Consider the following 57,671-nt stretch of genomic DNA (forward strand, 5'->3'; position numbering starts at 1 on the left):
AATTTAGAAGGATATGCAGGTCATCTTGAAATGGGACAAGGAGAAGAATTAGTAGGTATTCTTTGTCACGTTGATGTTGTACCAGAAGGAGATGGCTGGACGACTCCCGCATATAGTGCGGATATTCGCGATGGAAAGATTTTTGCACGTGGTGCAATTGACGATAAAGGCCCAACGATGGCAGCATATTATGCGATGAAAATTGTGAAAGAATTAGGCTTACCTCTTTCAAAACGTGTTCGTATGATTATAGGAACAGATGAAGAAAGCAATTGGAAATGTGTAGATCACTACTTTAAAAACGAAGAAATGCCAACAATCGGTTTTGCACCAGATGCAGATTTTCCAATTATTAATGCAGAAAAAGGAATTTCTGATATACAAGTTGTGCAAAATGGTAGTGAAGAGAAAAAAGGTACATATGAACTTGTTTCATTTGATTCAGGGCGACGTTTAAATATGGTTCCTGATTTTGCAGAAGCGGTTATTACAGGAGAAGATGTAAATGCACTTACAGTAGCATATGAAGAGTATTTACAAACTGCTAAAAAAATAGGGGAATCGACTATAGAAGGTAATACAGTGACGTTGCAAATAAAAGGAATTTCAGCGCACGGATCTACTCCTGAAAAAGGAGAAAATGCAGGTTTATTATTAGCAAACTTCTTGACTACAGTTTCACTTGATGGAAAAGCAACTGCATTTGCGACATTTGCAACAGAAACATTTACTGGTGATATTTTGGGTGAAAAAGCTACTATTGCTTATAAAGATGAAATTAGCGGTCCGTTAACAGTGAATGTTGGTCGCCTTTCTTATACGAAAGAAAACGGTGGTAACTTAGGGCTAAACGTACGTTACCCAGTTACAACTAACTTTGAAGAAACAATTGCGAAGTTGAAAGAGTATGTTGGTACGCATGGATTTGAAGTAGCTGACTATTCTAATTCACGCCCGCATCACGTTGATAAAGACCACGTATTAATTCGTACGTTACAACGTGTATATGAAGAACAAACAGGTGAAAAAGCAGAACTATTAGCAATTGGCGGAGGTACTTATGCTCGTTCATTAAAAGCTGGTGTGGCATTTGGACCGCTATTCCCTGGAAAGGAAGAACTTGCGCATCAAAAAGATGAGTACATTGAAATTGAAGACTTATTAAAAGCAACAGCAATTTATGCGCAAGCAATTCATGAATTAGCGAAGTAAAGTGAAACTTTAATCGCCGATATATGAATAATGACCGCTCTCTACTTTAGAGGGCGGCTTCTTTTTAATTGAATGAGATAAGAAAGAAAAGCAACAATAGAAAGAAGGAGACGGTGTACATGGATAGGCATTATTTTGTCGCAATTACGTTACCAAATCATATAAAAGAAGTGCTGTCTAACTATAAAGAGGATACGAATGAGAAATTACCATTTCGCTCGTGGGTACATAAGGAAGATTATCATATTACCCTTTCCTTTTTAGGAGGTGCGACAGAAGAACAGTTAAAAGGGATAAAGAATGGATTACAAACACTTATAAAAACAAAAGAACTATCGTTCACGTTACAAGGTTTTTCAACGTTTGGTAGGGAAGATCAGCCCCGTATTCTTTGGGCGAAGGTAAGTGAGAATCATGATTTGTTTCAGTTACAAAAGCAAGTACATGCCATTTGTGAAGAAAATGGTTTTTCTCTAGAAACACGCCCGTATCATCCACATATTACTGTTGCTCGTAAATGGATAGGAGAAGAAAAGTTTCATTTAGAAAGTATAAAAGAAGTGCCTGAAATATCATTTCAAGCAGATACAATTACTTTATACGAATCCCACGTGAAAGAAACCCCGAAGTATAAATCGATTGCTGAAATAAAATTACAAAAATAGAATGTTGAAAACGTTTTTTATGCAGGTGAATATACTATAGAGAAGAATGGAGTTACTGTATAGAGTCTTGTTGATAAGAAAAGCCTTATCATTTGCAGCTCATTTTATCTCGCCTGATTGGTGAAGGCTAATAATAAGTGAGGATGGGAAAATTTTCTCGCTCATTAAAGTTTCACTTTATTTTAACTTTGAGAATGATGGTGATTTTTTTATGTTGAAAGTAAAACGTCCATTTGATGCCTATTTAGATGAAATGAATAAAATTACAATTTTGCTCCCACATGCGTATGGAACAAGTCGGACATTTCGTTTGCAAGAAGGAAGTAATGTGAAAGATTTACCGATTGCTCATACTATTGCACTTCCAGATGCAACGAAGTATGAGTGCTTTATAGAAGAGCCGCTAGATGTGGGGAAGTATTATACAGTACGAGATGAACGGAATGAAGAAACGGATTTACAAATAGGTGCTGTTATTCGAACAACAATTTTCGATGAAAAGTATTATTACGAAGGTACAGATTTAGGTGCTGTGTATCAAAAAGAAGAAACGACATTTAAAGTATGGGCTCCAACCGCAAGGCTTGCGAAAGTAAGAATTTATAAGAGTGATAAAGAATATACCGATCATGAAATGTACAGAGAAGAAAACGGAGTTTGGATTCAAACATTACAAGGGGATTTAGACGGAGCATGCTATACATTTCTTGTTTGTATTAATTTAATATGGAACGAAGCTGTGGATCCTTATGCAAAGTCGGTGACGGTAAACGGCAAACACGGTGTTGTTATCGATTTAGAAAAAACGAGTGTAACAAGACGAGAGGGATTACCACCATTACAATCAATGACAGATGCCATATTGTATGAACTGCATATTCGTGATGCGACTATACATCAAAATAGTGGAGTGAGTCAAAAGGGAACATATAAAGGATTGATGGAAGAGGGAACAACGGGACGGAACGGGACGTTAACAGGGTTGTCTCATATAAAAGATTTAGGTGTTACACATGTTGAACTATTACCTTTATATTGTTTCGGTGGTGTAGATGAGGCGAATCCTTCGTCCGCCTATAATTGGGGGTATAATCCATTATATTACAATGCACCAACAGGATTTTATGCTACAAATCCCTCTGATCCGTATAACAGGATAGTTGAGTGCAAACAACTAATTGAAACATTTCATGAACAAGGTATTAGGGTGATCATAGATGTTGTATATAATCATGTTTATGAAAGAGAGCTATCATCATTTGAAAAGCTTGTTCCAGGCTATTATTTTCGTCATGGTGAAGATGGTATGCCTTCTAATGGGACGGGAGTCGGAAATGATATAGCGTCTGAACGGAAAATGATGAGGAAATTCATTGTAGAGTCTATTTTATATTGGCTTACTGAATACAATGTCGATGGATTCCGATTCGACTTAATGGGAATTTTAGATGTTGATACAATGAATGTGATAGAAAAAGAAGTACGAAACATAAAACGAGATGCTTTATTATTAGGAGAAGGATGGGATTTACAAACACCACTTCCTGCCAAAGAAAAAGCAACGTTAAATAATGCGAAGAACATGCCGCATATTGCGCAGTTTAATGATCAATTTCGTGATGGGATAAAAGGGAGTACATTTCATATAAACAAGCGTGGTTTTGCATTTGGTGGGTCTGTAGACTGTAATCATTTGCAGTATATTGCAGCAGGAAGTCTTTTAAGTATGAAAGAAACAGGGCTGTTTCTAGAGCCGGCGCAAAGCATTAATTATGTAGAATGTCATGATAATATGACGATGTGGGATAAACTAGTGCGCAGTAATGAAGAATCAGAAGCGATTTTGAAAAAACGTCACCTGCTAGCGAGCGCAATGGTTATTCTTTCACAAGGCATTCCTTTCTTACATGCAGGACAAGAGTTTTATCGTACGAAGAAAGGAAATGAAAATAGTTATAATGCAAATGATGAGATCAATCAATTAGATTGGGATCAAAAAGAGAAAGAGATAGAGACTGTTAACTATATAAAAGGTTTAATTGCGATTCGTAAAGAGCATGGGGCATTCCGATTACAAAACGCAGACCTTATAAAAAAACATATGACTTTTTTACAAACATCTACAGAAGTACTTGCATACCACCTGCAAAATGTAAAATCGTTTGGACCGTGGAAAGAGATTGTCGTTTTATTTAATAGCGGTTTAGAAGCTAAAACGGTGCAACTTCCGAAAGAAGAAACGTGGCATGTGTTAGTAAACGAAAACGAAGCGAAAATAGATCCAATTTCTTTATTTAGAGGAAAGGAACTTAGGCTCGCTCCAATTAGCACGTATATATTGACGATAATGTGACAAATCGCTACTTGACGATGAGAATGTAATAAATGTAGAATTGACAAAGGTGACGATTTTGATAAGTTGTCATTCTATGACAGGTTTTGTAAAATAAAATAGAGGATTTTTGGCCTAGGCTAATTTTTCTTTTCATTTACAGTAAAATATATGAATCCACAACATGTGTAGAAATGTTGCGGTTTTTCTTTTCATAACTATAAAAGATAAGGATTTGTTAACGGGTAATGAATATGGAATGGTTGGAACAATTATTAGGAAAAGAGTGGAGTCTTGTACCGGCTGGTGGAGTAACGGGCGATGCATATATTGCGCAAAACGGACAACAGAAGTTATTTTTAAAGCGGAATACATCGCCCTTTTTAGCGGTATTGTCAGCAGAAGGAATTGTTCCAAAATTACTTTGGACAAGAAGGGTAACGAATGGTGATGTAATTTCTGCTCAAAAATGGCTTCCGGGACAGAAGCTAGAGCCAGAGGATATGAAACTAGAACGTGTTGCGAAACTTTTGAAGAAAATACACTCCTCTAAAGCGCTTGTACAGATGATTCAAAGACTTGGGAAGCAGCCGCTTCACGCACAAGAGTTATTACAACAACTGCAACTCGTTTTAAGAGGAGATATAAGGGATGATGAAACAATTCAGCAAGGCCTTCAATATTTAATGGGTTCATTAAAAGCTATTGAATACAATGAATTTGTTGTATGCCATTGTGATGTAAACCATAACAATTGGATATTGTCGGATGAAGATGAGTTGTTTTTAATTGATTGGGATGGAGCTGTAATTGCTGACCCGGCTCTAGACCTTGGTATGTTATTATATTGGTACATTCCGCGCCAGGAGTGGAGTGAGTGGCTCGGTTTTTATGATATTGAAATGGATGAATCGCTGCTTAGGCGTATGAGATGGTATGTGATAGCACAAACGATTTTGTCTATTCAATGGCATACAACAAAAAAACAGCAAGCAGAAGCTGAATATTGGCATCAATATTTACAGCAACTACTTGCTTCAGAATAATACTTAAGAAAAATTGTCCATTCCAGCAATCCACTGAGTAAGTTGTTCTTGATTATTGGAAATATGGTTGTCCAAATTAGAGGAAGATTTACCCGATTGACTATAAGAATATACATCGTTTAGCATTGTTTTAGCGTCACTACTTATATTATCGTTTGCGAGTAACGATTGAATGAGGCGCTCTAATTGCTCGCATTCTGAAACTGTCCCGCAGCAATCACTTTGGTGGTTGACTAAAATATCTTTCAGCACTTCTAATTGATGTTGTTGATTAATTGGCATGAACGGATCATCCTTTCGATTGTTTTTCTCTTCAAATGTAAGAGAAAAAGCTGTTTCGTCATGGAATGTTTAATGCTGTATGTAGTTTTTATCAAAATGGTACATCTTATACTTGAAAGAAACGGACCGAGTGCTCGTACGTACTTGGTTTTTTGTTTGGTAGATTAATTAAAAAAAGAAAGAAGGAATTATTCCTTTAAAATAGTTTTGTAAAGAGAGGGAGACATCTATGCGTTTAAGACATAAACCATATGCAATGGATCGAATTAACGAGTATTCACATATCGTAATCGGAAACCCAGAGGAGCGCGCTGGTAACTGGAAAGAAGTATTTGGAAATGAACAACCAATTCATATTGAAGTAGGTACAGGTCGTGGCCGCTTTATGTATGATATGGCAAAAGCGAATCCACATATTAATTATATTGGAATTGAAAAATTCACAAGTGTTGTTGTAGATGCACTTGATAAATTAATTGAAGAAGAAGTGCCGAACTTAAAGTTAATTAATAAAGATGCTGAAGATTTAACAGTTTTCTTTGCAAAAGGTGAGATTGATCGCGTTTATTTAAACTTCTCAGATCCATGGCCAAAGAAGCGTCATACGAAGCGTCGTTTAACGTATAAAACGTTTTTACGTAATTATGAAGAAGTGTTAGTAGAAGGCGGAGAAATTCATTTTAAAACAGATAACCAAGGTTTATTTGAATATTCTCTTATGAGTATGGCTGAGTATGGTATGTTACTAACGTACTTAAGCTTAGATCTTCATAACAGCGACTTTGAAGGTAACATCATGACTGAATACGAAGAGAAATTCTCTAGTAAGGGTCATCGTATTTACCGAGTTGAAGCAAAATATCGTACAGAGCCTATGCAGTAATGCATAGGTTTTTTTATGCCTAAAATAATCAGAATTTTATGTTAAGATTAATTGAAAGGGGGATGTGTAATGGAACAGTTACAAATTGGAGATATAAAAGTAACGTGGTTAAAAGGCGGGAATACACATTTAGATGGAGGGGCAATGTTTGGTGTTGTGCCGAAAGTACTTTGGTCACGTAAATATACACATAATGACACAAATCATATTTACTTACGAACAGATCCGTTACTATTACAAACGAAAGATGGAAATATGCTCATTGATTCAGGAATAGGAAACGGTAAGTTGAATGAGAAGATGAAACGAAATCAAGGTGTAACAGAAGAGTCATCGGTGTATGAATCATTAAAAAAATTAGGATTAAAGTCTGAAGATATCAACTACGTCTTAATGACACATCTTCATTTTGATCATGCATCTGGTCTAACAAAATGGGAAGATGATTACCTTGTACCGGCATTTCCAAATGCGAAAGTTTACGTAAGTGAAACAGAATGGAATGAAATGAGGAATCCAAACATTAGATCACGTAATACATATTGGAAGGAAAATTGGGAGCCAATTGTAGATCAAGTTGTTACGTTCCAGCAAGAAATAGAAATTACAGATGAAATCAAGATGACGCATACGGGTGGTCATAGCGATGGACATGCAGTTATCGCTTTGGAGAGTCAAGGAGAAACGATGCTACATTTAGCAGACCTATTGCCGACACACGCGCATCAAAATGTATTATGGGTAATGGCATACGATGATTATCCGATGACTTCGATTGAAAATAAGCAAAAGTGGATGAAGTATGGTGCTGAAAAAGAGGCGTGGTTTACGTTTTATCATGACGCATATTATCGTGCTGTGAAGTGGAATGAGGAAGGACATATTGTAGAAAAAATAGAACGGAAAACGAGTATAGAAGCTTAAAAAGAGGAGATTGTTCCATCATATTTGTTGGAGCAGCTTCTTTTTTATTATCGGATTTTGTCGGTAAGTCGATATATTCGGAAAATCGCTGATATAATTTTAATCAATACCCACAATTTCAAAAAAATAAGAGGTTCACCTAATGGGAACCCTCCTTTTTATGCTGCTATAACTTCTAAAACAGTACCTGTTTTAGCATCAACTAAAAATTCAAATCGTTCTTGTATATCATCTAACATTGTTGTAAGACCGCCGCGATAAACTTCATATGCGACATCATATTTTTCAAATGTCTCTGGAACCATATGTACCCAAGAGCCAGTAATTTCACCTTTATGACTTAATGCTTGTTTCACCATTTTCAATGCTTTTTCTGAAGAAATATGGGATTGTTCTTGTACTTTGTTTGCAACGAGATAACCAGCTGCGAACCCAACGCCAAGACCTGCTACTAAACCTTTCCAACTCATATATTCACCTCAATTCTATAAAATAAAAATAGTGTACCAATAATAATTATAAAGCAAATACAGTTAAAAAAGAAGAAACTAGAAACATTTCGAAAATTTCGTTACAATAAAAGAGGTATTCTACTAAGGTTTGAAAGAAGGGGACTTCGTGAATAAAGAGACATTACAATTATTTCGTACGTTAACAGAATTACAGGGGGCATCAGGTTTTGAACATGATGTACGCCGTTTTATGAAACAAGAATTAAGCAAATATGCGGATGAAATTGTACAAGACGGTTTAGGTAGCGTATTTGGTCTGAAAAAAGGGGACGAAACTGGCCCGCGTGTTCTTGTAGCAGGTCATATGGATGAAGTAGGTTTCATGGTTACACAAATTACGAAAAATGGAATGCTTCGTTTTCAAACGTTAGGCGGCTGGTGGAGCCAAGTTTTATTAGCACAGCGTGTACAAGTTATGACGAAGAATGGTCCTGTTATTGGGGTTGTTGGTTCTATTCCTCCTCATTTATTAAGTGACGCGCAACGTGCAAAACCGATGGATATAAAAAATATGTTAATTGATATAGGTGCAGATAGTTATGAAGATGCGATTGAAATTGGTGTAAAACCAGGACAACAAATCGTGCCGATTTGCCCATTCACACTGATGGCAAATGAGAAGAAAATTATGGCGAAAGCTTGGGACAACCGTTACGGATGTGGTCTTGCAATCGAATTGTTAAAAGAATTAAAAGATGAAACATTACCAAATACATTATATTCTGGTGCTACTGTACAAGAAGAAGTAGGCCTTCGCGGAGCGCAAACAGCTGCAAATATGATTCAACCAGACATTTTTTATGCGCTTGATGCAAGTCCAGCAAACGATGCATCTGGTGACAAAACGCAGTTCGGTCAATTAGGAAAAGGTGCTCTTCTTCGTATTTACGATCGCACGATGGTAACACATAGAGGAATGCGCGAATTCATTTTAGATACAGCAGAAACAAACAACATTCCGTACCAATACTTTATTTCACAAGGTGGTACAGATGCGGGCCGTGTACATACAAGTAACTCTGGTATCCCATCAGCAGTAATTGGTGTTTGTGCACGCTACATTCATACACATGCTTCAATTTTACATGTTGATGATTATGCAGCGGCGAAAGAATTAATTACGAAGCTTGTAAGAGCAACGGATAAAACGACGTTAGAGACAATTAAGAATAACGCGTAGAGAGGAAGAAGGGCTGAAGAGCCTTTCTTTTTTTGGCTTGAATAGATGACCCATCCATGTGTGGGAGCGGTCAGTGCCTAATTGGTGCTCGAATTGTATTAAGACACTGGGTAGGAAAAGAGAGGAAGACTGTTTTTGTGTTCGAAGACGGTAATGGTGAGGAAATCTACCTTCTTTTTGAGGTTGAATAGATGCCCGGGTGATGTATGGTAGTGATTAATGTTTAATTTAAGTAGGGCGAAATGATGAATGTATATAGAGGTGAATGAAATGAAAGTAGTAGTTGGATCGAAGAATAAAACGAAAGTTGGTGCTGTGGAGAAGGTTTGGAAAGATGCTACAATTACATCTCTCTCTGTTCCTTCAGGAGTAGCAAATCAGCCGTTTTCAGATGAAGAGACGATGCAAGGAGCGATTAATAGAGCGAAGCGAGCGCTAGAGGAAGGAGAAGCTCCAATTGGTATTGGGCTAGAAGGCGGTGTGATGAAAACGGAGCACGGTTTATTTATGTGTAACTGGGGCGCGCTAGCAACAAGTGATGGGAAAGTATTCGTGGCTGGAGGAGCGCGTATTACGTTACCAGACGATTTTTTAGCACCTCTTGAAGATGGCAAGGAGTTAAGTGAAGTGATGGAAGAGTTTGTACATAGAAAAGATATTCGTAGTCACGAAGGAGCGATTGGTATTTTTACAGATGATTATGTCGACCGCACGGAATTATTTGTACACGTTGTTAAGTTACTTGTTGGGCAATATAAGTATGACAAAAAGCAAGCATAAACCTTGCACCATGCGCGATGTATGGTAGTATAAAAGAAAGATTATAACATGAAAAATGCACTCGTTAGAGGAGGAAATATAGATGAAGTCATTAGAAAGCATGGAGCAATTCCAACAATTAAAAAATGAAGAGAATGTAGTCTTTATGTTCTCAGCAGAATGGTGCCCAGACTGCCGTTTTGTAGACCCATTTATGCCAGAAGTAGAAGAGAAATATAGTGATTTCTCATTTTACTATGTAGATCGTGATGAGTTTATTGATCTATGTGTAAAATTAGACGTATTTGGCATTCCGAGCTTTGTAGCGTACAATAAAGGTGAAGAAACTGGTCGCTATGTAAACAAAGATCGTAAAACACAAGAACAAATCGAAGAGTTCATTGAAGGTTTAAAATAAGGCAATTTGCCAATTGAATTGTAAAACAACCTCTACCTTCGCGGGGGAGGTTATTTTTTTGGAAGGGAGGAAAAAGAGATGAAGATGACAAGTAAAAAGATGAAAGACGAGTTAATGAAGAAATTATCTCGTCCAGAGTGGGACTTTCAGTATGATAGCGAGAAAGAGGTTCTACGTATAGAACAGAAAGACTCGAAAAAAGGTATTAACGTATCACTTCCAGGAGTTGTAGCAAAATGGGAAGTGAACAAAGAAAAGGCAATTGAAGAAGTTGCTTATTACGTACAAGAAGCGCTAATTGCGATGCATAAAGAAGAAAATAGCGGAGCAAAAATTTTACCTGTTATTCGTTCTACTTCTTTCCCGAAACAAGCAGAAGAAGGAAATCCGTTTATTATGACGGATCATACGGCGGAAACACGTATTTACTATGCGTTAGATTCGAATAAAACGTATCGACTAATTGATGAACGTCTGTTACAAAAATTAGAACTTACAGAACAGCAAGTGCGTGAAATGGCATTATTCAACGCACGCTCATTAGGTTATGAATTTAAACAAGACACAGTAGCGGGTAATACATTCTACTTTTTAAACACAAATGATGGGTATGACGCGACTCGTATTTTAAACGAATCGTTACTACAATCGATGCGTGAAAAGATTTCTGGTGACATGGTTGTTGCTGTTCCTCACCAAGATGTATTAATTATTGCTGATATCGTCAACGAAATCGGTTATGATATTATTGCACAAATGACAATGAAATTTTTTGCCGAAGGGCATGTTCCGATTACATCACTTTCATTCGTATATGAAGATGGAGAATTTGAACCAATCTTTATTTTAGCGAAAAATCGGAAGAAGACAGATGGAAAAGAGAAAGGATGAACGAAGTGAACGTTTTTTACAACCTTGAAGGAATTGGTGACACTTTAATTGTTGCCTTACAAGATATTACTTTAGAGAACCGTACTTTTGATCGCAAAGGAGATGTTGCACGCGTTTATGATCGTGAAAGCAACGTAACGGGAGGATTCAACATCTTTAATGCATCTTCTTATTTAGAAGTAACAGAAACAGGTAACCTTACATTAACGAAAGAGCTTGTTGAGAAAATCAACGAAATTTTAGCGAAGAACGGCTTTGAAGAAACAGTAGAAGCAGATCTTTCTCCGAAATTTGTTGTAGGTTATGTAGCTGAAAAAGAAAAGCATCCAAATGCTGATAAGTTAAACATCTGTAAAGTAGAAATCGGTACAGAAACATTACAAATCGTATGTGGCGCACCAAATGTTGATGCAGGACAAAAAGTTGTCGTTGCAAAAATCGGTGCTGTAATGCCAAGCGGTATGTTAATTAAGCCAGCTGAGCTTCGCGGTGTTCCTTCTTCTGGAATGATCTGCTCTGCACGTGAATTAGAGCTTCCAGACGCTCCACAAGAAAAAGGTATTCTTGTATTAGAAGATAGTTTTGAAGTTGGACAAGAATTTAAATTTTAATTGATATAAGAAAAGAGAGGTTGTCCTTTTGGGCAGCCTCTCTTTTTTGTCATTTTTGTTGGTAAGTCGAAATTTCGTGTTGAATCGTTAATATATTGAGAGTTGTGATAGATATACTCAAAAAATCGTAAATATGATAAAGGTGTCACCTTTTTTCTTAAAATCTATATTGTATTTTATAAACAAACTAGTTAAAATTTAGAAAAATAGAAGGGGATAGACGTATGAAACAACAACCAAAAATCGCAGAACTTCTAAAACGAATTGAAACTTCAAAACAGCAAGATGTTGAGCTAGGTACTTATGAAATATATGTGTTTAGTGAAAGTGAATTAGAAAAAGGACAAATCGGTTACCGATATGATAAACATAAAAATTCATTAATAAGTGAAGAAAACGGAAAGTGGCAAGAAGGATGGATTGCAATTGGATATGAAACGGATATGGGTGATCCAGTTTTCGTAAATATAGATGATAACGCTTATCCGGTTTATACTGCAGAGCGTGGTACAGAAACGTGGCATCCTGTTTATATTGGAAATATGGATGAGATTATAGGGCAATTATAAGAAAAACTTTGAATCCGGTGCAAAGTGATGGGAGAGAAGTATGAAGTATATAAAAATAATGAGCATGATTGCATTCATTGGAATATATATGGCTGGTTGTTCACAAGAGCAGCCGAAAAAAGAAACTACATCTTCTATACAAGAGAAAAGAAAAGATACCAAAGAAGATGCACCGGTAGAAAAGCAGCAAGAACAAGAAAAGAACGAAGAATCGCAAGCAATTAAAACGAATGAGCAAGTGGAGCATAAGCAGGAGGAAATGCCGACTGAAGAAAAGATAGAGGAAACTACACCGGTGCTGCCAACTGAGCAACCAGTGCAAAATAATGAACAAAAAGTAGAGAGTAATGAAAAACAAGAGAAGTTTCTCGTCGTTATTGATCCAGGGCATCAACAAAAAGCGAATTTAAATTTAGAGCCGATTGGGCCAGGGGCAACAACACAAAAATATAAAGTCACAGATGGTACAACTGGTGTTGTGACGAAAAAAAGAGAGGCCGTACTTGTATTAGAAATGGCTTTCGTATTAAAAGAAAAGTTAGAAGCGAAGGGAATGCAAGTATTAATGACGAGAACGTCACAAGACGTTGATATAAGTAATAAAGAACGGGCGACATTCGCAAACAATCATAAGGCAAATTTATTTTTACGTCTTCATGCAGATGGTTCTGAAAATCCAAACCAAAGTGGATTTGCTGTATTGACGCCAGCAGAAGACAGTCCGCATACGAAAGAGATTTATGCGGAAAGCCTTCAAATCTCTCAAATGATTTTAAATAAAATGAGGGAGAACCAGCAAGTGAAAGTAAATGGAATTAAATTCAGGGATGATCTTTCTGGATTTAATTGGTCCAAAGTACCTGGTGTACTATTAGAACTTGGGTTTATGTCAAATCTTGAAGAAGATAAAAAATTATCTGACCCGCAGTATGTAAATTCTTTATTGCAAAGTGTAACGGATAGTATAGATGCATATCGGAAGCGTAAAGCTTAAGCGCAGTCTTACATGAAAGGCTGCGTTTTTCCATATGAAACACTCGTAAATTAGAATATTGTGGATAAATATGACATGCTTAATTTTACCTGCACTTTTTGCCGAATGCTGATACAATAAAGGATGTTACTATTTAGTAGAAAGAGTGGTAAGCATGTTAGATTGGATGAAAAAGTTGTTTAACAAAGAGGAAGAACAAACAGCGTTGAATAAAGAAGTACAAAAGCAAATTGAAAGTCAGCCGAAAATTCCTCGTGTAAACCACTACACTGAAGCAAGAGAAGCACAAATGGCAAGTAGGAATGCAGGTAAATGCCGTTTTCCTTTAGTACCGGATAATGGGTTCGATGAAGAGGATGAAAGAGAAGTAGATCACTTCGAAGAACAACCTGTTCAAGGAGTAACATATGAAGAACCGACTGCTCAAAGAGGAATACAGGTGGAAAGAAGCAGACGACCGTATGTGGAAAAGGTAGTTTCTACATATGAAGAACCGGAAGTACAATATGAACCGGTGCGAGAGGCTGTCGTTAAAAAGGCATCTGCACCTTCGCAAGAGAGTAACCGTAGACCATTTCGTCCAACAGAAATGATTTCGCCAATTTATGGATATAATCGTCCTTCAGTAGAGAAAAAGGTTGAAAAGCAGGAGGAAGTAAAAGAAAGAGAAGATCTTGAAATATCTGTAGAGGGCAAAGCAGTTGTTGATGCATGGTTAGAGAAAAAAGGATATACATTATCAGATTTCTCAGAAGGGCAAGCAACGTCTTCTTCGCCTAGTCATGAATCGGTTGGTCAACAGGATAAAAAGCAAGAAAAATCAGTTGTTGATCAATGGCTAGAGAAAAACGGTTATGAAATCGAACGCCAAGAGCCTTTAGTAGAAGAAAAAGAAGTGATTCAAGGAATGAGTACACCGCAGGAAGTTTCAGCGGATGAATTACTTCATAAAACAGTAGCTGAGCAGATGGAAAGTGCTAAGCTAGAAAAAGATGTAGTGGTGTTAAACGAAAACAATCTACAAGAAGAATTAGTGGCTTCTAAAGTAGAGTACGAGGATACAATATTATCAGAAGAAATTAAACGTAATACAGAAATAAAACAACCTACTATTGAAGTGGAAAAGCAAGCTCCAGAAGAATCAGTGATTGTCAAAGCAGAAGAAAAACTTGCAGAAACAATCATTGTGGAAATACCAGAAGAGCCAGAAGAAGTGGAAGTAATTACAGAAACAGAAGAGCCAGAAGAAGTGGAAGTAATTATAGAAACAGAAGAGCTAGAAGAAGTAGAAGTAATTACAGAAACAGAAGAGCTAGAAGAAGTAGAAGTGATTGCAGAATCAGAAGAAGTGGAAGTAATTGCAGAAGCAGAAGAGTCAGAAGAAGTAGAAGTAATCGCAGAAGCAGAAGAGTCAGAAGAAGTGGAAGTAATTACAGAAACAGAAGAGCCAGAAGAAGTGGAAGTAATTGCAGAAGCGGAAGAGTCAGAAGAAGTAGAAGTAATTGCGGAAACAGAAGAGCTAGAAGAAGTGGAAGTAATTGCAGAAACGGAAGAGTCAGAAGAAGTAGAAGTGATTGCAGAAGCAGAAGAGCTAGAAGAAGTGGAAGTAATTGCGGAAACAGAAGAGCTAGAAGAAGTGGAAGTAATTGCAGAAATAAAAGCGCCTGTAGTAGAGACATTTGTAGCACTTGAGGAAATTCAGCAAGAAGATGAAGCGATTGAACAAAAGAGTGAATTCATACATGTAGCTGAGGCTGATGAACAGACAAAGAACGACGTTCAAAGCTTTGCGAATGTTTTACTTGCAGAAACAGAAGAAAATAAACGAGTTGTAGAAGAAGAGCCAGTCGCAGAAGAACAACGAGTTGTAGAAGAAACACCAGTCGCAGAAGAACAACGAGTTGTAGAAGAAGCGCCGGTCGCAGAAGAACAACCAGTTGTAAAAAAAGAAGAACCAAAACGTGAGAAAAAGCGTCATGTACCATTTAATGTTGTTATGTTGAAACAAGATAGAACACGATTAATGGAAAGACATGCAGCTAGGGCGAATGCAATGCAGCATTCTGTTAATGTACGAGTAGAGAATAGACCAGTGCAACAAGTAGTAGCAGAACCACAAGTGGAAGAACAACCAGTGCAACAAGTAGTAGCAGAACCACAAGTGGAAGAACAACTAGTGCAACAAGTAGTAGCAGAACCACAAGTGGAAGAACAACTAGTGCAACAAGTAGTAGCAGAACCACAAGTGGAAGAACAACCAATGCAGCAGGTGGTAGCAGAACCACAAGTGGAAGAACAACCAATGCAGCAGGTGGTAGTAGAATCACAAGTGGAAGAACAACCAATGCAGCAGGTGGTAGTAGAATCACAAGTGGAAGAACAACCAATGCAGCAGGTGGTAGTAGAATCACAAGTAGAAGAGCAATCAGTGCAGCAAGTAGTAGCAGAGCCACAAATGGAAGAACGCCCAGTGCAGCAAGTAGTGGAAGAGCAAGTACAAAAGCCAATTTCAAGTACGGAAGTACAAGAGAAAGCATATGTTGTAAATCAAAGAGAGAACGATATGCGAAATGTATTGCACACACCACCGACATACACTGTTCCGCCATTAGCGCTGTTGTCGATTCCGCAGCAATCAGCGCTAGATAATACAGAATGGTTAGATGAGCAAAAAGAATTATTAGATACAACGTTTAATAATTTTCATGTTGGAGCACATGTTATTAATGTATCGCAAGGGCCAGCAGTAACTCGTTTTGAAGTGCAACCAGACCCAGGCGTGAAAGTAAATAAAATTACCAATTTAAGTGATGATATTAAGTTAAGTTTAGCTGCGAAAGATATTCGTATTGAAGCGCCGATTCCAGGGAAGAGTGCGATTGGAATTGAGGTTCCAAATAAAGAAAGTAAGCCAGTATTTCTTCGTGAAATTTTAAGAAGTCCTGTATTCACAAAGAGTGAATCACCGCTTACTGTTGCGCTTGGACTTGATATTTCAGGTGATCCAATTGTAACAGATATTCGAAAAATGCCGCACGGACTTATTGCGGGTGCAACGGGTTCAGGTAAAAGTGTGTGTATTAACGCGATTTTAACGAGTATTTTATATAAAGCGAAACCGCATGAAGTGAAGTTAATGTTAATTGATCCGAAGATGGTTGAGCTTGCACCATACAATTCTGTTCCACATCTTGTAGCACCTGTTATTACGGATGTAAAAGCAGCGACAGCGGCTTTAAAGTGGGCAGTCGAAGAGATGGAACGCCGTTATGAATTGTTTGCGCACGCTGGTGCTCGTGATTTAACTCGTTACAATACGATTGTAAGTGAGCGAGAAATTCCAGGAGAAACATTACCTTATATCGTTATTGTCATTGACGAGTTAGCCGACTTAATGATGGTAGCACCTGGTGATGTTGAGGAAGCGATTTGTCGTATTGCGCAAAAAGCACGTGCTTGTGGTATTCATTTATTAGTAGCGACGCAGCGTCCATCTGTAGATGTTATTACAGGTTTAATTAAGTCAAACATTCCAACGCGTATTGCGTTTACTGTATCATCTCAAGTTGATTCGCGTACGATTATTGATATTGGAGGCGCGGAGAAATTACTTGGCCGTGGTGATATGTTATTTTTAGGGAACGGTACATCTAAGCCAGTTCGTGTACAAGGTGTATATGTATCGGATGATGAGATTGAAAAGACAGTTGATCATGTGAGAAAGCAAATGAAGCCGAATTACTTATTTAAGCAAGAGGATTTATTAGCGAAAACAGAACAGGCTGAGTCGGAAGACGAATTGTTCTTTGAAGCATGTCAATTTGTTGTAGAACAAGGGGGAGCGTCCACATCTTCTGTACAGCGAAAATTCCGCATCGGTTATAATCGCGCGGCACGTCTCATTGAGGAGATGCAATCGCAAGGAATTATTTCTGAAGCAAGAGGGACGAAGCCAAGAGATGTCCTTATTTCTGAGGATGAATTCGCTGCTATGCAGGAAACGAATGTATAGTCCACGGTTTTGCTGTATACTAATAGAAAATGTTGGATAGTAAAGTAGGGAGTAAAGCGACATGAAAGAAATTGAATTAAAATTAAAAGGTGAAATAAATCGACTAACAAATAAAACATTTAAATTTGACGAACGAGTTGGAGAAGGTTGGTTCTCCGCGGTTTACTTTTTAAAAACTAGAGAAATTATTGAAGAATTTCGCCCGAAAAGTGTTGTAACGATGCAATTTTTCCAAAAAGAAAATGCAGTTCTTTGCGGAACAGATGAAGTAATTGCATTGCTACAAACATTCGCTAAAAATCCTGAGGAACTTGAAATTAACTCTTTAAAAGATGGCGATAAAATTAGTCCATTTGAAACAGTGTTAACAATTCATGGTCCTTATGAGAATTTCGGATTTTTAGAAGGTGTTATTGATGGGATTTTAGCTCGTCGTACATCGGTTGCAACAAACGTATATAATGTTGTCCAAGCTGCGCGTAGTGTAGATAAAGAAAAACCAGTTATTTTCATGGGAGATCGTGACGATCATTATACACAACAAGCAGGTGACGGTTATGCAGCATACATCGGAGGTATGAGCGCACAAGCGACGCATGCAATGAATGAATGGTGGGGCAGAAGTGGTATGGGAACAATGCCTCACGCATTAATTCAAATGTTTAATGGTGATGTTGTAGAAGCGGCAAAAGCATATCATAAGAAATTTCCAGAAGATGAATTAGTTGTACTAATTGATTACAATAATGATGTTATTACAGATGCACTTCGTGTAGCGCGTGAATTTGGATCAACATTAAAAGGTGTGCGTGTAGATACGTCTCGCACAATGATTGATCAATACTTTATTCGCCACCCAGAAGTACTTGGAACATTTGATCCACGTGGTGTAAATCCATCTCTTGTATTTGCACTTCGCAAGGCGCTTGATGAAGAAGGATTCCAGCATGTAGACATCGTTGTAACTGGTGGATTTGATGAAAAGCGTATTCGTGAATTTGAAGCTCAAAAGGTACCTGTTGACATATATGGGGTAGGGAGTAGCTTGTTAAAAATGAATATTGGCTTTACTGGTGATAATGTAGAATTAAATGGGAAACCAGAAGCAAAAGCTGGTCGTAAATATCGTCCAAACCCACGTTTAGAGCGTGTTCAATTAGAAAAAAGAGAAGATATGTAAAAGAGAGAAAAACTGATAGGTGATTGACCCTATCAGTTTTTCTGTTATCATAGTATAGCGGCTTCTTTTTTGCTATAATGGACTTGTTATGGACATATAAAGAAGTACGTACGAGTTTATCCTGATAAGTGAAGGGAAAGAATAACCTCACTACATCAAAAATGTATGATGATTACCAAAATAAGAAAAGATTCATATACTGTCTTATAGATAGGCCGTTGTATTAGTTCGAAATGTTGGAGGTTCTTTAAGATGACAGTTTACCATTTTGTAGGAATTAAAGGAACAGGAATGAGTTCATTAGCGCAAATTCTTCATGATATGAAGCATACTGTTCAAGGGTCTGATTATGAAAAGCGTTTCTTTACACAAACAGCGTTAGAAAAGCGTAGTATCTCGATCCTTCCTTTTGATAAGAATAATGTAGAAGAAGGACAAGTGATTATTGCAGGAAATGCATTTCCTGATACGCATGAAGAAATCGTAGCAGCAAAAGAATTAAACATCCCAGTACATCGTTACCATCACTTCTTAGGTGACCTTATGAGCCAATACACAAGTGTTGCTGTAACTGGTGCACACGGAAAGACATCAACAACAGGTTTGTTAGCCCATGTAATGCAAGGTGCACATCCTACATCTTACCTTATTGGAGATGGAACAGGGCATGGGGTAGAAAATAGTAAGTATTTTGTATTTGAAGCTTGTGAGTATCGTCGTCATTTCTTGTCTTACAATCCAGACTATGCAATTATGACGAATATTGATTTTGATCATCCAGATTATTTTGCAGACATCAATGATGTATTCAGTGCATTCCAAGAGATGGCATTGCAAGTGAAAAAAGGCATTATTGCATGTGGAGATGATGAAGAACTTCAAAAAATTCAAGCGAAAGTACCTGTTATTTTCTATGGATTTGGAGAAGATAATGATTTCCAAGCACGTAACATCCAAAAGAGAACAGATGGCACGATATTCGATGTATTCGTTCGTAATACGTACTATGACACGTTCAAAATTACAGGATACGGCAATCACAGCGTATTAAATGCGTTAGCAGTAATCGCACTTTGCCATTATGAAAACGTTGATGTAGAAGCAGTAAAACATCAATTAACAACTTTTGAAGGCGTAAAACGTCGCTTTAATGAAAAGCCGATGGGAGAGCAAGTTATTATCGATGACTACGCACACCATCCGACAGAAATTAATGCAACGATTGAAGCAGCTCGTCAAAAACATCCAGAGCGTGAAGTTGTCGCTGTATTCCAGCCGCATACATTCTCACGTACAGAAAAGTTCTTAGATGAGTTCGCTGAAAGCTTAAGCAAAGCTGATCAAGTATACTTATGTGATATTTTCGGATCAGCACGCGAAAACAAAGGTGAATTAACAATTGAAGATCTGCAAAAGCGTATTGATGGTGCAGAACTAATTACAGATACAACAACGGATGTATTAAAGAAACATAAAAACGGCGTTCTAATTTTCATGGGCGCAGGTGACATCCAAAAATTCGAAGCAGCTTACGTAAAAGAAGTTCAAGTTGCAGAGAAATAATAGAAAAGACGCATAGCTGTGGCTGTGCGTCTTTTTTGTTGTGTTCAACTTTTATCCCGCATTAACGTGCAATAAGACCCCCACTGATTAAAGTTTCACTTTATTTATGTATTGACCTAGAGCTAACTCTAGGTTGTAAGATGAAAATGTAAAAACAAGGGGGAGAGAACATGTATAAAATCGGCGAAGTAGCAGAATTAACAGGGATGAGCATTCACACTTTGCGCTACTATGAGAAATTAGGTTTATTACCACCACCAACGCGAAATAGCGGTATTCGTCAATATACAGAAGGCGATGTACGTTTATTAAAATTTTTATATTCATTAAAACAAACTGGGATGTCATTAGAAGAGATAGCTGAGTTTGCAAGTGATGGGTGCATTATAGAGGAAATTAGGCAGAAGAAAGAGGAAGTACCAGCGAAAGTAAAAAAGAGAATTTCCATTTTAACAACTCACTTGGAGCGATTAAAAGAACAGCAGGAACAATTGCAAAAAGTTGTTCAGCTAACGGAGGAGAAGTTAGAAATTTATTACGGTTTTCTAGAAGAAAAAGACTTGGAGGCCGGCAATGAAAAATAAAGTATATACGCAGTTATTAGGTTTTGCGATATTTACTGGTGGGACATTTAATGCTTCGAAATATGCGGTGCAGTATTTCGAAGCAATTCATATAGCAGCATGGCGTTTTGGGATTGCTGCATTTGTGATGTTATGTTTGTTAAAAATACGAAAAGATTTTGATTTGGAAGTATGGATGCAGAATAGGACCTATTATCTTTTGCTAGGTATTGTTGGTGTATTCGGCTTTAACTTCTTTTTCTTTTTAGGAATGAAATATACAGAAGCTGTTAATGGTGCACTTATTATGGCGACAAATCCTCTCGTTACGACGCTGTTAGCAAGTGTCATTTTACGAGAGAAAATTGTGAAGCGTCAAGCAATTGGAATGTTACTTGCACTAATTGGCGTTGTTTTTGTACTTACACAAGGTTCGTTTACAATACTACAACATTTATCATTTTCAAAAGGGGATTTTTATATTTTATTAGGGAATATTTGCTGGGCGTTATACGGCGTGCTAGGCAGAAGGTTTATTAAAACTGGTAATCCAATACAAACGACGACATATACGATGACTATTGGTGCACTTGCCTTTATTATCATATCTTCTACACAAAAAAGTATAGTACCAGTTTTAGAAATTCCTTGGTTGGCATGGGGAGCGATTCTCTTTATGGCAATTGGAATGAGTGTGCTTGGTTACTTATGGTGGAATAATGGAATTGCTCAAATTGGGGCAGCAAGGACATCTTTATTTTTTAATCTAGTGCCTGTTGTTACAATACTTATTTCTTTTATTGAAGGAGTCAATATAACATCTGCACAATCTGTAGGAATGATATTAGTTATTACGGGAATATTGTATTCTTCTGGTTTTATACAAAGAAAATCAAAAGAAAGTGTTAATATTTAACTTTTTACATCTAAAAATGTTAGAATAATAAGAAAATAAAAAGGGGACTAAAAAACATGTTCACACTTCGAGTAGATGACGAAATCGAACTACAATTACTAGAAAAACATCATAAAGAAGAATTATATCAATTAATAGACCAAAACCGTAATCATTTACGAAAATGGCTTCCTTGGGTAGATGGGACAAAATCTGCTGATGCTTATGATGAGATTTTTCCGATGTGGTTAAAGAAATTTGCAGAGGGAGACGGTTTTGAAAGTGGTATACGTTACAAAGGAAAGCTTGTTGGGATGGTAGGTATTCATCCAGTGAGCTGGGGGAAGAGAGCGGCGAGTCTTGGGTATTACCTTGCAGAAGATGCTGGAGGAAAAGGCGTTATGACACGTAGCGTAAAGGCTGTGCTTCACTATGCATTTGAGAATTTAAAATTAAATAAAATGGAAATTAGATGCGGTGTTGAAAATGTGAAAAGCCGCGCTATTCCAGAGCGTTTAGGGTTTAAATTAGATGGTATTTTAAGAGATGAAGAATGGTTATATGATCATTTTCATGATATCGCTGTATATAGTTTATTAGCTTCAGAATGGAAAGATATTCGATGAACGAGAAGATTCGTATTATTCCGTATGAAAGTACGTTTCAAGAGGAAGTAGTAGATCTTATCGTTCATATTCAGCAAAAAGAGTATAATGTTCCCATTACGAAAGAAGAGCAACCTGATTTACTTGAAATAGAAACATTCTATCAAAAGGATCACGGAAACTTTTGGGTAGCACTTTATGATGGGAAAGTAGTTGGAACAGTAGCTTTATTAGATATTGAGAATAATCAAGTAGCACTAAGAAAAATGTTCGTACAAAAAGAGTTTCGTGGAAAAGAATGTGGCGCGTCATATATGTTGCTTCAAACAGCAATTTCATGGGCTGAGGATAAAAAGTTGAAAGATATTTATTTAGGAACAACAGTAAAATTTTTAGCGGCACATCGCTTTTATGAAAAGAATGGTTTTCAAAGTGTGAGTATAGATGAGTTGCCGAAAAACTTTCCAGTGTTACAGGTAGATAAGAAATTTTATAGGTACATTGTGAAAAAGGTCATCTAGAAATGGCCTTTTTCTATGAACCAAAATGGAAATAGTGGTATAATTTGGATTAGGGGGTGTAGGTATGAACTTTCCAATTCAAAGAAGTAAGTCAGTAGTCATTTTCGTTTGTCTTACGTTAGCTTTTATGTGTATATATCCAATTGTCATGCTTTTCACTAATAAAGCGCATTGGATGTCAGCGTTGATTGGGATGGGTTTATGCTTCATTGTAAATGTACCACTCGTTTGGGAAGTATTTATTAAAAAACATAAAGTAGAAAATGGCGTATTAAAGTACGGTATTCTAAATGATGATGTTGTATTAAAAGATATAAGAGTTGTTCGTCAAGTTGGAAAGTATCTTGAAATTACGACGAATGCATATAAAGTACATATGGTTGCGATGCCGCAAGATATGAATGAATTTTTGGCGCTTATCGAGAAAGAAAATCCACATGTGAAAATAGAAATGGTAGGGAAGAAATAAAAAAACGCTCGGAGAAAATTCCGAGCGTTTTTATTATTATTTTAAGTTCTCTGGATTTAGAGCTTCTAGTTCAGGTACAATGAAGCGTCCATCTTTACGGATTAGTACGTCGTCGAAGTAAATTTCGCCGCCGCCGTATTCAGGGCGTTGGATGCATACTAAGTCCCAATGGATGTTCGAGTTGTTACCGTTCCATGCATCGTCGTAAGCTTGTCCAGGAGTGAAGTGGAAGCTGCCATCGATTTTTTCATCGAATAGGATGTCTCCCATTGGATGTAAGATGTATGGGTTTACGCCGATTGCGAACTCACCAACGTAGCGTGCGCCTTCGTCTGTATCGAAGATTTTGTTAATGCGTTCTGAATCGTTTGCAGTTGCTTCAACGATTTGACCGTTCTCGAACTTAAGTTGTACATTTTCAAATGTATAACCGTTGTAAGGAGATGGTGTGTTGTAAGAAACTGTACCGTTAACAGAATCACGAACTGGTGCAGAGTATACTTCACCGTCTGGAATGTTTAAATGACCTGAGCATTTAATAGCTGGAATGTCTTTAATAGAGAATGTTAAGTCAGTTCCAGGACCAGTTAAACGAACTTTATCTGTTTTATTCATTAATGTAACAAGGCTATCCATCGCCTTATCCATTTTACCGTAGTCTAAGTTACAAACTTCGAAGTAGAAGTCTTCGAAAGCTTCTGTGCTCATTTTAGCAAGCTGTGCCATAGAAGCATTTGGGTAGCGAAGAACAACCCAACGTGTTTTTGGAACGCGAATATCTCTATGAACTTTTTTCCCAACTGTTTGGCCATGAACTTTCATGCGCTCACTTGGAACGTCAGCCTGTTCATTAATATTATCGCCAGAGCGAAGACCGATATAAGCGTCCATGTCTTTCATTACGCTTGCTTCATATGCAGCGATTTGTTCGAAATGTTCTTCAGTAGCACCCATTAATAAAGAGCGATCTACTTGATGATCTTTTAAAGAGACGAATGGGAAACCACCAGCTGCATATGCTTCTTTTACAAGTGCAGTTACAAGTTCTTTTTGTAAGCCAAAGTTTTCAATTAATACTTTTTCGCCTTTTTGTAAGCAAATAGAGTAGTTAATTAAATTGTATGCTAACTTTTCAATACGTGGATCTTTCATATGTAAAGCCTCCCTACTAATTATGTATCCTCTCCTATTGTAACCTACTTAGTGGAATTTGTTGAATGATTTATGTTACAGTTAACGAATAAGTATGAAAATTCTAATGATGAGATAGGGATTAGAATGAAACGGAAAATGATTGTATAATAGGGGAAAGTATGAAAAAGATAAAGGAAGTGATGAAATGCAAGTTCTTTTATATGTAAGTGCGGCTATTATCGCGGTTGCTTTCGCAGTATTAGTTGTGTATGTATGCAGAACGTTGTTATCGGTTCAGAAGACGTTAGAAAACGTTGCAAGCACGTTAGAAGGTTTAGAAAAACAAATGCAAGGAATTAGCGTAGAGACAGAGCAATTATTACATAAAACGAATGCGTTAGCTGATGATATTCAACAGAAGTCACAGTCATTAAATAAAGTGGTAGCGGGTGTAGATGGGATTGGAACGACAATCCAATCTTTAAATACGAAGCTTCGTAATGTATCAGACTCTGTAACGGACGAAATTGAAAATAACGCTGATAAAGTAGCGCAAGTTGTACAGTGGAGCAGTGCGGCGATTGAAGTATACAATCATTACCGTGCGTCGAGACAAGAGAAGAAGGTTGAAAAAGAAGAGCGTAAATTAGAAAGAATTGAGAAAAACGCTGAAAAGAAAGAGAAGCGCTCTAGATTTCGTATGAGAGGTGAATCGTGATGAATATGACAAAGCTTGAAACAATTGAAGAGCTTGAAGTCTTAGTAGAAAAGAATGAGCCGTATGTTCTTTTTAAACATAGTACGACATGCCCGATTAGTCACGGTGCATACACAGAATTTCAAGCGTATTGCAGTGAAGAAAGAGAAGTGCCAGCGTATTACTTATACGTACAAGATGCGAGAGATGTGTCAAATCGTGTTGCAGAACAATACAGTATTAGACATGAATCACCGCAAGTGTTATACATAAAAGATGGGATGGTAGTATGGAATACATCTCATTGGAATATTAAAAAAGATGCTTTAGAAGAGAATATAAAGTAAAAAGAAGCAAGCTAAAGGTGCTTGCTTCTTTTTTTTTGTTTTTGTTGAAATATATTTAGTGGTACACTATTAATAGTTCAAACTAAATAACTAGATTGTTGAAAGTAGGTTTTAAGTAATGAAGAAAATGGCATTATCCTTCGCAGTCGTAAGTTTATTACTGGGAGCTTGTAGTAACAATAGTAATACGATTAGTAAGAAGGATGAAGTTATACAAAAAGATACAAAAGAAAAAAGTATGATTCCGAGAACTGCTGTTTCTAAAGATTATTATAGAACTGTTATTCCTTTAAAAGAACAAAAGGTTATTAATACAGCTAATATAAAAACAAATTCTAAATTAGATTTAGCAGAGTATGAAAATGGTTTAATAAATATTGCAACGCAGCAATTTGATACAGAGAGTCACGTACTGCAATTAAATCAGTATATTCCAGAGAAACTAGTTGATGAACTAGTTGCGAAAGTAGAAGCGCCAGTTTTGACGAATATTATAGAACAAGACTATTTCGGAAAACAGAATTCAAATGAATTAAGTTTATCTGGTGTTATGATTGGCTTAGCTATGTCTTCAAGTGTATCGAATGAAGAAGCTATGTCTAAAGGGTCTGAAGTTGCTAAACAACTTATTGAAGCTATTAATAAAAATGATAAATATAACAAATCTCCAATTACGTTTGCTATCTTTAAGCAAGAAAGTACAAGTTCTTTAAAAAATGGTACGTATATTGCTAGTGCTACTGTTCAAAAGAATGATACGAACCTTGGAAATTGGAGTACAATTGATGAAAAGTCGTATTCATATCCTTCTGATGAATTTACACAAGCACATGGAGAAGATAATACAAAAATAACTAACTTTGCTAAGGAAATAAAAGGTTTTTCTACTGGAGATTTTATTCCAGTCAACGCAAAAGTTTCTTATAAGAAAGATCAAATGGATACATTAAATATGAATATTGTTATTAAATATAACGGTAAAACAGAATTAATGGCTCTTACCCAATTGGCTGCGCAAGGTATGTTGGACAAATTGCCTAAAGATGCGAAAGTACAATTACAGATCAAGTCCGAGAGTAAAATTGAGGCCGTTATTATAAAAGAGAAAAACAGTGATAAACCGTTTGTTTCCTTCTTGTAAAAAAGACAGTATGTAAACTGTCTTTTTTTTTATTTTAAATGAAAATATACAATGTTTTTTGATGATAATTCATTGCTGTATATCGTGTGACAATCGTATATGTATCAACTATAATAAATTATCTTAAAAAAGTAATATATAGGAATTTGAAAGATGTGGCTTTTTTATGGCATCACAACAATTAGGTCGTTTACGTTCTGAAATTGATCAACTTAATTTACAAATATTAGAGTTATTAAACGAAAGAGGTCGTCTCGTACAAGAAGTTGGTACTTTAAAAGAAGTATAAGGTGTGAAACGTTTTGATCCTGTACGTGAAAGAAATATGCTGGATTTAATTGTAGAGAATAATAATGGTCCATTTGAAACTTCGACTTTACAACATATTTTCAAACAAATTTTTCAAGTTGGCTTAGAGTTACAAGAAGAGGATCATCGTAAAGCACTACTTGTGTCTTGTAAGAAAAAATAGAAGATACGATTGTTGAAATTAATGGTGAAAAAATTGGTAACGGAAATTAGCATTTTATTATGGGACCGTGTGCAGTGGAAAGTTATGAACAAGTACGTCAAGTTGCTGAAGCAATGAAAGAGCAACGCGTAATACGCTTGATATTTCCGCTGTACCGATTTTAAAGAAAGAGACACATTTACCTGTCGTTTTTGATGTAACGCATTCTACAGAGAGACGTGACCTTCTCTTACTAACTGCAAAAGCAGCGATGGCAATTGGTGCAAACGCAATTATGGCTGAAGTACATCCAAATCCAGCTGTAGCTTTATCAGATGCGGCGCAGCAAATGAATATCCCGCAGTTCAATGATTTTATGAATGAATTAAAATCATTTGGAAGTAAATTATAAAAACTTTTAATGAGCTGTTCCAAAAAGGCATTTTGGGACAGCTGTATAGCGACTGTCATTGTCGATTTTTGTTGGGAAGTTGGTATATTAAAAAAATCGCTGATATAATTAGAGTTGTGGTCGATATATTTGGGAAATCGCCGATATATTTCGAGTTACGGTTCATATATTCGAAAAATCGCCGATATAAATTTCATTTACTATCGTACTGCTTAAAATAAGATTTCTACTTAGGAAATATCTATTTTTTTACAAAAAATGCCCTTTTTTCATAAAAAATACGAAAATACGAGAAAAGAAGCGAATTTTTTCGAAACTTTTGCGGGAAAATATTGTATGAGCCTGCGTTTATATCGTATCATTAGTAAAAGGAAGAACTCGGGACGATTGGTGGCATCTGCAAATAGAGTTGATGTCTTTTTTTCATTCAAGTAACCGATACATAAAAATAGATAACAAAAATAGAAGGAGTGTGCGATGAGATGAACGTAACAATCTATGATGTAGCGCGCGAAGCGAACGTTTCAATGGCTACCGTATCACGCGTTGTGAACGGTAACCCAAATGTAAAGCCTACAACAAGAAAGAAAGTATTAGAAGCAATTGATCGTTTAGGATACCGTCCAAATGCGGTAGCACGTGGACTAGCAAGTAAGAAGACAACTACGGTAGGTGTTATTATTCCTGATATCTCAAATACGTTTTATGCAGAACTTGCACGTGGAATTGAAGATATCGCAACAATGTACAAATATAACATCATTTTAAGTAACTCTGATCAAAACAAAGAGAAAGAGTTCCATCTATTAAATACGATGCTTGGAAAACAAGTGGACGGAATTGTTTTCATGGGTGAAGATATTACAGACATTCACATTGAAGAATTTAAAAAATCTCCAGTACCAATTGTATTAGCAGCGTCATTTGATGAGCAAAATGAAACGCCATCAGTAAATATTGATTATACACAAGCAGCTTACGATGCAATGAAGCACTTTATCGAACAAGGACATAAGCGTATCGGTTTCGTCTCTGGTCCATTCATTGATAAAGCGGGAAGCGCGAAGAAGTTACAAGGTTATAAAAAAGCTTTAGAAGAAGAAGGTATTTCATATGATGAAAATCTTGTAATCGATGGAGATTACACATATGACTCAGGTATCGAAGCATTCGAAAAGCTTTGGAGCAATGATGAAAAGCCAACAGCAATCTTCGTGTCTTCTGATGAAATGGCACTAGGTGTAATCCATGCAGCACAAGATGCTGGATTAAACGTACCAACTGACGTAGAAGTACTTGGTTTCGATAATACACGCCTTGCATTAATGGTTCGTCCGCAGCTTTCAACAGTTGTACAACCGATGTATGATTTCGGTGCAGTAGCAATGCGTCTATTAACAAAGTATATGAACAAAGAAAAAGTGGAAGATCACACTGTTATCTTACCTCACCGTATCCAATTTAGAGATTCAACGAAATAAGTATAAAAAAGCTCACAGCGATTGCTGTGAGCTTTTATTCATATTCAGGATAATATTTTTCAATTACTGTATCTACAGTTTCATTTTTCTTAACGTGTAAAAATTTTGCGTACAATTCTTTTCCAGTTTCAAATGGCGTATCGTCTAATTCAAATACATGTAACACTTTTCGGAACGTCCATGTGATTTGCTCATCATACATATTATCGTATGTGTGCTCCGATTGTATAGCTATCTTTTCACCTAGTTCATGAGCTTCTTCTAAACTGTTTGCTTTAACAAGAATAATACTTTCTTCAAAAAGTGTATCGTGATTCTCTTCATAATGCTCATCCATTTTCATAGGATGAGGCTCACCAGAATGAACAGACTCAAACAATAATTTTACAGCGTACATATTATGCTGCATGTTTCACCTTATAAATAATACTTGCGACAAGCGAAGCAGGTATTGTAAATACGTTACTTTGATAATGGTAATGCACTTGGGATTCTTCATAAGACATGTTGTCATATAGTTCGTTTTGTGAGACACTCATTTTTTTCTGTTTTTCTTTGAGTATTTTAATGTAGTTGTACTGTATTGGGACGAGAATGATGAAATAAGCTAATACGATTAGTGAAATCCAAATCATTATGAACACTCCCTTACAAAGAATATTTGTATATGGTAATTATATCAATTTATATGAGGGATATCCATATTTTTCTAGTGGTCAATTTCTTTTCCAAAATGCAAAAAGTTCTTCAGCGCTTCGTAAATTATGTTCAAGGCATGTTTGTGCAGTGCGTTTAAAATTTTGTATTAAATGCTCTAGCCTAGAAGAATCATAGTGCTTTGCTTTTCCATCTACAATCGTTTTATCTTTTTTTAAGTTAAGTGATATTTTTAGCAAAGTTACATTTGTTTCTATTTGTACAACTTCCATGTAAAAAAAATTTTGTCTAAGTCGATTGTAATATAATCAAATCGCTCTACTTGTTTAAAATATCCTACAATATCATCTTCCAATTGAAATCCTCCCTAGTATATAGCTTACCTGGAAGAGTTTTCTATAGATTGTATGATTCCTTGTTATATGTCACATAAGTGTAAAAATAACTATTATAGGGCAATGTCATGTATAATAGAAAGAAAAGGCTTGTGAGGGGGGAAAAGAGATGATCGTTCTTTGGATAATTACGCTTTGTATGACTGCTATTTTTGCATATATGACGTTAAAACAAAATGGTTTAAAGCGATTTGTTCCAGGAAGTATTCTTGCAGGAATTGCCCTTATCACGTATGTAATTTCTATTTTTATTGAAAGTGTATCAGTAGATATGAGCAAAAGTTTAATGTTTATTGGTATTACACTATTTGCAGGTAGCATTATGGTACTTATGGTTGCTGGTATTATTTTGTTTATTCATATGAATTCGGAAACGTTATAGCATATAGAAAAGGCATGTCCCGAGGGACATGCCTTTTTATCCGTTCAATTATGCTCTATCTTTAGAAGAATTTTGTTGTTTTAATAAGTCGCGAATTTCGCCAAGAAGAACTTCTTCTTTTGTTGGTTCTGGAATTTCTTCCTCTTTTTCGTCTTCTTTTTTAGATGTTAGTTTGTTGAAAACTTTAATAAACATAAAGATAGAAGCTGCGATAATTAAGAAATCAAAAATTGTTTGGATGAAGTTACCATACATAACAGCTGATTTACCGTATCCAAAGTGCAAATCTGTAAAGTTAACGCCACCTAATACCATACCAAGTAATGGTGTAATAATGTCTTTTACTAAAGAACTAACGATTTTACCGAATGCAGCACCGATTACAACCCCGACAGCTAAATCAACGACATTCCCTTTGAAAGCGAACTTTTTAAACTCGTTCCACATGTGTCAATCCCATCCTTTCCACGATTCATTATGAAATTTATAATTCCTATCAACATATTTTATAGAAATTTACGAGAGAAATAAAGGGGAAATGGGAATGAAAGTAAATTCTGAAAAATGTATCCGTTTTAATTTTTGTTTACATCATCTAGTAAAGATTGTAGCATTTGCTGCGTTTTTAATCCTTCTAATCCATCTACAACAGGCTTTGTATCTCCGTGTACACATTCAATAAAATGATGAACAGCATCTTCAAAACCACGTTGTTTTAACGTCGTATCCCATGATGGAGAACCGCTTTGTGAAACTGAGTTTTCCTGTTCAATTTCAAATGTATTCATATTTTTTACGCGAATGATTTTCCCTGGCGTTACAAGTTCAATTTGTTCTAAATTTGTACCGGCATGGCGATGCATTGCAGTAGAAAGTAACAGTCCACTTGGAGTTGTATATGTATGATGTCCGTAAAGAAGTTCATTCTTTTCATTGATTTGCATCATATTGTGAACGACGTTAAGGTCATCATTAGCGAACCAGCGAGCAGTATCTACAATGTGTAAATAATCATCTAACATAGTGAAGTCGTACGTATATGGCCCGACTTTATTTGTGCGATGCTTTTCAATTCGAATCCATGAAATATCATGAGCCTGTTCTTTGGCAGCAACATACATAGGAACGAATCTGCGATTAAATCCGACCATTAACTTTCGGTTATACTTCTCGCTCAACTCGACTAGTTGCTCAGCTTGTTCCACAGTAGCTGCTAACGGCTTATCAACATAAACGTCGATTCCTTTTTTCAAAAGCTCAGAAACGATTTCATAATGCGATGCAGTTGAACTATGAACGAAGATTGCATCACATTCCGAAGCTAACGTTTCAATAGAATGAAAGTCTTGAATTCGGTATTGCTGGCAAACTTGTTTTCTTTTCTCTGCGTTAGGTGTAAACGCCCCGACAAAGTTCCAATCTGTTTCTTTTGTAAGTGTTGGAAGATAGGCCTTTTGCGCAATGCTACCAAGTCCAATCATCCCAATTTTAGGTTTATTCATATGTATTCCCACCCTATTAATATTGATGTAACGGCTTAAATGTAGCATAGGATGGGGGAGGAAGGCAAAGATAAGCTTTTTACTTATTTCCTTCTAACAAAATTTTCTCTATCTCTGCAAAATTATGAGCGCGAGCATGCTCTAACGGGGTAACACCATCATTATCTGGAATATTTACATCTGCACCGTGCTCAATAAGAAGGCGAATGACTTGTTGCTGTGTTTCGTTTCCGTTACTTAGTACGATAGTTTCCATTAAAGCTGTCCATCCTAGGTTATTTACATGATTTACATCAATATTTGTTCGAGTGAGGAGTTCTTTTATAACGTCAATATAGCCATGTTCTGAGGCTGGGATAAGAGCTGTTCCGCCGTAACGATTTGTAATCGTAGGATCTGCACCAGCATTAATTGTTAGCTTTAAAATGTCTAAGTAACCTTCCGCACCGGCGTATAGAAAGGGATTGTTTTTCATGTCATCTTGGATATTTACGTCAGCACCAGCTTTGATAAGTGCTTTTGCGGTTTTTACATCATTTTTGTATGTAGCAATCATAAGAGGGGTACGTCCTTGATTATCCGTCGCATTTATATTTGCACCTTGTTTTAGTAAAGATATAACAGTATTCGTTTCATTTTTTTCAGTAGCTGCTAGTAGTGCAGTCTCCATGTTTGTCATCTCCTTTTTGACTTCTTGTTCTTGCGAGCATCCTTGTAAAAAAATTACGCAACATATCATACTGAATGTTTTTTTGAACATGGAATTTCAACCTCCTAATTTCAACTGTAAAATAGGAACATTAAATTTTTATAAACTGACGCTAAAATTACTATAAAATCGCTTGAGTATTTGAACATATATTTTTATGCTTATGAATATGAAGGATGGGTAAAGTGAGGATGTAACATATGTCTATTAAAACAAGGTTTTTATTTTCTTATATTGCTGTAATTCTCGTTTCTATTACGCTCATATTAGTCGCGGGATTTTTAATTGTTTTTTCAATAACAGGTGATTTGGAAGCAGTGAAAAATTTCTATAAAAGTTCTTACATTCAAAAGCCGCTTACACCAGAAGAAGAAAATGCCTATCTTGAATTAAAATTAGCGGCAAAGCAACATCAATCTCAATTATTAGATAAATCGTTCGTTTCATCAATTGAAAAAGAAGGTGTGAAAATAATTGTAAGAAAGGGAGAAAACATTTCTTATGCTAATAAGGGATTTGAAAGTTCGACTTTAACAGAAGCCCTTCCGAAATTTGAAGCGGCAAATATTAATAGTCGTGGTACAACGGAACTAGGCGAGACATTTTATCGATATGTAAAGTTTGATTTTTATTTTCCAGAGAAAGAAGAAGGGAGTATATTTGTACTAAAAAAGCAAAGTTCATTTGTAGATCTTACACAAAAATTATTTCCAATCTTATTCGTATCGCTTTTACTATTAGCCATTTTACTCATTGGTTTATTAAGTTATCTTGTTTCAAGAAGTGTAATAAAACCAATTTTTGTATTGAAAGGTGCAACGGAGAAAATTAAAGAAGGAAATTTAGATTTTCAAATGCCAGTTACATCGCACGATGAAATAGGTCAATTAAATCAAGGATTTGAGGAAATGAGGAAGAAGTTAAAGGAATCGATTGAAGTACAAACGCAGTATGAAGAAAATCGAAAAGAACTTATTTCAAACATATCGCATGATTTAAAAACACCGATTACATCTATTATCGGATATGTAGAAGGAATAAAGGACGGGGTAGCAAATACGCCAGAAAAAATGGATAAGTATTTAACGACAATTCATACGAAGGCAAAACATATGGACACACTCATTGATGAACTCTTTTTGTTTTCGAAGCTCGATTTAAATCGAGTTCCATTCCAATTTGAGACAGTTGAATTAAATACGTTTATGCAAGAATTAATAGAAGAGATGCAGATGGATTTAAGTGAAGAAGGTATAGAAATTAACTTACAATTACATTCATCGCCATTATATGTAACGGCTGATTGCGAAAAGATAAATAGAGTTATATCAAATTTAATTCATAATAGTGTGAAGTACATGGATAAAGAAGAGAAGAAAATTACCGTAACAGTATCGAGTGATAACAATAAAGTTATTGTGAAGGTGATAGACAATGGATCAGGTATAGAATCTGATACGCTACCGTATATCTTTGAACGTTTTTATCGTGCAGAACAATCGCGAAATTCTAGCACAGGTGGAAGTGGACTTGGTTTAGCAATAGCGAAGCAAATTGTTGAAGAACATGGCGGGGAAATTTGGGCGGAAAGCGAGCTTGGTAAAGGCACAAGCATTTTCTTCTCATTGGAAAAAGTAGAGGAATGTGGTGAGTAAATTGAAAAGAATTTTACTAATAGAAGATGAAGTAAGTATTGCAGAATTACAGCGAGATTATTTAGAAATTAATGATTTCCAAGTTGATGTAGAGCATTCAGGAGAAACAGGTTTACAAATAGCCCTGCAAGAAGACTATGATTTAATTATTTTAGATATTATGCTTCCGAAAATGAACGGATTCGAAATTTGTAAACAAATACGTGCTGTAAAAGATATTCCGATTCTACTTGTTTCAGCAAAAAAAGAAGATATAGATAAAATTCGCGGGCTCGGATTAGGAGCGGATGATTATATAACGAAACCGTTTAGCCCAAGCGAATTAGTCGCAAGAGTAAAAGCGCATATTGCTCGTTATGAAAGATTATCAGGAAATGTAAGTAAGCAACGTGATACGCTATACATTCACGGAATTTCTATCGATCAACGAGCGAGGAAAGTTTTTATAAACAATGAAGAAGTGGCATTTACAACGAAGGAATTTGATTTATTAACATTCTTTGTCACACATCCAAACCAAGTATTAAATAAAGAACAGTTATTTGAACGCATTTGGGGATTAGATTCCGCTGGTGATTTAGCCACTGTTGTCGTCCACATTAGAAAGCTACGTGAAAAAATTGAAAGAGATCCTGCCCACCCGCAATATATTGAAACAGTATGGGGAGCTGGTTATCGTTTTAATGTGTAGGGAACCTGTCAAAGTTTTGGCAGGTTTTTTTGTATGTGATCAAAAGGGGATAATAGGTAATTTATGTTAAAATATAAAGAGAGATAAAACATAGGAGAGTGTGAGAGGGCGTGCTACATTTTGGGGGATACATTAAAAGATAATAAATCAAACAAGGTTTTAAAGATTGGAACTAATATTGTACTTATCTTATTAATTATTGGTGCAATACAAATGTTTTATGATGAAGATTCTACGAATGATCATTTGGGTTGGTTATTTATGATGGTCTTTTTTGCAATTAAAATAATTTCTAGTTTTATGATAAGTTTAAAAGAAGGAGATAAAAAGTCAGTATTTATTGATTTAGGTTTAATAATTTTTTCTGTTCTTCTTTTGGTTGTTACTAGTGTGAAATATTTCTTTTGAAAAACCTCATAGTCTTATAGAGGCTGTGAGGTTTTTGTTGGAAAATTAACTTGCGACCTTAATATGCTATTTTAGAGTTCCTTGTTGCAATGATTTATAAAATATTTGAGTAGTAGAAGTAAACTGAGCAGCTTCTTCTAAAAAAGGATAATGGTTGCTCTCCTCAAATGTCACAAAAGTAGAATCGCATATACCCTCATGTATCTCGATGGAATATTGAATAGGACACTGCACATCGTGTCTTCCACACATAATTAGTGTTTTTGTTTTTATAGAAGGTAAATACTCCCTTAAATCAAATGAAGGATATTCATTGGCGAAAGCATTCATCCGGCTAACGGACATTGTTTTTTTGATTGGTTTACAAAAATAAGAGTTGTAGTTTTCTGGTTTATACAATGATAATTTTGTTCTCTTAGTAGATAGTTCTTTCCGTTCTTCACTTGTAAGGTGAGGGCTTTTTAAGTTTTCGATGAGCTCTTGCATATAATGAAACTGTGAATGTTCTGGATGATAAATACAAAATGGTGTTTCGGTATAGTTACTTGCTGCAGCGCCTGCTACGACTAATGATTGTAAGGAATTTGGATATGTAATCGCATATAAAAGTCCAAGCATACCACCTGTTGAATGACCAGTGAAATGCCATGTTGGGAGTTGTAAAGCTTCCCGTATTGCTTCTAAATCGTTAACCGTTTCAATCATACTTAATTCGTTTTCTGACTGGGCGGTTACAGAGCTACCAGCATCTCGTAAATTAATGAGAAATACACGATGCGTAGCAGTGAAAACATCTGCAAAGTAATCACCAGTTTCATTAAATTGTGAATAGTGATGTGTAATACAAAGCGGTTCGCCATTTCCTTTTGTAAAGAGTTCAAATGTGCCGCGTTTTGTGGGGATCATTTGTTGTGTCCACATAATATCACGTCCTTTTTTCATAAAAGTTGGACCGGTTAATTATTAAATAAAATATATCGGCGCAACTCGAAACATATCGACTTACCGACAGTAGTCGACAATAAATAAAAGGAGGCTATTCAAAAACGAGCCTCCTTTTCGTTTAGTACAAAGATTTTGTCATATTATTCCGAATAATTTCAAGGGATTTCGCTACAGTTAATGCATTCTTTTCTTCAATTTCTGGTTTACGGGGGATAGGTTTATACATGTTGTCTGGATCTTCCCATGTGAGGGGAAGTTCTGTTTCGGCTTGTCCTTTCCAAGCGTCAATCCATTCTGGAGGGAGATAACCCGAGATGTTTTGGATGTTGTTCATTTCGAGCCAAATAAGTGCCCAAGCTCTTGGTACGACGCGCCAATGGTCATAGCCACCGCCGCCGACAGCGATCCAGCGACCGTCGCAATATTCATTAGCAATTTCACGAGCGAGCTTCGGTATTTCGCGGTAAATATTCATGGTTGCACAAAGGTGTGTAAGTGGGTCGTAGTAATGTGCGTCGGCACCATTTTGCGTTAAAATAATATCCGGTTTAAAGTACGCTGCAACTTCTTTTACAACTGTTCGATATGATTTTAGAAAGGATTCATCTTCTGTAAAAGCATCCAGTGGAACGTTAAAAGAATAACTATAACCATTACCTTGTCCACGTTCGTTTACAGCGCCAGTTCCAGGGAATAAATAGCGACCAGTTTCATGTAATGAAATGGTGCATACGTTAGGATCATCATAAAACGACCACTGCACGCCATCACCGTGATGAGCGTCTGTATCAATATATAAGACGCGTAAACCGTATTTCTTCTGAATATACTTCATTGCGATGGAGCTATCGTTATAAATACAAAAACCAGATGCCTTGCCACGGAAGCCGTGATGTAAGCCTCCACCTAAGTTAAGTGCGTGTTTTACTTTTCCGGAAAGAACAGCATCGACAGCTGTTAACGTACCGCCAACGAGCAATGCGCTTGCTTCGTGCATATTTGGGAACATCGGTGTATCTTCTGTTCCTAGTCCATATGTCATCGCAATTGATTTTTCTAACTTTCCTTCTCCAGCACGTTTTACCGCATTTATGTACTCCTCTGTATGAACGTAGGCAATCTCTTCATCTGTAGCCATCCGTGGTGAGATGATTTGAGAGGGAGAGATGAAACCACCCTTTTGTAATAAATCATACGTAAGTGTGACGCGCAGTTGGTTAAAAGGATGATCAGGGCTAAATGAATAGCCCCGAAAGTCATCCGAATAAATAAACGCGCTACTCATGCTTGCATCCCCATGATGTTCGGCCATAATACGCGATAGCCTTCTGCTTCAAGTGCATCAATCACTTTTAGAGGATTCATCGTTTGAATGCGGAAAACAAGTACTTTATCATTCTCATCTTTTGCTGGATAGACGAGAACGCTCACGATATTTATTTGTAAATCACTAAAAATAGCAACGACTTTTCCAAGAATACCAGGTTCATTTTTTACTTGAATTTCAATTTGTGAACTCGGTTGATGTGCTCCTGTTAATTTTACTAACGTGTGCAGTACTGTAGATTCTGAGATTATTCCAACTAACTTCCCAGCTTTTGTAACAGGAAGACAGCCAATTTTATTTTCAAAAAATAAAGTAGCAATTTCCTCAACGAAATCGAGAGGGTGGCAAGTCATTACAGGATGTTTCATAATAAGTTCAAGCGGTTGCTGTAGCATATCGAGTGAAACTTGTTCATCTAGAATAGACGGACTTGCATCTCTTACATCCCGATCAGAAATAATGCCTACGACGTGATTATTTTGATCGACAATTGGAATGTGCCGAATTCCTTTCGTGCGAATCGTTCGGATTGCTGTTTCGATTGTATCGTTTGGATGTAGTGTAACTACATTTTGATTCATAATTTCTTCTACAATCATTCCAGTTGCCCCCTTTATTAATACATAAAACGATTGTGAAAACGTAGACGATCAAAAGCTTGAATAGAATCCGTATCAACGCGTTTACCGATGCGGACCATTAAACAGTTGGCGGGATGTGAACAAATTTCAGGATCGTCTGTAGCCATCCATTGTAACCCGCCGGCATTCATCATCTTTTCCATTACTTTTCGGTATTCCCAAACATTTAATCCTGTTTGTTTCAAATCCCAGTGCCAATAATATTCAGTCGTCAATATAATGTAATCTTCCATATAATCGTCCATCATAGAAACCTCTAGTAAGTTCTTTCCGACAGAACTCCCGCGGAAGGCTGGAACTACTTCAATTGCCCCAAGCTCAATTAAGTTTTCTATTTTTCCTTCTGACCATCGTTCAAGTGGATCAGGATATAAATATGTAACATATCCAACAATCATCTGGTCATGTCTAGCAATAATGAGTCGAGCTTCTGGTAATTTAGAAATTTCGACAATTGCTTTATATTGCTGTTCAGCAGGACGAAATGCAACTAAATCTGGATGAAATTCATACATTTCAAGATTATGTGTAGAGACAGGACCTTCAATAATTAAAGTGCCTTTCGCTGTTTTTAAGTTTCTAGCATTGTATATTTTTTTATGAATCAATGTATTGCTCACCACCTTGAGGGTTTGTGAATCTATTAATATCGTACTTTATAATATATGCGATGTGAATCGAATTTTGTCATTAAAAATTTGTCTAAAAACCAACAAATATACTGAAAATTTTAAATAATATCATTATAATAGATAATAGAATACATAGGAGGGGGATGTAAAGTATGAAAGTAGAAACGCTTCCTGTCATTAAAGGAGAAAATAATTTGCCGAATTATGATGAGGCATACGCGAATTTTAACTGGGAAGAGGTTAATAAAAACTTTACTTGGAATGAAACAGGCCGAGTAAATATGGCGTATGAGGCAATTGATAAGCATGCGAAATCCGATCGAAAGAATAAAGTAGCTCTTTATTATCAAGATGGATCGCGAAAAGAGAAATATACATTTAAGGAAATGAAGGATTTTTCTAATAAAGCAGGAAATGTCCTGAAAAATTATGGCGATGTAGAAAAAGGCGATCGCGTTTTTATTTTTATGCCACGTTCTCCAGAATTATATTTCGCACTTTTAGGTGCAGTGAAATTAGGAGCAATTGTTGGACCGTTATTTGAAGCATTTATGGAAGGTGCGGTTCGCGATCGTTTAGAAGATAGTGAAGCGAAGGTGTTAATTACAACGCCTGAGTTATTAGAGCGTGTACCATTAAATGATTTACCTGCTTTAAAAACAGTTTTTCTTGTTGGAGATAATGTAGAAGAAGGCGGTAAAACGGTAGCGTTCAATCCTTTATTTGAACAAGCTTCAAAAGAATTACATATTGAATGGTTAGGCCGTGAAGATGGTTTAATTCTTCACTATACGTCTGGTTCTACTGGTAAGCCAAAAGGTGTGCTTCATGCGCAAAATGCAATGGTTCAGCACTATCAAACGGCGAAATGGGTATTAGATTTAAAAGAAGACGATGTATATTGGTGCACAGCTGATCCAGGCTGGGTAACGGGAACTGCTTACGGTATTTTCGCACCGTGGTTAGTTGGAGCGTCAAATGTTATTTTAGGTGGGCGATTTAGTCCGGAAGCTTGGTATGAAGCACTGCAAGATTACGGTGTAACAGTTTGGTATAGTGCACCGACAGCGTTCCGTATGTTAATGGGAGCTGGACAAGACGCAATTAAAAAATATGACTTATCACAAGTTCGTCACGTATTAAGCGTTGGTGAGCCGTTAAATCCAGAAGTAATTCGCTGGGGTATGAATGCATTTGGACTTCGTATTCATGATACGTGGTGGATGACAGAAACAGGTGGACAAGTTATTTGTAACTACCCTTGTATGGAAATCCGTCCAGGTTCAATGGGTAAACCCATTCCAGGTGTAAAAGCAGCGATTGTTGATAATGAAGGAAATGAAGTTCCTCCATACACAATGGGTAACTTAGCAATTGCGAAAGGTTGGCCATCTATGATGCGTGCAATCTGGAATAACCAGCAAAAGTATGAATCTTATTTCATGCCGGGAGATTGGTACGTATCAGGTGACTCTGCCTATATGGATGAAGATGGATACTTCTGGTTCCAAGGACGTATTGACGATGTAATTATGACGTCAGGTGAGCGCGTTGGTCCGTTTGAAGTAGAAAGTAAATTAATCGAGCATGCTGCTGTTGCAGAAGCAGGTGTAATTGGTATTCCTGATCCAGTGCGTGGCGAAATTATTAAAGCATTTATCGCACTTCGAGCAGGATACGAACCATCTGATGAATTAAAAGAAGAAATTCGTCAATTTGTAAAGAAAGGCCTAGCAGCTCATGCAGCGCCACGACAAATTGAATTTAGAGATAAATTACCGAAAACGAGAAGTGGTAAAATTATGCGCCGCGTATTAAAAGCGTGGGAGCTGAATTTACCAACAGGTGACTTATCAACGATGGAAGATTAAGAGAGGAAGGTCTGAACGAAAAAATGTTCAGGCCTTTTTTTATGTTATTATTAACTTATATATATAAGTTAACGGGGGTAGTATGATGAAAACAGAAAAAGAAAAGATGATACTAGGAGAAATGTATATACCGGCTGATCCAGTTTTAGTACAAGAAAGAGAGCAAGCACGTATATTAACGAGAAAATTAAATGATACGCCAGAAGAGCAATTGAAAGAGCGTAGCGAAATCATAAAAGAATTATTCGGAACGACAGGAGATAATATTCATCTTGAATCTTCTTTTAGATGTGATTACGGCTATAACATTCATGTCGGTGAAAATTTTTACGCGAACTTTGACTGTACGATTTTAGACGTATGCCCGGTAACAATCGGAGTGAACTGTATGTTAGCTCCAGGTGTTCACATTTATACAGCAACGCACCCGCTTGATCCGGTAGAGCGTATAAGCGGATCAGAATACGGAAAACCAGTTACAATTGGCGATAACGTATGGATTGGCGGAAGAGCAATTATTAATCCAGGTGTAACAATTGGAGACAATGCGGTGATCGCATCTGGTGCTGTCGTAACGAAAGATGTGCCTAATAATGTAGTAGTTGGCGGGAATCCTGCAAAGATTATAAAAAAACTAAAATAATATTTGAACGAAGTGCCTTCCTCGTCTGTATACATTTATGAAAGAATAGATGAGGGAGGCTTTTTTATGTCTAATAAATTACTTCTTGCGACGTTGTAAAGGATTGACAAGAAGAGAAACCGGACCTCTATTTGACACGCCTATATAAATGATGGTATAAAGAAAAGTATATGAATAATTGAGCGTGGAAAGGGAGAAGTAGTGATCATTTCCCTGTTTTAGAGAGCTGATGGCCGGTGAAAATCAGCACATAGATGATCGCGAATTACGCCCCTAGAGCATCTTTTTTCGATTGAATTGTATTCAAAAGGGAAAAGACGGTGCTAAGCCGTTATGTAAATAAGGTGGTAGGCTTTTTTGCCTGCAACTAGGGTGGTAACGCGATAATCAAAATCGTCCCTTATTTGAAGGGGCGATTTTTTTATGTTTTCAACCTTCACGCCAGTAATGAACTTAAAGGAGAGTATGTAGGATATGGGTATTTTACAAGATCTTGAATTTCGCGGTCTAATTAATCAGCAAACAGATGCTGAGGGCCTTGAGCAATTATTAGAAAAAGAAAGCGTTAAATTATACTGTGGTTTCGACCCGACAGCGGATAGTTTACATATTGGTCATATGTTACCAGTATTAATGTTACGTCGTTTCCAATTAGCTGGCCACCAACCAATCGCACTTGTTGGCGGTGGTACTGGTATGATCGGTGACCCGAGTGGTAAAAAAGCAGAACGTACATTAAATACGAAAGATACAGTTGCTTACTACACAGAAAGCATTAAAAACCAACTTTCAAACTTCTTAGAGTTTGAAAACGTGGACAACCCAGCAACGATGGCTAACAACTATGACTGGCTTGGTAGCTTAGATGTAATTTCATTCTTACGCGATATCGGTAAAAACTTCGGTTTAAACTATATGTTAGCAAAAGATACAGTAGCATCTCGTTTAGAAACTGGTATTTCATTCACTGAGTTCAGTTACATGATTTTACAATCATACGACTTCTTAAACTTATACCAACAACATAATTGCCGTTTGCAAATCGGTGGTAGTGACCAATGGGGTAACATTACAGCTGGTCTTGAATTAATTCGTAAATCAGAGGAAGATGCGAAAGCATTCGGTTTAACAATTCCACTTGTTACAAAATCTGACGGTACGAAGTTTGGTAAAACAGAAGGCGGCGCAATTTGGTTAGACCCAGAGAAAACAACTCCTTACGAGTTCTACCAATTCTGGATTAACACAGATGACCGCGACGTTGTTAAATACTTAAAATACTTCACATTCTTATCTCATGAAGAAATTCTTGAGCTTGAAAAGCAAGTAGCTGAAGCACCAGAAAAACGTGCAGCACAAAAAGCATTAGGTTCTGAAATGACAAAACTTGTTCACGGCGAAGAAGCATTAGAGCAAGCGATTAAAATTTCAGCTGCGCTATTCAGCGGTTCTGTAGCAGAACTAACTGCAAGCGAAATTGAACAAGGATTCAAAGACGTACCATCTGTAGAACGTACTGCAGAAGATACAGTATTAATCGACTTACTTGTAGAAAGCAAAATCTCTCCATCAAAACGTCAAGCACGTGAAGATGTAACGAACGGCGCAATCTACGTAAACGGTGAGCGTACACAAGCGTTAGACTACGTTGTAACAGAAAACGACCGCATCGAAGGTAAATTTACAATCATTCGCCGCGGTAAAAAGAAATATTTCTTAATTCGTTACTAATAAATAAAAAGCTTTGGGGAAATTCCTCAAAGCTTTTTTTGTTTTAATCTCCTTTTCGAGTTCATACGGAAATCACATGTAAGCGGTATGATAAACGTATAACAATTAGAAAGGAGTGGTAAAACGAAATGTCACTAGAAGCGTTGATTATTTTTTCTTTGCTAAACGCGGGTCAACTTGCAGAGAATTCGAAGGTTGATATACATAAAGAGCAGAAAGATGCTTATGTATATGTTCAAAAAGAGGAAAATAAATAACTTTATTTTATATATAAACTTCAAAAGCCAATCCATTGGATTGGCTTTTTGTCAGGTTGTTGGAAAAAGAGCGTACATTTTTCTCTTTTAAACATTAGCTAAAATTTGATCATAGCACGAAGTAATAAGTGCTTCCAGATCTTTTAAGTCATTAACGTTATCAATAAAAATTCTACTCACTCCCTGTGATTTTGGGGCTTGTTCAACCACAAAATTAGGGCATAGCTGTTTCGTAGCTTCTAAATCGAGTCTTACAACTAAGGATTTTGCATCGCCATCAAGGAAGAGACGTATAAACCATTTTGTGATTACACGATTCATGATACAAAAATAACTAATGGTATCTTTATATTTGAGGTTACTGATATCTCTTTGATGCTCAGTTAAAATCTCTTTAACAATGTTAAATGCGGTTAGTTCATTTTCTGTAGTGAAAACTCTATCTGTTTTGTCTTCTTTGTTAATGTCTTCAATTATTTCGGTAGAAGCAGCTGCAACTAGGCTTGTTTCTATTTTCTCCGATGTTTTTGTTTCTTTTGGTGTTAAACCATCACTGATTATTTCTAATAGTGTTCGATTAATTGCTTTTTTAACGATTGGTCGGAATCGCTCTAAAACGTTATTTGTAATTCTAGTTGAGCTAAAGTCTCTAATTAGAAAACGAAGGAAGTCATCTGAAGGATTTTTAAATAGTTCTTTAATTGTAGAGTTTAAATTGGTCATATAAATAAGCTCTTCAGCATATTTTACGATTTCTTCAGCTTCAAAATTTTCTTTTGTAAAAGTTTCAATCGTTTCAATATCTAAATTAGTTAAATTATCCATGCTGAATGTGAAGAAAGGTTTTTCATCCATCACATTGTCATTTGTTAAATCAGTATAAAACTTGTATTCTACACCATTAGTTAGTACCCCTACTTTGACATCAGGTAAGGCATTGAAATATCTAGATAGTTGCGCATCGTGTTTAAGGAGATTTTCTGTTACAGATTTTGCCTCGATTAAAATAATTGGAACCCCATTTTTAAAAACCGCATAATCGACTTTTTCTCCCTTCTTAGTTCCGAAGTCTGCAACATACTCAGGTCTAACTTCTAAAGGATTAAAAACGTCATAACCTAGTTTTTGAAGAAAAGGAATAATTAATGATTGCTTGGTCATTTCTTCATTAGTTATGTACTCTGTTCGTTCTAAAATTTGGTTAGCTATTTTGTTTATGTCATTTCTGAATTCCATATCAATGTCTCCTCGTTATAAAGTTTAAAAATCTTTAATATTATTGTTATTCCGTGAAAATTCATAATATAACAGAGTTCTTTATGGAAACAGGGAGGTTATTCTTTTTGTTTTAGATGGGAGTATAGGGTATTGGGATTTTTATGTTATGTAGGATATAAAAATAATGGGGGAATTGAAAAAAGCCAATCCACAGGATTGGCTTTTTGTCATTAACGAGAGTAGAACTCTACGATTAATGCTTCGTTGATTTCAGCTGGTAACTCAGCACGCTCAGCGTGACGAGTGTAAGTAGCTTCTAATTTGTCAGCATCGAAAGTTAAGTATTCTGGTACGAAGTTGTTAACTTCGATCGCTTCTTTAACAACAACAAGGCTGTTAGATTTTTCGCGAACGCTGATAGTTTGGTTAGGTTTTACACGGTAAGATGGGATATCTACGCGAGCGCCATCAACCATGATGTGACCGTGGTTTACTAATTGGCGAGCTGCACGACGAGTGCGAGCTAAGCCCATACGGTAAACTAAGTTGTCAAGACGAGCTTCAAGAAGGATCATGAAGTTTTCGCCGTGCTTACCAGGCATTTTACCTGCTTGGTCAAATGTGCGACGGAATTGACGCTCAGTCATGCCGTACATGTGACGAAGTTTTTGTTTCTCTTGTAATTGTAAACCGTATTCTGAAAGTTTCTTACGTTGGTTAGGACCGTGAGGACCTGGTGCGTAAGGGCGTTTTTCTAATTCTTTTCCTGTGCCGCTTAGAGAGATTCCAAGACGACGAGACAGTTTCCAAGCTGGACCTGTATAACGAGCCATAGTTGACTCCTCCTTTAAAAATGTTTTTATTTACGTAAAATAAAAACAGACGTAATCGATATTTACGGGCATTTTGTTTTCATGTACCTTCGCTCCAGCAGCAGGGAGTTACGAGATACACCTCCGTAGAGGAACAAAATACAAACGATAAACTCACATTACAAGGCTGCCTTTTTATTTTACACAAACGCTATTATATCTTTTACCCAGAGTTTCGTCAAGCGAGTACGTTTTTGTTTTATGCATATAAATTTTGGAAATTAATATAAGAAGGAATTTAAAACAATATAAAAGAAGAGATAGAAACACAAATAAAACGCTTACATAAAATGTAGTAAAAACGTTCATCAGTTTTTATTGGTGAATATGCGGGATAAAAACATAAAGGGGATGTTTTTATGAAAAAGAAGCATATGGAGACAGCGTTAATTCATCACGGTTATACACCTGAGGAACATAAAGGAAGTTTAACACCACCTTTATTTCAAACTTCTACATTTACATTTGAGACTGCGCAGCAAGGAGAGGCGAGTTTTGCGGGAGTGGATCCATCTTATATTTACTCACGGCTTGGAAATCCAACTGTGAAATTATTTGAAGAACGTATGGCGGTGTTAGAAGGAGGAGAAGAGGCACTTGCCTTCGGATCTGGTATGGCAGCTATTTCAGCAACTTTAATTGGTTTTTTAAAGGCTGGAGATCATATTATTTGTTCAAACGGATTATATGGGTGTACGTACGGTTTTTTAGAAGTGTTAGAAGAAAAATTTATGATTACGCATTCGTTTTGTGAGATGGAGACAGAGGCTAATATTGAAAATAAAATTCGTTCGAATACAAAGCTTATTTTCGTTGAAACACCGATTAATCCAACAATGAAATTAATCGATTTAAAACAAGTGATTCAGGTTGCGAAGCAAAATGGCTTACTTGTCATTGTTGATAATACGTTTTGTTCGCCTTATTTACAAAGACCGCTTGAGCTTGGCTGTGACGCTGTTGTGCATAGTGCGACAAAATATATTGGTGGCCATGGTGACGTTGTAGCGGGTGTAACGATTTGTAAAACGAAAGCGTTAGCTGAAAAGATTCGCCCGATGCGAAAAGATATCGGCGGTATTATGGCGCCGTTTGATGCGTGGTTATTATTACGCGGGTTAAAGACGTTAGCAGTAAGAATGGATCGTCATTGTGATAATGCAGAAAAAATTGTATCGTTCTTAAGAAAACATGATGTGGTAGAAGATGTTTGGTATCCAGAAGGGGAGTTAGCATCTCGTCAAATGAAACGCGGGGGCGGTGTTATTTCTTTTTCAGTAAAAGGCGGAAAAGAAGAGACTCAAGCGTTTATTAATGATCTTCACTTTATTACAATTGCGGTAAGTTTAGGCGATACAGAAACATTAATTCAGCATCCAGCAACGATGACGCACGCTGCAATTCCGGCTGAACTAAGAAAAGAAATGGGCATTTTCGATAATTTAATACGCTTATCGGTCGGTTTAGAATCGTGGGAGGATATCGTTTCTGATTTAGAGCAGGCATTAAAGAAAATATCTACTGTTAATCAATAAAAAAAGAGTGAGCTATCGGTTTTGTACAGGACGTACTAAGTCGATAACTTGCTCTTTTCTTTTTACATATGTTTTAGGAGTGTCTCCACAAACTTTTCTAAATAGCGCTGATCTACTTCATCAAAACGATTTTTTTCAGGACTATCAATGTCAAGTACACCAATGACAGCTCCTTCTTTCACAATCGGTACAACGATTTCCGAATTAGAAGCACTATCGCAAGCGATGTGACCTGGGAATTGGTGAACGTCCGCTACAAGCTGAGTTGTTTTCGTTTCAGCTGCTACGCCGCAAACGCCTCGTCCAAATGGAATGCGTACGCAAGCAGGCATTCCTTGGAACGGTCCAAGGACAAGCTGATTTCCTTCTGTTACATAAAAGCCAACCCAATTAACGCGATCTAAAAATTGGTTTAATAATGCGGACGCATTTGATAAGTTTGCGACTACGTTTGATTCGCCAGTTAATAACGCATCCAGTTGTTTAATTACTGTCTCATATTGCTGCACGCGAGATCCTGCATAACTTTCTTTAGTAAACATGGAAACAGCTCCTTTTTTATCGAGATGTGTAAAATATTAGCAAAATACGATGTATTTCACATGACTTTGTCGATAGAAAATTAAAGGAATTTGTCTTAAAAGTCAAGAAATTTAAACTATAGCTGTTCATTGAGAGGAAGTGAGCGCATGAAGCAGACGAAACAAAAAGTAATTGATGCGGCAATATCGTTGTTTAATACGAAAGGTTATGATGGAACGTCGGTGCGAGACATTGCAAAGCGAGCGGATGTGAATGTAGCGAATATTTCATATTATTTTGCTGGGAAGCAAGGTTTATTAGAACAGCTTATTACTGATTTTTTAGAAGGGTATATTCATGTGATTGAAATTTCGTTTGAACAGAGAGAGTATTTGTCGACTAAAGATGTGATGGTGCAAATGGTGCGTGGGATGTTACGATATCAATTTGAAAATAGAGAACTAACACGTTTCTTCTACCGAGAGCTTTCGCTTGATACGACATTAATTCGTGAAGTGATGACCGTTTATTTTTCTAAAGAAAGATATTATATAGAGCAAATTATTAGGCAAGGACAAATAAAACAAGAATTTCAGAAAGTATCATTTACAATGTTTATGACGCAATTAAAAGGCATGATAAATATGCCGTTTTTATATCCACAATATATATCAGAAGTACTGCATTCTTTCCCGTCTGAGACATTTTTCATAGAAATGTACACGAAAGAGATTGAGCAATGGATGGAACAAGCATTATGTAAAGCGAATATGTACCATGAATGGCCAAGAGCTGTTCATATGTGAAGAATCCCCACCTAACGAACTGAGGTGGGGAGTTTTATGTTTATTTTTCTTTGCCATAAATTGTTACATAATAGCGCGATAATTGTTAACGTTGCTCCAGCGATTTCAATTTTATCGACTGTATAACCTCGAAAGATAGAACCGATCAGTGCAAGAATAGGAACTAAATTCATAAATAATATGCCGTTAATAGATGAAATATAGCGATTTCCCATATTCCAGCAAAATACAGCGATAACTCCTGCGATAATCGACATATAAAAGAGCTCAAAACGAACGCTCACAACTTTACGCAGTGACGGCATAGTAACTATATTTGTGTACGTTAAGAAAGTAACAATAACGATGAGTGAAATGGAGCCAAATAAACAAGTTAATGTCGTGTACCTAAGTGGTGACCAGGATTGAAAACGAGCACCTCCGTTTGTATAAATGACCCAGCAAGTAACGCCGCATAGCATTAATATGTTTGTCGATAAGTGGCTTGCAGCTCCAAATAATAAGTGAATATTTCCTTTTGAAATGACAAGCATCACACCAAGTAATGCAACGAACATACAAAGAAATGTGTAGTTTTGTGGGCGACGATTTTTCGTTACCCATTGCAGTGATAAGGCGATCAGTGGCATAAGAGACTGAATCATAGCTGCATGAATTGCTCCGGAAGGTCCAGCAAGTTGTTGTCCGTAGAAAACGAGAAAACCATATCCTGCGAAACCGACTGTCCCGTAAAAGAACAGAGAAAGTGTTCTTTTTTCTAAGCGGAGTGAAGTCTTCCCTTCAGTAATTAATAGCAAAATAAGAAAAATAATAGCTGCTGATCCATAGCGAATCGTTGTGAAGAAGAACGGATCGATAAATTGCAGAGCATTTGCCATTACAGGAAACATAAATCCCCAGGCAGTGACGGCGAGTAAGCATAGAAAGGATCCGAGTAGCATTTGTTTTTTGTTCAAGAGTATCTTTCCCCTTTGCATTTCGTTATAGTAAGTTGATGAAATAAGTATAAAGAGTAATTGTTTATAGGAGGAAATATCGATTTCTTATAACGGTTATAACTTTTTGTTAGAGGTGTGTACGATGGATTTGGAGGCAGTACGATCGTTTATCAAAGTGAAGCATACGCGAAGTTTATCAAAGGCAAGTAAAATTTTACATATATCTCAACCAGCGCTTAGTAAGCAAATTCGAAAGTTAGAAGCGGATTTAGAGGTTACTTTACTTAAGCGTTCTGCGCAAGGAGTGGAGTTAACGGAGGCAGGAGAGTTATTTATAAAAAGAATGCTACCGATTTTGGAACAAATAAATGAAGTGAAAACAGAAATGAGGGGGTATCAAGAGAACCGAAAGTTTTCAATTGGTATACTACCGAGTTTAGCAGAGCATTACATATTAGAGTGTAAAGATGTATTAGGTGATGAGCTCGAAGTAGAGTGGCAAATCGGACATACGGAAGTATTAAGAGATTTATTTAAAGCGCGGGAGATCGACGCGATGTTCATCGATTCAGTAGTAGAAGGTGCTACGTATATAAAAGAAGTGCAACAAGAGAAAATTGTTTGTGTCATTTCAAATAATCATCCGTATAAAGAGAAGAAAGTCATTCAAATAGAAGAGCTGCAAAATGAAAAATTAATTGTATATCCAGAAATATGCGATGTAAGGAAAATGATTATGAACATGTTTCATGAGATAGGTGTAAAACCAACTATAGCTGTGGAAACATCTTACGCAGAACCGATGCTTGCAATGGTAAAAGCTGGCCTTGGCATTACTTTACTTCCAGAAAGGGCAGTAGAGCAGTCTGTAAGGCAGGGAAATGTACATGGAATTTCTGTTGAACCACCACTCATTCGGAAAATTTATTTCGTATCTCATACGAAAGATTGTTTGTTATTACAATCATTTGAGGATAGGTAGTGAGGTAGGCGGAATATTGAGAAAGATTACAATCGCATTGAAAGAAACATGAAATTTTAAAAAAAACTAGGTCAAAAACAAGCCATTACATGGTATGATTAGTACATTGTTAGTTGTTAAATATAGGGGAATTCCCTTTTTATACATAATGCCTTCCATTTCATAAACGGAACGGACAAAAAAAGAGATATAACTAGGAGGCTTTTTTGCATGGATTCTATCCTGACGATCGTTATCATTGTAGTAAGCTCTATTCTAGTGCTGCTCATGATAGAGCTTGTGATAAGAAATCGTTCATATAAAGATATTGAAGCACTGGAGCAGTGGAAACAAGAGATAAAAGATAAACCTGTGGCAGATGAACTAAAACGGGTAAAAGATTTAAACATGACGGGTCAAACAGAAGAACTGTTTGGTAAATGGCGTGAAGAATGGGATGAAATTGTATCAACAACCCTTCCGAAAGCTGACAAAGATTTAGCGCAAGCGCGAAAATTCGCCTCGCAATTCTCCTTCCGAAAAGCAAAGCATGCGATGAACGAATCCATAAGTGGTTTAGATGACGCTGATAATCGTATTACAGGTGTTTTAAATGAATTACAGCAATTGTTAGAAAGCCATGAGAAAAATAGCTCGGAAATTGAAGGGTTACGTGATACATATCGTAGTATGAAAAAGAGTGTTCTTGCTCATAGACATATGTATGGGGCAGCAGAGCAGAAAATCGAAGAGATGCTAGACGCTGAATCTAATAAATTTAAAAGTTTTGAAGAAGCAACAGATAATGGTGACTACTTAAAAGCGAGAGAAATTGTTATTAGTTTAGAAGAAGGTTTAGCTGGTTTAGAAATCATTATTCACCAAATTCCAGATTTATTAGTAGAGTGTCAAGCGACGCTACCAGTTCAACTGGAAGATTTATTACAGGGTCATAATGATATGGTAAGACAAGGTTATGTATTAGAGTATTTGGAAGTCCCTAAAGAAGTTCGTGATATGACGACACAACTAAACACATGTTTAATGGATATACAGGAGCTTCATATAACCGAAGCGGCTGAAAAAGTGGAAGACTTAAAAACTCGTTTAGATGGTTTCTATGATCAACTTGAGCAAGAGGTGCATGCGAGACATTATGTGGAGCAAAAAACACTTTCTGTTTATGAAGACTTAGAAGAAATACGTATCGAAACGATTGAAACGAAAACAGAAACACAACTTGTGAAACAAAGCTATCAATTGCAAGATAAGGATATTGAATCTCAAAAAGTAATTGAAAAGCAAATGCACATTTTAACGAAACGTTTTGAAATGCTACAATTACGCGTTGCTGAACAAGATATTGCCTTCTCTATTATTCGTGAGGAACTAGAAGAGGTTTATGAGCAATGTGAAACGTTAAAAATACTTCATGCAGAATATAAAGAGATGCTGCAAACGATGCGTAAAGAAGAGTTTGAAGCGCGTGAGAAGTTACAAGAAATGCGAAATACTATTTTCGAAACGAAACGCTTTATGCAAAAGTCGAATTTGCCAGGTCTTCCAGAGAGTATTATGGAAGATTTAAAAAGAGGGCAAATGGCAATGCAAGCTGTATATGAACAATTAGAAGTGAAGCCGTTAAATATGAACGCTGTAAATAGCAGTTTAGAAGAAGCATACACAACTGTGAACGGTGTAGCTGAAATGACAGAAGAGTTAATTGGACAAGCGTATTTAGTTGAAAAATTAATTCAATACGGTAACCGTTACCGCAGTCATGATGAAAGCCTTGCAGAAAGCTTAAATTATGCGGAGAAATTATTCCGTGAATATCAATACGATGCAGCTTTAGAACAAGCAGCTTCTGTACTAGAGCAACTTGAACCTGGTGTTGTTCAAAAAATAGCTGAATATGTAGACAATGAACAAACCCTTTCATAAAAGGGTTTGTTTTTTTGTGTAATTTTGCAGACGATGTTGCTATAATGAATAGCGGAATACAGTAAGGTTATTCGTTTCAAAATAAAGTGAAACTGTAATCAGTGGGGGGGGGATCTCACTAATTATTATTATTCACTAATCGGGATAAAACGGAACCTTTGCGTAGTCTTAGCGTAATGACACGTATTTATGATATGATTATATGATGTGATAGCGCTGAAAGGGGAAGAACCATGATCTATTTTGATAATAGTGCGACGACGAAGCCATATCCAGAAGCCCTTCAATCGTACGTGACGGTTGCTGGGAAATATTTTGGTAATCCTTCTTCTATTCATTCGCTTGGAGGAGAGGCAGAGCGTCTATTAACACAATCAAGAACGATTGCAGCGCAGCTTCTTCACGTTAAACCTTCTGAAATTATTTTCACATCAGGTGGAACGGAAGGAAACAACCTTGCGATTAAAGGGATAGCAATGAGGAATCGTTCGCGCGGCAAACATATCATTACAACAAATATTGAACACGCGTCTGTGTTTGAGGCATATAAGCAATTAGAAGAACTCGGATTTGATGTAACATATTTACCGGTTAACGAGCACGGTGTTGTATCGGTAGAGGATGTAAAACGAGCAATTCGTGAAGACACGATTCTTGTATCAATTATTCATGTGAACAACGAAACTGGAGCAATTCAGCCCGTTGCTGAAATTGGAACTTTATTATCGAATCATCCGAAAATAAGATTCCATGTAGATCATGTACAAGGGATAGGAAAAGTACCGCTTGATTTATATGCTTCTCATATTGATCTTTGCTCAATATCTGGACATAAATTCCACAGTGTAAAAGGAACGGGTCTTCTTTATATACGTGATGGCGTAAGATTAGATCCGATTTTATCAGGTGGTCAACAAGAGCTTAAGTATCGCTCTGGTACAGAGAATTTACCTGGCATTGTGGCGATGGTGAAAGCACTTCGCATGACAATGGAACAAGTGAAAGAAAAGGTAGCTCATTTGCAAGGTTTACAAGCGGAGCTTGTCAGCTTCTTTAAAGAGATGGAAGATGTGACGATTAATACATCGCTTGCATATGCAGCACCGCACATTTTAAATGTATCATTTGTTGGTTTAAAACCAGAAGTAGTCGTTCATGCTTTAGAAGAACACGGTGTATATGTGTCAACGAAATCAGCTTGTTCTTCAAAAGCAAATGAAGTAAGCAGAGTGTTAGTGTCGATGGGAGTGCCGCATGCAGCAGCTGCAAGCGCTATTCGTATTAGTTTGGCACCAGATAACACGATGGAAGAAGTAAAACAATTTGAAGGTATTGTAAAAGAGACAATGCCAAAATTATATGAAGTGATGAGGTAAAGAAATATGATGACATATGAATATATTTTAGTGCGTTACGGAGAAATGACGACAAAAGGTAAGAACCGTTCTAAATTTGTAAGCACATTAAAAGATAACGTGAAGTTCAAACTGAAAAAGTTCCCAAACATTAAAATTGATGCAACGCATGACCGTATGTACATCCAGTTAAACGGTGAAGATCATGAGGCAATCTCTGAAAGATTGAAAGACGTATTTGGTATTCATAAGTTTAACTTAGCGATGAAAGTACCATCAGAATTAGAAGACATTAAAAAAGGTGCATTAGCAGCTTTCTTACAAGTAAAAGATGATGTGAAAACATTTAAAATTACAGTGCATCGTTCTGATAAGCGCTTCCCAATGAAGACGATGGAGTTACTTCCAGAAATCGGTGGGCACATTTTAGAAAATACAGAGGATATAACAGTAGATGTTCATAATCCAGATGTGAATGTACGTATAGAAATTCGCAGTGGTTATAGTTATATTATGTGTGGTGAGCACATGGGAGCTGGCGGTTTACCAGTTGGCGTTGGTGGAAAAGTAATGGTACTTCTTTCTGGTGGTATTGATAGCCCGGTAGCAGCGTACTTAACGATGAAACGCGGCGTATCTGTGGAAGCAGTTCACTTCCATAGCCCACCTTTCACAAGTGAGCGTGCAAAACAAAAAGTAATCGATTTAGCACAAGGGTTAACGAAATACTGTAAACGTGTAACGCTGCACCTTGTTCCGTTTACAGAAGTGCAAAAAACGATTAATAAAGAAATCCCATCTAGCTATTCAATGACGGTTATGCGCCGTATGATGATGCGTATTACAGAGCAGATTGCTGAGGAGCGTAACGCACTTGCAATTACGACTGGTGAAAGTCTTGGACAAGTAGCAAGCCAAACATTAGATAGCATGCATACGATTAACGAAGTAACAAACTACCCAGTTATTCGTCCGCTTATTACGATGGATAAATTAGAAATTATTAAAATTGCTGAAGAAATCGGCACGTATGATATTTCAATTCGTCCATACGAAGATTGCTGTACAGTATTCACACCAGCTAGCCCGGCGACGAAGCCGAAGCGTGAAAAAGCAAATCGATTTGAAGCGAAATACGATTTCACACCGTTAATCGAAGAAGCTGTAGCGAACAAAGAAACAATGGTATTACAAACGGTTGAAGTAGTGGCGGAAGAAGAAAAATTTGAAGAACTTTTCTAAAACCATAAATTACCATATCTAAAACGTGTATGAAGTCATGTTGTTTATCACACTCTATACTCACAAGGAGGTGATACAACATGTCACGTAGCACAAATAAATTAGCGGTTCCTGGTGCTGAATCAGCATTAGACCAAATGAAATACGAAATCGCTCAAGAGTTTGGTGTTCAACTTGGAGCTGATGCAACAGCTCGCGCTAACGGTTCTGTTGGTGGTGAAATCACTAAACGTCTAGTTTCACTAGCTGAGCAACAATTAGGCGGTTACCAAAAATAATCCCATATGATGGCTTAGAAAGAGCGGGTTCTCTCGCTCTTTCTTTTTGTTGTTCATATTAGTATAAATTCATTTCGACAAAAGCATAAAAAAATTGTCAAAAGAAGAGGGTTCAAAATTTACTGAAAATTATTTATTATATAAGGGAGGCATAAAGAAAAAGGAGGATGTTTATGAAGAGAGAGGAATTGTTGGCACCACCATCTTATAATTTAGTTTCAGAAATAGAGAAATATACAGACGATAAAGAGAAGCTTGCTTTAATTTGGCAAGATGATAAAGGGAATAGACGAGAAGTTACATATTTTGAATTAATGCAAGGTGCAAATAAAATTGGAAACGCTTTTATAAAAAGTGGCTTACAAAAAGGGGACAAGCTCCTTATTATGATGCCGCGTTTAATTGAAGCGTACATGACGTATATCGCTGCGATTAAAGCAGGATTTGTCGTAATTCCAAGTTCGGAAATGTTGCGTAAAAAAGATATCGAATATCGAATTGGACATGGCGAAGTAAAAGCGATAGTAAGCTATGAGCCGTACATTGGACAGTTTGATGATATAGAAGCAATGGAATCTCTTCAAAAATTCGTCCTGAGCGAGCAGTCAGTAGACGGATGGATCAATTTAAAAACAGCATTAGAAACAGAAAGTGACATGTTAGAAATGGCGAAAACAGATAAAGAAGATATGGTCTTTTTATCTTACACGTCAGGGACGACAGGAAACCCGAAAGGTGTCGTTCATACTCACGCGTGGGCATACGCTCATTTACGTACAAGCGCCCCGAATTGGCTCGGAATTGAAGAGAATGATGTTGTATGGGCAACGGCTAGTCCAGGGTGGCAAAAGTGGATTTGGAGCCCGTTTTTAGCAACTCTCGGTTCAGGGGCAACAGGATTTGTGTACAACGGCAAGTTTGAACCGAAAACGTATTTAAATTTATTAGACGATAATAAGGTGAATGTGCTTTGTTGTACACCGACTGAGTATAGATTAATGGCAAAGGTAGAAGATTTAAGCCAGTACAATTTAGAGGCGTTACATAGCGCTGTATCCGCAGGTGAGCCGTTAAATAGAGAAGTTATTGGAACGTTCCAAAAGCACTTTGATATTACAGTAAGAGACGGCTATGGGCAAACGGAAAATACACTACTTGTTGGTGTAATGAAAGGGATGGATATTAGACCAGGATCAATGGGGAAACCAACGCCAGGTAACCACGTCGATATCGTAAATGAGGAAGGTATTCCAGTTAAAGTAGGCGAAGTTGGTGATATTGCAGTTCACATTGAAACGCCGGCACTCTTTAAACAATATTATAAAGACGATGAGCGTACAGCGATGCAATTCCGCGGTGATTATTATATTACAGGTGATAAAGCGAAGAAAGATGAAGATGGCTACTTCTGGTTTGAAGGGCGTGGTGATGATATCATTATTAGCTCTGGTTATACAATCGGGCCGTTTGAAGTAGAGGATGCGCTTGTAAAACATCCTTACGTAAGAGAATGTGCGGTTGTCGCAAGTCCTGATGAAATTCGCGGAAGTGTCGTGAAGGCATTTATCGTATTAAGAGAGAATATAGAAAAGAACGAAGAAACATTAATTCCAACACTCCAACAACACGTCAAAGAACTCACTGCACCATATAAATACCCTCGCAAAATTGAATTTGTAGATGAACTACCAAAAACGATTTCTGGAAAAATTCGCCGTATTGAACTTAGAAAACAAGAGATGGAGATTCCGTCAAAATAATTTTGAAAACAGTGAAGTAAATAGTTGAATGAAATGCAAAACAATGATAATATAAAAACGAACACAAGTTCGATTTTATAAACTTAAAAAAGAGGTGTCCGTATGATTTTAGGTATTAATCCGTACTTAGTTTTAGATGGTAGTGGGCAAGAAGCTGTACAGTTTTATAAAGAGGTTTTAGATGCAAAAGTAGAAGTCATGCAAACTTTTGGTGACATGCCTGAAAATCCAGAATACCCGATTCCAGCTGAAGCGAAAGAGCGCGTTTTACACGCTACTTTAAAAGTTGGTAATACGGATCTTATGATTTCTGATACATTCCCAGGTCAAGGGCATGCAATCGGATCTCAAGTAACAATCGCAATTCAAATTAGTAATGCAGAAAAAGCAAAAGAAGTATTCGATAAGTTACAAGAAGGTGGAGAGGTTATCATGCCACTTCAAGAAACATTCTGGAGCCCAGCATACGGACAAGTAAAAGATAAATTTAATATTGAATGGCAAGTTACAACGTCTACTACTGAACAAAAGTAATTTTTAGAAAAGCACCATGTTTTGAAATGGTGCTTTTTTTTATACAATAAAATAAAGGAGATGGGATATATGAGAGAAATTTGGTATGGCGGCACCATTTACACAATGCGAGAAAAGAATGAAAAAGTAGAAGCTATTTATGTTGAAAATGGCATAATCGTTGATGCTGGGAGTAAGGAAGAATTAGAAAGTAGATATTCAAACGTTAAGTTGCAGGACCTAAAAGGAAAAACAATGATTCCGGGTCTCGTTGATAGCCATATGCATCTTATTGGGCATGGGGAGAGATTACTCCGTCTAGATTTATCAAATTGTACATCTTATGGTGAAGTGCTTACTCTTGTTCAGAAGCGAGTGGAAGAAGCACCAAAGGGATCTTGGGTTATTGGAGAAGGATGGAATGAAAATAACTTTACAGATACGAAAGATGTTCATGCGCGTGATTTAGATGAAATTTCGAAAGAACATCCCATTTTATTAAAGCGAGTTTGTCGTCACGTTACATGGGTGA

The 57,671-nt window shown here is 36.7% G+C and carries 61 protein-coding genes, 2 pseudogenes and 1 other annotated feature (2 of these 64 running past the window's edge); of the genes and pseudogenes, 46 read left to right on the forward strand and 17 right to left on the reverse strand.

What is annotated here, in order from left to right:
• The 4 genes from pepV to ASE54_RS21820 all read left to right on the forward strand — a co-directional run.
• Positions 1 to 1,212, forward strand: partial view of a dipeptidase PepV gene (gene pepV / locus ASE54_RS21805; protein WP_001274235.1) — the 3' portion only. The gene continues 195 nt to the left of window position 1, outside the view; 1,212 of the gene's 1,407 nt are visible here — the last part of the coding sequence; its start codon lies off the left edge, out of view; it ends in the stop codon at positions 1,210 to 1,212.
• A 119-nt stretch (positions 1,213 to 1,331) separates the two neighbouring features.
• Entirely contained in the window at positions 1,332 to 1,877 is a 546-nt protein-coding gene (gene thpR, locus ASE54_RS21810) for an RNA 2',3'-cyclic phosphodiesterase (RefSeq protein WP_000373845.1), read from the forward strand.
• Between the two features lie 211 nt (positions 1,878 to 2,088).
• Positions 2,089 to 4,230, forward strand: a complete 2,142-nt coding sequence (gene pulA, locus ASE54_RS21815; RefSeq protein WP_000921761.1) for a type I pullulanase — start codon at positions 2,089 to 2,091, stop codon at positions 4,228 to 4,230.
• Positions 4,231 to 4,457: 227 nt separating this feature from the next.
• Positions 4,458 to 5,255 (forward strand): phosphotransferase family protein, encoded by a 798-nt coding sequence (locus ASE54_RS21820; protein ID WP_002081999.1) that lies wholly within the window; start codon positions 4,458 to 4,460, stop codon positions 5,253 to 5,255.
• 3 nt (positions 5,256 to 5,258) lie between these two features.
• On the opposite strand, the gene ASE54_RS21825 is transcribed toward ASE54_RS21820, so the two are convergent.
• A complete protein-coding gene (locus ASE54_RS21825; RefSeq protein WP_001122235.1) occupies positions 5,259 to 5,537 on the reverse strand; it encodes a YtzH-like family protein in 279 nt (92 codons plus the stop codon).
• 229 nt (positions 5,538 to 5,766) lie between these two features.
• On the opposite strand from ASE54_RS21825, the gene trmB reads away from it, so the two are divergent.
• Together trmB and ASE54_RS21835 are read left to right on the forward strand one after the other, a co-directional pair.
• On the forward strand, positions 5,767 to 6,420 hold the full coding sequence (trmB, locus tag ASE54_RS21830; RefSeq protein ID WP_001239383.1) for a tRNA (guanosine(46)-N7)-methyltransferase TrmB: 654 nt from the start codon (positions 5,767 to 5,769) through the stop codon (positions 6,418 to 6,420).
• Positions 6,421 to 6,489: 69 nt separating this feature from the next.
• Entirely contained in the window at positions 6,490 to 7,344 is an 855-nt protein-coding gene (locus tag ASE54_RS21835; protein WP_000436877.1) for an MBL fold metallo-hydrolase, read from the forward strand.
• A gap of 158 nt (positions 7,345 to 7,502) precedes the next feature.
• On the opposite strand, the gene ASE54_RS21840 is transcribed toward ASE54_RS21835, so the two are convergent.
• The gene (locus ASE54_RS21840; RefSeq protein ID WP_000118541.1) at positions 7,503 to 7,814 is read right to left on the reverse strand and encodes a PepSY domain-containing protein; all 312 of its coding nucleotides are present in this window, start codon (positions 7,812 to 7,814) and stop codon (positions 7,503 to 7,505) included.
• A 148-nt stretch (positions 7,815 to 7,962) separates the two neighbouring features.
• Here ASE54_RS21840 and ASE54_RS21845 point away from each other — a divergent pair, with 148 nt between their 5' ends.
• The 15 genes from ASE54_RS21845 to ASE54_RS21915 all read left to right on the forward strand — a co-directional run bounded on the left by ASE54_RS21845 (position 7,963) and on the right by ASE54_RS21915 (position 23,086).
• Positions 7,963 to 9,036, forward strand: coding sequence for a M42 family metallopeptidase (locus tag ASE54_RS21845; RefSeq protein WP_014895351.1), 1,074 nt, complete (start codon positions 7,963 to 7,965; stop codon positions 9,034 to 9,036).
• Positions 9,037 to 9,306: 270 nt separating this feature from the next.
• Positions 9,307 to 9,816 (forward strand): DUF84 family protein, encoded by a 510-nt coding sequence (locus tag ASE54_RS21850; RefSeq protein ID WP_000869954.1) that lies wholly within the window; start codon positions 9,307 to 9,309, stop codon positions 9,814 to 9,816.
• Positions 9,817 to 9,898: 82 nt separating this feature from the next.
• Complete coding sequence (locus ASE54_RS21855) at positions 9,899 to 10,213, forward strand: thioredoxin family protein (protein WP_000838193.1); 315 nt, start codon at positions 9,899 to 9,901, stop codon at positions 10,211 to 10,213.
• Between the two features lie 78 nt (positions 10,214 to 10,291).
• A complete protein-coding gene (locus tag ASE54_RS21860; RefSeq protein ID WP_000784606.1) occupies positions 10,292 to 11,104 on the forward strand; it encodes a DUF1444 domain-containing protein in 813 nt (270 codons plus the stop codon).
• Entirely contained in the window at positions 11,101 to 11,715 is a 615-nt protein-coding gene (gene ytpR / locus ASE54_RS21865) for a YtpR family tRNA-binding protein (RefSeq protein ID WP_001006777.1), read from the forward strand. Before ASE54_RS21860 ends, ytpR begins: the two co-directional genes overlap by 4 nt.
• A 224-nt stretch (positions 11,716 to 11,939) precedes the next feature.
• Positions 11,940 to 12,284, forward strand: coding sequence for a hypothetical protein (locus tag ASE54_RS21870; RefSeq protein WP_000813351.1), 345 nt, complete (start codon positions 11,940 to 11,942; stop codon positions 12,282 to 12,284).
• 40 nt (positions 12,285 to 12,324) lie between these two features.
• A complete protein-coding gene (locus ASE54_RS21875) occupies positions 12,325 to 13,278 on the forward strand; it encodes an N-acetylmuramoyl-L-alanine amidase (protein ID WP_000874051.1) in 954 nt (317 codons plus the stop codon).
• Positions 13,279 to 13,432: 154 nt separating this feature from the next.
• Positions 13,433 to 17,290: a DNA translocase FtsK gene (locus ASE54_RS21880; protein WP_014895350.1), complete on the forward strand. Its 3,858-nt coding sequence runs from the start codon at positions 13,433 to 13,435 to the stop codon at positions 17,288 to 17,290.
• A 61-nt stretch (positions 17,291 to 17,351) separates the two neighbouring features.
• Complete coding sequence (locus ASE54_RS21885; RefSeq protein ID WP_000658372.1) at positions 17,352 to 18,470, forward strand: nicotinate phosphoribosyltransferase; 1,119 nt, start codon at positions 17,352 to 17,354, stop codon at positions 18,468 to 18,470.
• Positions 18,471 to 18,722: 252 nt separating this feature from the next.
• Positions 18,723 to 20,033, forward strand: a complete 1,311-nt coding sequence (murC, locus tag ASE54_RS21890; RefSeq protein WP_000219469.1) for a UDP-N-acetylmuramate--L-alanine ligase — start codon at positions 18,723 to 18,725, stop codon at positions 20,031 to 20,033.
• Positions 20,034 to 20,203: 170 nt separating this feature from the next.
• Positions 20,204 to 20,617, forward strand: coding sequence for a MerR family transcriptional regulator (locus ASE54_RS21895; RefSeq protein WP_000276608.1), 414 nt, complete (start codon positions 20,204 to 20,206; stop codon positions 20,615 to 20,617).
• Positions 20,607 to 21,512 carry a DMT family transporter gene (locus ASE54_RS21900; RefSeq protein ID WP_000792471.1) on the forward strand — a complete coding sequence of 302 codons (906 nt, stop codon included), beginning with the start codon at positions 20,607 to 20,609 and terminating at the stop codon, positions 21,510 to 21,512. Before ASE54_RS21895 ends, ASE54_RS21900 begins: the two co-directional genes overlap by 11 nt.
• 56 nt (positions 21,513 to 21,568) lie before the next feature.
• A complete protein-coding gene (locus ASE54_RS21905) occupies positions 21,569 to 22,117 on the forward strand; it encodes a GNAT family protein (protein WP_000494654.1) in 549 nt (182 codons plus the stop codon).
• Positions 22,114 to 22,617, forward strand: a complete 504-nt coding sequence (locus ASE54_RS21910) for a GNAT family N-acetyltransferase (RefSeq protein ID WP_001003147.1) — start codon at positions 22,114 to 22,116, stop codon at positions 22,615 to 22,617. Before ASE54_RS21905 ends, ASE54_RS21910 begins: the two co-directional genes overlap by 4 nt.
• A 64-nt stretch (positions 22,618 to 22,681) precedes the next feature.
• Complete coding sequence (locus ASE54_RS21915) at positions 22,682 to 23,086, forward strand: PH domain-containing protein (protein WP_001010622.1); 405 nt, start codon at positions 22,682 to 22,684, stop codon at positions 23,084 to 23,086.
• Between the two features lie 36 nt (positions 23,087 to 23,122).
• Here ASE54_RS21915 and ASE54_RS21920 read toward each other — a convergent pair whose 3' ends face one another.
• Complete coding sequence (locus ASE54_RS21920; RefSeq protein ID WP_000654719.1) at positions 23,123 to 24,238, reverse strand: aminopeptidase; 1,116 nt, start codon at positions 24,236 to 24,238, stop codon at positions 23,123 to 23,125.
• Positions 24,239 to 24,425: 187 nt separating this feature from the next.
• Between ASE54_RS21920 and ASE54_RS21925 the strand changes: the two genes are divergently transcribed.
• From ASE54_RS21925 to ccpA, 7 genes and pseudogenes are all read left to right on the forward strand, one after another.
• On the forward strand, positions 24,426 to 24,938 hold the full coding sequence (locus ASE54_RS21925) for a DUF948 domain-containing protein (RefSeq protein ID WP_001197721.1): 513 nt from the start codon (positions 24,426 to 24,428) through the stop codon (positions 24,936 to 24,938).
• Positions 24,938 to 25,264, forward strand: a complete 327-nt coding sequence (ytxJ, locus tag ASE54_RS21930) for a bacillithiol system redox-active protein YtxJ (protein WP_001057469.1) — start codon at positions 24,938 to 24,940, stop codon at positions 25,262 to 25,264. Before ASE54_RS21925 ends, ytxJ begins: the two co-directional genes overlap by 1 nt.
• A gap of 118 nt (positions 25,265 to 25,382) precedes the next feature.
• Positions 25,383 to 26,405, forward strand: coding sequence for a CamS family sex pheromone protein (locus ASE54_RS21935; protein WP_000738029.1), 1,023 nt, complete (start codon positions 25,383 to 25,385; stop codon positions 26,403 to 26,405).
• Positions 26,406 to 26,571: 166 nt separating this feature from the next.
• Positions 26,572 to 26,694: a chorismate mutase gene (locus tag ASE54_RS37635; RefSeq protein WP_000168213.1), complete on the forward strand. Its 123-nt coding sequence runs from the start codon at positions 26,572 to 26,574 to the stop codon at positions 26,692 to 26,694.
• Positions 26,695 to 26,697: 3 nt separating this feature from the next.
• Positions 26,698 to 26,877, forward strand: coding sequence for a chorismate mutase (locus ASE54_RS37640; protein WP_000819174.1), 180 nt, complete (start codon positions 26,698 to 26,700; stop codon positions 26,875 to 26,877).
• Positions 26,878 to 26,998: 121 nt separating this feature from the next.
• Positions 26,999 to 27,268: pseudogene (locus ASE54_RS21950) on the forward strand (chorismate mutase); the annotation flags it as partial.
• 482 nt (positions 27,269 to 27,750) lie between these two features.
• Positions 27,751 to 28,749: a catabolite control protein A gene (ccpA, locus tag ASE54_RS21955; protein ID WP_001103302.1), complete on the forward strand. Its 999-nt coding sequence runs from the start codon at positions 27,751 to 27,753 to the stop codon at positions 28,747 to 28,749.
• 34 nt (positions 28,750 to 28,783) lie between these two features.
• Here ccpA and ASE54_RS21960 read toward each other — a convergent pair whose 3' ends face one another.
• The 3 genes and pseudogenes from ASE54_RS21960 to ASE54_RS21970 all read right to left on the reverse strand — a co-directional run bounded on the left by ASE54_RS21960 (position 28,784) and on the right by ASE54_RS21970 (position 29,761).
• A complete protein-coding gene (locus ASE54_RS21960) occupies positions 28,784 to 29,146 on the reverse strand; it encodes a DUF4288 domain-containing protein (RefSeq protein ID WP_003309991.1) in 363 nt (120 codons plus the stop codon).
• 1 nt (position 29,147) lies between these two features.
• Positions 29,148 to 29,384, reverse strand: a complete 237-nt coding sequence (locus ASE54_RS21965; RefSeq protein ID WP_000637885.1) for a DUF3949 domain-containing protein — start codon at positions 29,382 to 29,384, stop codon at positions 29,148 to 29,150.
• 81 nt (positions 29,385 to 29,465) lie between these two features.
• Positions 29,466 to 29,761, reverse strand: a pseudogene (locus ASE54_RS21970) (hypothetical protein).
• 149 nt (positions 29,762 to 29,910) lie between these two features.
• Between ASE54_RS21970 and ASE54_RS21975 the strand changes: the two are divergent.
• On the forward strand, positions 29,911 to 30,183 hold the full coding sequence (locus tag ASE54_RS21975) for a DUF3917 domain-containing protein (protein WP_000636586.1): 273 nt from the start codon (positions 29,911 to 29,913) through the stop codon (positions 30,181 to 30,183).
• A gap of 48 nt (positions 30,184 to 30,231) precedes the next feature.
• Here the strand turns inward: ASE54_RS21975 and mscL are convergent, their stop codons facing one another.
• The 3 genes from mscL to ASE54_RS21990 all read right to left on the reverse strand — a co-directional run bounded on the left by mscL (position 30,232) and on the right by ASE54_RS21990 (position 32,445).
• Positions 30,232 to 30,630 carry a large conductance mechanosensitive channel protein MscL gene (gene mscL / locus ASE54_RS21980; protein WP_000267015.1) on the reverse strand — a complete coding sequence of 133 codons (399 nt, stop codon included), beginning with the start codon at positions 30,628 to 30,630 and terminating at the stop codon, positions 30,232 to 30,234.
• 128 nt (positions 30,631 to 30,758) lie between these two features.
• The gene (locus ASE54_RS21985; RefSeq protein ID WP_001039702.1) at positions 30,759 to 31,685 is read right to left on the reverse strand and encodes a Gfo/Idh/MocA family oxidoreductase; all 927 of its coding nucleotides are present in this window, start codon (positions 31,683 to 31,685) and stop codon (positions 30,759 to 30,761) included.
• A 79-nt stretch (positions 31,686 to 31,764) separates the two neighbouring features.
• On the reverse strand, positions 31,765 to 32,445 hold the full coding sequence (locus ASE54_RS21990) for an ankyrin repeat domain-containing protein (RefSeq protein WP_000475121.1): 681 nt from the start codon (positions 32,443 to 32,445) through the stop codon (positions 31,765 to 31,767).
• A gap of 149 nt (positions 32,446 to 32,594) precedes the next feature.
• Here ASE54_RS21990 and ASE54_RS21995 point away from each other — a divergent pair, with 149 nt between their 5' ends.
• The 3 genes from ASE54_RS21995 (at position 32,595) to ASE54_RS22005 (ending at position 35,148) form a co-directional block, all read left to right on the forward strand.
• Positions 32,595 to 34,049, forward strand: a complete 1,455-nt coding sequence (locus ASE54_RS21995; protein ID WP_000023861.1) for a HAMP domain-containing sensor histidine kinase — start codon at positions 32,595 to 32,597, stop codon at positions 34,047 to 34,049.
• A 1-nt stretch (position 34,050) separates the two neighbouring features.
• Positions 34,051 to 34,740, forward strand: a complete 690-nt coding sequence (locus tag ASE54_RS22000; RefSeq protein WP_003280338.1) for a response regulator transcription factor — start codon at positions 34,051 to 34,053, stop codon at positions 34,738 to 34,740.
• Between the two features lie 120 nt (positions 34,741 to 34,860).
• A complete protein-coding gene (locus ASE54_RS22005) occupies positions 34,861 to 35,148 on the forward strand; it encodes a hypothetical protein (protein ID WP_000502926.1) in 288 nt (95 codons plus the stop codon).
• A 66-nt stretch (positions 35,149 to 35,214) separates the two neighbouring features.
• Here the strand turns inward: ASE54_RS22005 and ASE54_RS22010 are convergent, their stop codons facing one another.
• The 4 genes from ASE54_RS22010 to acuA form a co-directional block, all read right to left on the reverse strand.
• Positions 35,215 to 36,090 (reverse strand): alpha/beta hydrolase, encoded by an 876-nt coding sequence (locus ASE54_RS22010; protein WP_003257684.1) that lies wholly within the window; start codon positions 36,088 to 36,090, stop codon positions 35,215 to 35,217.
• 121 nt (positions 36,091 to 36,211) lie between these two features.
• Entirely contained in the window at positions 36,212 to 37,378 is a 1,167-nt protein-coding gene (acuC, locus tag ASE54_RS22015; RefSeq protein ID WP_000092825.1) for an acetoin utilization protein AcuC, read from the reverse strand.
• On the reverse strand, positions 37,375 to 38,019 hold the full coding sequence (locus ASE54_RS22020) for an acetoin utilization AcuB family protein (RefSeq protein ID WP_000634583.1): 645 nt from the start codon (positions 38,017 to 38,019) through the stop codon (positions 37,375 to 37,377). Before ASE54_RS22020 ends, acuC begins: the two co-directional genes overlap by 4 nt.
• A 17-nt stretch (positions 38,020 to 38,036) precedes the next feature.
• Positions 38,037 to 38,669, reverse strand: coding sequence for an acetoin utilization protein acetyltransferase AcuA (gene acuA / locus ASE54_RS22025; protein ID WP_000581392.1), 633 nt, complete (start codon positions 38,667 to 38,669; stop codon positions 38,037 to 38,039).
• Between the two features lie 176 nt (positions 38,670 to 38,845).
• On the opposite strand from acuA, the gene acsA reads away from it, so the two are divergent.
• From acsA to ASE54_RS22045, 4 genes are all read left to right on the forward strand, one after another.
• A complete protein-coding gene (gene acsA / locus ASE54_RS22030) occupies positions 38,846 to 40,564 on the forward strand; it encodes an acetate--CoA ligase (protein ID WP_000862047.1) in 1,719 nt (572 codons plus the stop codon).
• Positions 40,565 to 40,646: 82 nt separating this feature from the next.
• Positions 40,647 to 41,207 carry a maltose acetyltransferase domain-containing protein gene (locus ASE54_RS22035; protein WP_003257681.1) on the forward strand — a complete coding sequence of 187 codons (561 nt, stop codon included), beginning with the start codon at positions 40,647 to 40,649 and terminating at the stop codon, positions 41,205 to 41,207.
• Positions 41,208 to 41,383: 176 nt separating this feature from the next.
• Positions 41,384 to 41,611, forward strand: a binding site (T-box leader).
• Positions 41,612 to 41,681: 70 nt separating this feature from the next.
• Positions 41,682 to 42,938: a tyrosine--tRNA ligase gene (gene tyrS, locus ASE54_RS22040; protein WP_000512092.1), complete on the forward strand. Its 1,257-nt coding sequence runs from the start codon at positions 41,682 to 41,684 to the stop codon at positions 42,936 to 42,938.
• 128 nt (positions 42,939 to 43,066) lie between these two features.
• Positions 43,067 to 43,195: a hypothetical protein gene (locus ASE54_RS22045; protein WP_000050940.1), complete on the forward strand. Its 129-nt coding sequence runs from the start codon at positions 43,067 to 43,069 to the stop codon at positions 43,193 to 43,195.
• Positions 43,196 to 43,282: 87 nt separating this feature from the next.
• Here ASE54_RS22045 and ASE54_RS22050 read toward each other — a convergent pair whose 3' ends face one another.
• Positions 43,283 to 44,431 (reverse strand): type I restriction endonuclease, encoded by a 1,149-nt coding sequence (locus tag ASE54_RS22050; protein ID WP_000395711.1) that lies wholly within the window; start codon positions 44,429 to 44,431, stop codon positions 43,283 to 43,285.
• 212 nt (positions 44,432 to 44,643) lie between these two features.
• Positions 44,644 to 45,246 carry a 30S ribosomal protein S4 gene (rpsD, locus tag ASE54_RS22055; protein ID WP_000135320.1) on the reverse strand — a complete coding sequence of 201 codons (603 nt, stop codon included), beginning with the start codon at positions 45,244 to 45,246 and terminating at the stop codon, positions 44,644 to 44,646.
• Positions 45,247 to 45,644: 398 nt separating this feature from the next.
• Here rpsD and megL point away from each other — a divergent pair, with 398 nt between their 5' ends.
• Positions 45,645 to 46,820 (forward strand): methionine gamma-lyase, encoded by a 1,176-nt coding sequence (gene megL, locus ASE54_RS22060; RefSeq protein ID WP_000726575.1) that lies wholly within the window; start codon positions 45,645 to 45,647, stop codon positions 46,818 to 46,820.
• 62 nt (positions 46,821 to 46,882) lie between these two features.
• On the opposite strand, the gene ASE54_RS22065 is transcribed toward megL, so the two are convergent.
• On the reverse strand, positions 46,883 to 47,362 hold the full coding sequence (locus ASE54_RS22065; protein ID WP_000494340.1) for a GAF domain-containing protein: 480 nt from the start codon (positions 47,360 to 47,362) through the stop codon (positions 46,883 to 46,885).
• Between the two features lie 147 nt (positions 47,363 to 47,509).
• On the opposite strand from ASE54_RS22065, the gene refZ reads away from it, so the two are divergent.
• Positions 47,510 to 48,148 carry a forespore capture DNA-binding protein RefZ gene (refZ, locus tag ASE54_RS22070; protein WP_000814915.1) on the forward strand — a complete coding sequence of 213 codons (639 nt, stop codon included), beginning with the start codon at positions 47,510 to 47,512 and terminating at the stop codon, positions 48,146 to 48,148.
• 11 nt (positions 48,149 to 48,159) lie between these two features.
• Here the strand turns inward: refZ and ASE54_RS22075 are convergent, their stop codons facing one another.
• Positions 48,160 to 49,104, reverse strand: coding sequence for a DMT family transporter (locus ASE54_RS22075; protein ID WP_001036055.1), 945 nt, complete (start codon positions 49,102 to 49,104; stop codon positions 48,160 to 48,162).
• A gap of 124 nt (positions 49,105 to 49,228) precedes the next feature.
• On the opposite strand from ASE54_RS22075, the gene ASE54_RS22080 reads away from it, so the two are divergent.
• The 8 genes from ASE54_RS22080 to ASE54_RS22115 all read left to right on the forward strand — a co-directional run.
• Positions 49,229 to 50,068: a LysR family transcriptional regulator gene (locus tag ASE54_RS22080; RefSeq protein WP_000362573.1), complete on the forward strand. Its 840-nt coding sequence runs from the start codon at positions 49,229 to 49,231 to the stop codon at positions 50,066 to 50,068.
• Positions 50,069 to 50,278: 210 nt separating this feature from the next.
• Positions 50,279 to 51,991 (forward strand): septation ring formation regulator EzrA, encoded by a 1,713-nt coding sequence (gene ezrA / locus ASE54_RS22085; protein WP_000377314.1) that lies wholly within the window; start codon positions 50,279 to 50,281, stop codon positions 51,989 to 51,991.
• A 233-nt stretch (positions 51,992 to 52,224) separates the two neighbouring features.
• Positions 52,225 to 53,367 carry a cysteine desulfurase family protein gene (locus tag ASE54_RS22090; protein WP_000638973.1) on the forward strand — a complete coding sequence of 381 codons (1,143 nt, stop codon included), beginning with the start codon at positions 52,225 to 52,227 and terminating at the stop codon, positions 53,365 to 53,367.
• A gap of 6 nt (positions 53,368 to 53,373) precedes the next feature.
• The gene (gene thiI, locus ASE54_RS22095; protein WP_000989272.1) at positions 53,374 to 54,588 is read left to right on the forward strand and encodes a tRNA uracil 4-sulfurtransferase ThiI; all 1,215 of its coding nucleotides are present in this window, start codon (positions 53,374 to 53,376) and stop codon (positions 54,586 to 54,588) included.
• 80 nt (positions 54,589 to 54,668) lie between these two features.
• A complete protein-coding gene (locus tag ASE54_RS22100) occupies positions 54,669 to 54,866 on the forward strand; it encodes an alpha/beta-type small acid-soluble spore protein (RefSeq protein WP_000091640.1) in 198 nt (65 codons plus the stop codon).
• A gap of 173 nt (positions 54,867 to 55,039) precedes the next feature.
• A complete protein-coding gene (locus ASE54_RS22105) occupies positions 55,040 to 56,626 on the forward strand; it encodes an acyl--CoA ligase (RefSeq protein WP_000817728.1) in 1,587 nt (528 codons plus the stop codon).
• Positions 56,627 to 56,728: 102 nt separating this feature from the next.
• The gene (locus ASE54_RS22110; RefSeq protein ID WP_000600368.1) at positions 56,729 to 57,160 is read left to right on the forward strand and encodes a VOC family protein; all 432 of its coding nucleotides are present in this window, start codon (positions 56,729 to 56,731) and stop codon (positions 57,158 to 57,160) included.
• 69 nt (positions 57,161 to 57,229) lie between these two features.
• A protein-coding gene (locus ASE54_RS22115) for an amidohydrolase (RefSeq protein ID WP_001207088.1) crosses the window boundary here: on the forward strand, positions 57,230 to 57,671 show its 5' portion. The gene runs 1,127 nt beyond the window's last position; the window shows 442 of its 1,569 coding nt (coding positions 1–442); its start codon is at positions 57,230 to 57,232; its stop codon lies beyond the right edge, outside the window.

It is taken from the genome of Bacillus sp. Root131 (assembly GCF_001429475.1).
GTDB lineage: Bacteria > Bacillota > Bacilli > Bacillales > Bacillaceae_G > Bacillus_A > Bacillus_A thuringiensis_S.

Coding starts and splice junctions, on each gene's coding strand:
- thpR (WP_000373845.1), top strand. CDS start 1,332: ATGGATAGGCATTATTTTGTCGCAATTACGTTACCAAATCATATAAAA.
- pulA (WP_000921761.1), top strand. CDS start 2,089: ATGTTGAAAGTAAAACGTCCATTTGATGCCTATTTAGATGAAATGAAT.
- ASE54_RS21820 (WP_002081999.1), top strand. CDS start 4,458: ATGAATATGGAATGGTTGGAACAATTATTAGGAAAAGAGTGGAGTCTT.
- ASE54_RS21825 (WP_001122235.1), bottom strand. CDS start 5,537: ATGCCAATTAATCAACAACATCAATTAGAAGTGCTGAAAGATATTTTA.
- trmB (WP_001239383.1), top strand. CDS start 5,767: ATGCGTTTAAGACATAAACCATATGCAATGGATCGAATTAACGAGTAT.
- ASE54_RS21835 (WP_000436877.1), top strand. CDS start 6,490: ATGGAACAGTTACAAATTGGAGATATAAAAGTAACGTGGTTAAAAGGC.
- ASE54_RS21840 (WP_000118541.1), bottom strand. CDS start 7,814: ATGAGTTGGAAAGGTTTAGTAGCAGGTCTTGGCGTTGGGTTCGCAGCT.
- ASE54_RS21850 (WP_000869954.1), top strand. CDS start 9,307: ATGAAAGTAGTAGTTGGATCGAAGAATAAAACGAAAGTTGGTGCTGTG.
- ASE54_RS21855 (WP_000838193.1), top strand. CDS start 9,899: ATGAAGTCATTAGAAAGCATGGAGCAATTCCAACAATTAAAAAATGAA.
- ASE54_RS21860 (WP_000784606.1), top strand. CDS start 10,292: ATGAAGATGACAAGTAAAAAGATGAAAGACGAGTTAATGAAGAAATTA.
- ytpR (WP_001006777.1), top strand. CDS start 11,101: ATGAACGAAGTGAACGTTTTTTACAACCTTGAAGGAATTGGTGACACT.
- ASE54_RS21870 (WP_000813351.1), top strand. CDS start 11,940: ATGAAACAACAACCAAAAATCGCAGAACTTCTAAAACGAATTGAAACT.
- ASE54_RS21875 (WP_000874051.1), top strand. CDS start 12,325: ATGAAGTATATAAAAATAATGAGCATGATTGCATTCATTGGAATATAT.
- ASE54_RS21880 (WP_014895350.1), top strand. CDS start 13,433: ATGTTAGATTGGATGAAAAAGTTGTTTAACAAAGAGGAAGAACAAACA.
- ASE54_RS21885 (WP_000658372.1), top strand. CDS start 17,352: ATGAAAGAAATTGAATTAAAATTAAAAGGTGAAATAAATCGACTAACA.
- murC (WP_000219469.1), top strand. CDS start 18,723: ATGACAGTTTACCATTTTGTAGGAATTAAAGGAACAGGAATGAGTTCA.
- ASE54_RS21895 (WP_000276608.1), top strand. CDS start 20,204: ATGTATAAAATCGGCGAAGTAGCAGAATTAACAGGGATGAGCATTCAC.
- ASE54_RS21900 (WP_000792471.1), top strand. CDS start 20,607: ATGAAAAATAAAGTATATACGCAGTTATTAGGTTTTGCGATATTTACT.
- ASE54_RS21905 (WP_000494654.1), top strand. CDS start 21,569: ATGTTCACACTTCGAGTAGATGACGAAATCGAACTACAATTACTAGAA.
- ASE54_RS21910 (WP_001003147.1), top strand. CDS start 22,114: ATGAACGAGAAGATTCGTATTATTCCGTATGAAAGTACGTTTCAAGAG.
- ASE54_RS21915 (WP_001010622.1), top strand. CDS start 22,682: ATGAACTTTCCAATTCAAAGAAGTAAGTCAGTAGTCATTTTCGTTTGT.
- ASE54_RS21920 (WP_000654719.1), bottom strand. CDS start 24,238: ATGAAAGATCCACGTATTGAAAAGTTAGCATACAATTTAATTAACTAC.
- ASE54_RS21925 (WP_001197721.1), top strand. CDS start 24,426: ATGCAAGTTCTTTTATATGTAAGTGCGGCTATTATCGCGGTTGCTTTC.
- ytxJ (WP_001057469.1), top strand. CDS start 24,938: ATGAATATGACAAAGCTTGAAACAATTGAAGAGCTTGAAGTCTTAGTA.
- ASE54_RS21935 (WP_000738029.1), top strand. CDS start 25,383: ATGAAGAAAATGGCATTATCCTTCGCAGTCGTAAGTTTATTACTGGGA.
- ASE54_RS37635 (WP_000168213.1), top strand. CDS start 26,572: ATGGCATCACAACAATTAGGTCGTTTACGTTCTGAAATTGATCAACTT.
- ccpA (WP_001103302.1), top strand. CDS start 27,751: ATGAACGTAACAATCTATGATGTAGCGCGCGAAGCGAACGTTTCAATG.
- ASE54_RS21960 (WP_003309991.1), bottom strand. CDS start 29,146: ATGTACGCTGTAAAATTATTGTTTGAGTCTGTTCATTCTGGTGAGCCT.
- ASE54_RS21965 (WP_000637885.1), bottom strand. CDS start 29,384: ATGATTTGGATTTCACTAATCGTATTAGCTTATTTCATCATTCTCGTC.
- ASE54_RS21975 (WP_000636586.1), top strand. CDS start 29,911: ATGATCGTTCTTTGGATAATTACGCTTTGTATGACTGCTATTTTTGCA.
- mscL (WP_000267015.1), bottom strand. CDS start 30,630: ATGTGGAACGAGTTTAAAAAGTTCGCTTTCAAAGGGAATGTCGTTGAT.
- ASE54_RS21985 (WP_001039702.1), bottom strand. CDS start 31,685: ATGAATAAACCTAAAATTGGGATGATTGGACTTGGTAGCATTGCGCAA.
- ASE54_RS21990 (WP_000475121.1), bottom strand. CDS start 32,445: ATGTTCAAAAAAACATTCAGTATGATATGTTGCGTAATTTTTTTACAA.
- ASE54_RS21995 (WP_000023861.1), top strand. CDS start 32,595: ATGTCTATTAAAACAAGGTTTTTATTTTCTTATATTGCTGTAATTCTC.
- ASE54_RS22010 (WP_003257684.1), bottom strand. CDS start 36,090: ATGAAAAAAGGACGTGATATTATGTGGACACAACAAATGATCCCCACA.
- acuC (WP_000092825.1), bottom strand. CDS start 37,378: ATGAGTAGCGCGTTTATTTATTCGGATGACTTTCGGGGCTATTCATTT.
- ASE54_RS22020 (WP_000634583.1), bottom strand. CDS start 38,019: ATGATTGTAGAAGAAATTATGAATCAAAATGTAGTTACACTACATCCA.
- acsA (WP_000862047.1), top strand. CDS start 38,846: ATGAAAGTAGAAACGCTTCCTGTCATTAAAGGAGAAAATAATTTGCCG.
- ASE54_RS22035 (WP_003257681.1), top strand. CDS start 40,647: ATGATGAAAACAGAAAAAGAAAAGATGATACTAGGAGAAATGTATATA.
- tyrS (WP_000512092.1), top strand. CDS start 41,682: ATGGGTATTTTACAAGATCTTGAATTTCGCGGTCTAATTAATCAGCAA.
- ASE54_RS22045 (WP_000050940.1), top strand. CDS start 43,067: ATGTCACTAGAAGCGTTGATTATTTTTTCTTTGCTAAACGCGGGTCAA.
- ASE54_RS22050 (WP_000395711.1), bottom strand. CDS start 44,431: ATGGAATTCAGAAATGACATAAACAAAATAGCTAACCAAATTTTAGAA.
- rpsD (WP_000135320.1), bottom strand. CDS start 45,246: ATGGCTCGTTATACAGGTCCAGCTTGGAAACTGTCTCGTCGTCTTGGA.
- megL (WP_000726575.1), top strand. CDS start 45,645: ATGAAAAAGAAGCATATGGAGACAGCGTTAATTCATCACGGTTATACA.
- ASE54_RS22065 (WP_000494340.1), bottom strand. CDS start 47,362: ATGTTTACTAAAGAAAGTTATGCAGGATCTCGCGTGCAGCAATATGAG.
- refZ (WP_000814915.1), top strand. CDS start 47,510: ATGAAGCAGACGAAACAAAAAGTAATTGATGCGGCAATATCGTTGTTT.
- ASE54_RS22080 (WP_000362573.1), top strand. CDS start 49,229: ATGGATTTGGAGGCAGTACGATCGTTTATCAAAGTGAAGCATACGCGA.
- ezrA (WP_000377314.1), top strand. CDS start 50,279: ATGGATTCTATCCTGACGATCGTTATCATTGTAGTAAGCTCTATTCTA.
- ASE54_RS22090 (WP_000638973.1), top strand. CDS start 52,225: ATGATCTATTTTGATAATAGTGCGACGACGAAGCCATATCCAGAAGCC.
- thiI (WP_000989272.1), top strand. CDS start 53,374: ATGATGACATATGAATATATTTTAGTGCGTTACGGAGAAATGACGACA.
- ASE54_RS22100 (WP_000091640.1), top strand. CDS start 54,669: ATGTCACGTAGCACAAATAAATTAGCGGTTCCTGGTGCTGAATCAGCA.
- ASE54_RS22105 (WP_000817728.1), top strand. CDS start 55,040: ATGAAGAGAGAGGAATTGTTGGCACCACCATCTTATAATTTAGTTTCA.
- ASE54_RS22110 (WP_000600368.1), top strand. CDS start 56,729: ATGATTTTAGGTATTAATCCGTACTTAGTTTTAGATGGTAGTGGGCAA.